The following is a 57671-nucleotide window of genomic DNA, read 5'->3' as shown; positions in this document are numbered from 1 at the left end:
CCACCCCAGGCCGGCCCCAGGGCATCGCCGATTACAATGCCGGAGAGGGAATACCAGCCAAAGCCGGATGTCAGCGCCAGCGACTGGAACACCGGTACCTGCAGTAACGGCGCCAGCAGCAGGCCCGCCAGCAATGAGCTGATCGCCAGCGAGAGAGCGATGCCCAGACCCTGCCGGTTGAACAGCAGGCGACGCAGGGACAGGCCGGCGTTGCGCAATTGCAGGCCGATCAGGAACAGCAACATCATCAGCGACCAGGTGGCCAGATCCTCCACCCAGGACAACTCCGGCAGCAGGAACCAGCCAGCCAGCAGCCCTGCCAGTACCGAGGCCAGGGGCTTCACCGCCGCCAGGAACAGGCGCCGGTAACTGGTGATGCCCCGCCCTTCTGCGTGTTCTACCGTCATCGGCTGCCAGCGATGCCATAACCACAGTGCCACGACGTTGAGCACCAGCAGGCCGGCGACCAGTATCCCAACCTGGACCGCCATGGCCGCCAGTTGCTGCCCCAGCCCATCCATCTGGCCCAGCCCCACCCCCAGAAGGGCGAGGATGAAGTACACCAGTGCGTCGACACCGTAATGAATCATGGTCATCAGCGGGCGGTAACGGATCGACAGGGCAAAACCGAGAAACAGCGGTACCAGGATCAGCAGGGCATCGGCCAGCATCGAAACCTCGACATGGGGAAATGTTCAGGGCGTAGGGGATCAGAGGGTAGGTTCGAACTGGTCCGGATCAAACACGTACTTGCCCTGATTGGCCTGTGCTTTCAGGCGCAGATCCCGGGCCAGTCGCTGGGCCCGTACCGTCCACTGGGCGGTTTCTTCACGGCAGGGTTCATAGCCCCGTTCCAGCAGGCTGCCGGTCAGCGCCCGCAGGGCGGATCCCGCCCTTTCCTGGTCATGGTAGGGGCCCCGACAGCGGGTGGTATCCGGGTGTCCCTCCGGTTCTCCGGCCAGGGCCACCACCGACCAGATACCGCTGTCCACCTTCTTGATGTGTAGTTCCACGCGGCGCTCACCCCGCCTGAGTACCAGCGTGTGCAGGGGATCGCGTCCGTGGAAGTAGTGGAGTTTCATGACAGGCTCAGTGCAGGTTCTGATCGTTGCGGTCCTGGACCAGCACCCAGGGAGCCACCACCACGGCCCAGAGTTCGGCTTCCCGGTCATACCAGGCACGGGCCAGGTCGGGGCTGACATCTCCCACCTGGTCCTGGCTCATCCAGTGCTGGAACTGAGCCTTGTTGTCGGTGGTCAGTTCCGCAGCCACATCCAGCAGATCCAGTTCCGGCGCCACGCGGACCACGTGCCCCCGTGCATAGTAGGTTTGCAGTTCGCGCCAGCCAATACGGGAGGTTTCCAGGTTGAGCCTGGTCTTGATTTCATCGCGGGATTGGGGGGATGACATGGACGTCCTCAGAAACACATTCAGCTTCAGCCAAGAGCGTCGCATGAAAGACCGCCGGCGGCAAGTGCACCGCCGGCGGTACAGGGTCTAAAGCAGACCGTTTTATGGGGCCTGTTTAATCATCTCCCGCACCACGTAGTGCAGGATGCCGCCGTGGCGGAAGTACACCGCCTCATTGGCGGTATCGATGCGTGACTTGAGGTCGCAGCTTTCGGCGTTCCCGTCCGGATAGGTGACCGTCATGGTCAGGGTCTGCCCGGGCTGGATATCGCCGGACAGGCCCTCGATGCTGATGGTTTCCTCTCCGGTCAGCTTCAGGCTCTTGCGGTCCACGCCCTCCGGAAACTGCAGGGGCATCACACCCATCCCAATCAGATTGGAGCGGTGGATACGCTCGTAGGACTCCGCCACCACGGCCTTCACTCCCAGCAACCGGGTACCCTTGGCGGCCCAGTCACGGCTGGAACCGGTGCCGTATTCCTTGCCGGCAATGACCACCAACGGAGTGCCTTCCTGCTGGTATTTCATGGCCGCATCGTAGATGGCCATCTGCTCACCGGAAGGCACATGCTTCGTGTAGCCGCCCTCGACCCCGTCCAGCATCTCGTTACGGATACGGACGTTGGCGAAGGTGCCCCGCATCATCACCTCGTGGTTACCTCGGCGGGACCCATAGGAGTTGAAGTCATGGGGTTTCACGCCATGCTCCTGCAGGTACTTGCCGGCAGGGGTGTCCGCCTTGAAGGAGCCGGCCGGGGAGATATGGTCGGTGGTCACCGAATCTCCCATCAGGGCCAGGATACGGGCGCCACGGATATCCTCGATGGCATCCGGCTCCGGCCCCAGGCCCTCGAAGAAGGGCGGGTGCTGGATGTAGGTGGACTTGTCGGACCACTCGTACACCTTGCTCTCGGGCACCTTGATGGACTGCCAGGTTTCATCACCGTCGAAGACTTCGGCGTATTCCTTGCGGAACATGTCGGTCTTGACCTTTTCCACCGCCTCGGCGATTTCATCCTGGCTGGGCCAGAGATCCTTCAGGTAGACCGGCTTGCCGTCCTTGTCCGTACCCAATGGATCCTTGGTCAGGTCCACCCGCACGTTACCGGCCAGGGCATAGGCCACCACCAGGGGCGGCGACGCCAGCCAGTTGGTCTTCACCTGGGGATGCACCCGCCCCTCAAAGTTGCGATTGCCGGAGAGCACCGAGGCCACGGTCAGATCACCATCGTTGATGGCCTTTTCCACCGGCTCCGGCAGCGGGCCGGAGTTGCCGATGCAGGTGGTGCAGCCATAACCCACCAGGTTGAAGCCGAGTTTGTCGAGGTCATCCTGGAAGCCACCCACCCGCAGGTAGTCCGTCACCACCTTGGACCCGGGTGCCAGGGAGGTCTTGACCCAGGGCTTGGTTTCCAGCCCCCGCTCTACGGCCTTCCTGGCGATCAGGCCGGCGGCCATCATCACGCTGGGGTTGGAGGTGTTGGTGCAGGAGGTAATGGCGGCGATCACCACCGCCCCCGGGTCCAGCCGGGTCACCTGGCCGCCCAGGGTCAGTTCCTGGCTGGCATGGTGTTCGTAGCTGTCCTCCACCCCGATAGCCGTCTGGCCGCCCTCGGATTCCCATTTCTCCTGACGCAGTCCGTTGGGGCCTTCGGCGGTTTCCATCAGCAGTTCGAAAGCTGCCTTCATGTTCCTCAGGGCCACCCGGTCCTGGGGCCGCTTGGGACCGGCCAGGCTGGCCTCCACATCGCCCATGTCCAGTTCGAGGGTATCGGTGTACAGCGGTTCGTGGCCGGGTTCCCGCCACAGCCCCTGGGCCTTGGCATAGGCCTTGACCAGCGCGATCTGGTGGTCATCACGACCGGTGAGCTTCATGTAGGCGAGGGTTTGCTCGTCCACCGGGAAGAAGCCACAGGTGGCACCGTATTCCGGTGACATGTTAGCGATAGTGGCCCGGTCTGCCACAGGCATGTCCTTGAGGCCGTCACCATAGAATTCCACGAACTTGCCGACCACACCCTTCTTGCGCAGCATTTCGGTGACCGTCAATACCAGGTCGGTGGCGGTAATACCTTCCCGGAGCTTGCCGGTGACCTTGAAGCCGATAACCTCGGGAATCAGCATGGATACCGGCTGGCCCAGCATGGCGGCTTCCGCCTCAATACCACCTACACCCCAGCCGAGGATACCCAGGCCATTGATCATGGTGGTGTGGGAATCGGTGCCCACCAGGGTGTCGGGGTAGGCGAAGGTCTTGCCACCCTGCTCCTTATACCAGACAGTCTTGCCCAGGTATTCCAGGTTTACCTGGTGACAGATACCGGTTCCGGGCGGTACCACGCGAAAATTGTCGAACGCCTGCTGGCCCCAGCGCAGGAACTCATAGCGCTCCTGGTTGCGCTCCATCTCTATGGTGACGTTGTCCTTGAAGGCCGAGGCGTTGCCGAAGTTGTCCACCATCACGGAGTGGTCAATGACCAGGTCCACCGGCGACAGGGGATTGATCAGGGCCGGGTCCTTGCCCGCCTTCCTGACCGCCTCACGCATCGCCGCCAGGTCCACAACCCCGGGCACACCGGTGAAATCCTGCATCAGCACCCGGGCCGGTCGGAACTGGATTTCGGTGTCTGAGCGGCGGTCCTTCAGCCATTGGGCCATGGCTTCCAGGTGCGTCTTCTCCACTGTCATTCCGTCCTCGAAACGCAGCAGGTTCTCGGTCAGCACCTTGAGGGAGAAAGGCATCCTGTCGAGGTCACCCAGGGCTTCTCCAGCCTTGGGCAGGCTGTAGTAGTGGTAGGTCTTGCCATCAACTTCCAGGGAAGAGAGGGTGTTGAAACTGTCGTCGCTGGTGCTGTCGTTCGACATGTGTTGCCTCCTTTATTCAGGCTCATCAGATGCGTGAAGGCTGGCAACCGATAACAGGGTGCCCCGCTATCGGCAGAATTGACTATGCTTTACGGGAGTGTGCCCGGAAAGTCCTGTCTGCAGAAGTCTCTATTAACTATCGCACCAATTGTCGGGACTTCAACCCCGTGACTTGATATACCATTTATGTGCTTCAGTAGACACTTTGGCCACCAACATTACGTTACCTTTATTTACATGTTTGGGTCCCAAGAAAAGCCATAACAATCATAGGGAGCCTTTGAAAGAGCCCGGATTCCTTCTGCCGGCCCGCCAACCGGGCAGGCGCCACGGCATCCGGAGCTTTGCAGGAGACTCCCAAGCCCAGCAGGAGCATCCCCCACATGGCGGTCACCCATAACGCCACCATACAATCAACCGAAGCCCCCGTCGGTTACCGGCTGGTCGAGAAGATCGCCGAAGGCGGCGCCACCCAGATTTTCCGGGCAATCCGGAAATCGGATCAGCAACGCGTTATCATCAAGACGCTCAGGCCCGACGACGCCACCCGTGAACACATTGCCATGCTTCAGCATGAGGCGGATATCCTGTCCGGCCTCAACGGCGACAACATCATCCGGCTCGTGGAACAGACGCGGGTCCGCGATCTGCCTGCCCTGATCCTGGAGGACACCGGCGGCCAGTCGCTGGACCGCCTGATTCCCCACCGCCGCATTCCCCTGAAGACCTGCGTCGGTATCGGTATCGCCGTGACCACCGCCCTGAAGGATGTCCACCGGGGCGGCGTGATCCACAAGGACATCAACCCGACCAACATCATTGTCAATGCGAAGAGCAACACCGTGCGGCTGGTGGATTTCGGCATTGCTTCCCGATACGGCACGGAAAAAACCACCATCAAGGCCCCCACCTCGGTACCGGGTACGCCGGGTTATATGTCCCCGGAACAGACCGGCCGCATGAACCGGTCGGTGGATTACCGTTCCGACTTCTATTCCCTGGGCGCCACCCTCTACGAACTGGTCACCGGCCGCCCGCTGTTCACGGCGGAGGAACCCATCGAATGGTTCCACTGTCACATCGCCCGCACGCCGGTCGCCCCCACCGATATCAACAGCAGTATCCCGCGGGCACTGTCCGACCTGATCATGAAGCTGCTGTCGAAGACCGCGGAACAGCGCTACCAGAGTGCGTCCGGCCTGCTCCATGACTTGCGGGAGTGCTACCGCCAGCTCAATGCCCATGCCGCGATCCAGGATTTTCCGCTGGCCTCCCGGGATGTGCCGGACCACTTCCGGATTCCCCAGAAGCTCTATGGCCGCGAAAAGGAAGTGGGCCAGTTACTGCAGGCGTTCGAAGCCGCCTATGACCAGGTCTCCCTGGCCCTGGTGGCCGGGCGCTCGGGCATCGGCAAGAGCAGCCTCATCAACGAACTCCACAAACCGGTGACTGCCCGCCGGGGCTACTTTATCGTGGGCAAGTTCGATCTGGTCCACCGGGATGTGCCCTACAGCGGACTGGCGGTGGCCCTGCGGGACCTGGTCCAGCAGATCCTGACCGAAAGCAATGACCGCCTGGCGGAGTGGAAACGCAAACTGGAGGAAGCCCTGGGACCCAACGGCGCCCTGATGACCGAGCTGTTGCCGGAACTGAAGCTGATCATGGGCCCGCAACCAAAGGTGGTGCCGGTGGGAGCCACGGAATCCGAACAGCGGTTCCGCCTGACCCTGTTCAATTTCATCCGGGTGTTCAGCCACGCCGACCACCCCCTGGTACTGGTTCTGGATGACCTGCAATGGGCCGACAGCAGTACCCTGCGGCTGGCGGACCTGCTGGTGGACCAGGTGGAGGGTGACCGGCTGATGGTGGTAGGCGCCTACCGGGACAACGAGATCACGCCGGATCACCCGCTGATCCAGACCCTGCAGCAGATGCAGGGCACCGACGTCTTCCTGACCCATATCGACCTGGCGCCGCTGGAAGTACCGGACATCTGCCGGCTGCTGGCGGATACCCTGATGTCCAGCAACTCCGAGGTGGAACCTCTGGCCCGGGTGATCCGCCAGAAGACCGAGGGTAATCCCTTCTTCGTGGAGGAGTTCCTGAAGGACCAGCACGCCCGTGGCCACATCACCGCCGATCCGGATACCGGCAAGTGGGTCTGGGACATAGGCCAGCTTACCCAGCAGCAGATGACCGACAATGTCGCGGCCCTGATGACCCGCAAGCTGGACCGCCTGCCCGACACGAGCCTGCGCCTGTTGCGACTGGCCTCCTGTGCCGGCAACCGTTTCTCCCTGGCCATGCTGTCACTGATCGCCGAGATGTCGCCGACCAGGGTCGCCGAGGCCCTGCACGTTCCCATTGAGGAGGGGTTGATCACCCCCATCAATGACGCCTACCAGCTCACCGAACTGGAACAGGATACCGACCCCGGCCGGCTCACCGTGCGCTTTGCCTTCAACCATGACCGCATCCAGGAGACCGCCTACAACCTTGTGGACCAGGACACCCGGCTGGCCGCCCACCTGGAAATCGGCCGACAACTGCTGCGCAACCTGAACGCGGTGGAGCGCAAGGAAGGCCTGTTTGCCATCGTCACCCACCTGAACCTGGCGGTCAGCCTGATCACCGACGACCAGGAAAAGCGCGAGCTGTGCCGGCTCAACCTGGAGGCCGGCCACCGGGCCCGGCAGGCGGCGTCCTATCCCATTGCCTACGGACACTTCCAGCGGGCCATCGTGTTGCTGGGCAAACACCCCTGGGACAACGACTATGCCCTGGCCCTGAGCGCCTTCTCCGCAGCCGCCGAGGCCGCCGCCTACGTGGGTGACCACAAGGCCCTACGCGCCTTCCTCAACGCGGGCCTGTCCAATGCCCGCGACCTGCTCAGCCGGGTCACCTTCCATGAGATCGAAATCGGCCACCTGATTACCCTGGGAGAGTTGGAACAGGCCATCGACGTGGCCCTGCCCCTGCTGAAGGAACTCGGGCACCCCTATCCGAGGCACCCCCGCCGGTGGTACGTCGCCCTGCGTTTCCTCAGGCTCCGCAGCCGGCTGAAGTCCATGAATCTGGAGGCTATCAAGGAACTGCCTGACATGACCTCCCCGGAGCACCGGGCAGCCATGCGCCTCGGCGCCAGTATTGGCAGTGCCAGCATGTTCGCCGAACCCATGCTGTTGCCGCTTCTATGCATTAACGGCGCCGAGATTGCCCTGAGGCATGGCCACACGCCGGAGACCACCACCACCTTTTCCATCCTGGGGATGATGTTCGCCCAGTCGATGAACGATCCGGATACCGCCCTGGCCCTGGGGCGGCTGAGCCTGGACCTGAGTGAACGCTTCAACAGCCGCCGGGGGCGTGCGCAACACCTGTACGGCTCGCTGATCCAGCACTGGAAGGAGCCGGTCCAGAACACCTATGACAGCCTTCGCCTCGGGGCCCGCTACTGCATGGAGAACGGTGACTTCGAGTATGCCGTGCATGCCTCCAACGTGCTGGAGGACAACATGTTCAGTGGCGGCGAGGAACTGTCAAAACTCGAGAACCTGTGCCGACACCACCTGAGTGAGTTCCGGGCCCTGCACATGGGTGCCATGCTCTACCACCAGGAGGCCCGCCTGCAGTTGCTCTGCAACCTGAGGGGGCTCAGCAAGCATCCCTCCAGGCTGGTGGGAGAGCACTACAATATTGAGAAGATGCTCCCCGGACACCGGGCCGCGAAGGATCTTCCCCTGGTGGATCATGTCGTATCGAAGGCGGTGTACCTGAACTACCTGTTCAATATGGACGGCACACCTGACGGAAGATCGGGTCCGGTTAAACACGGGGTGTCGGCGGATTCCGGCGCCGACGGTTTCTTCGGCAGCCGGCGAACCCAGTTCCTCCATACGCTGGTCTCGCTCCGGGCCGCCGGCAATGCGCGAAATCGCCGCGAACGCCGGCAGGCACTCAAACGCGGCCAGCGGGGCCTGAAGCATCTGCAGGTGCGCCTCAAAACTGATCATTACAACGTTCCCAACAAGTACCATTTGTGCCGGGCGGAACTGCTCCGTGTCCAGGGCCGGGAGTTCGAGGCCCACGAGGCCTTTGATCGCGCCATCGAGCTGGCCCGTGAGAACCGCTTTTTGAGTGAGCAGGCCATGGCCTGTGAGCTCTGCGGCATGATGCACATGCGCTCGGGGCGCAGCACCATTGCCATGCCCTACCTGATGAAAGCGCGGGACCTGTACCGCCGGTGGGGCGCGAATGCCAAGGTCAACCAGCTTGAACAGCAATACCCGGACCTGTCCCGGGAACACCAGTCCACCACCTTTAGCGGTACTCGTGCCATGGCCATGGGTGAGGTGGACATGACCTCGCTGATGAAGGCGCTGAAGGCCATCGCCGATGAACAGATCCACAGCCGGATGGTGGAAGCCATCATCAACATCGCCATTGAGTTTGCCGGTGCCCAGCGGGGCGTGCTGGCCCTGCGGGATGGCGATGGCAAACTGCGTATCGAGGCGGAGGCCTCGGTGGATGAGGATGAGACGGTAATCCTGCAATCATCACCCCTGGATCAGTGCGAGTCAGTGTCCCGAACCACCATCAACTATGTCAGTCGCACACAGGAAAGTGTGGTGGTGGCCGACGCGCTGTCGGTGAACAGCTCGGTGCCGGGGCTGGATCGCGAGGAGTACATCCTGCGGGAGCGCATCCGGTCGATCCTGTGTCTGCCCATTGCCATTGGCAAGGGCAAGGAGCGGGCGCTGACGGGGCTTCTCTATCTGGAGAATAATCACATCAGCAACTGTTTTACTGAAGCCCGTATCGGCGCCCTGGAGATTATCGCGGTGGCCGCCGCAGGCCGTCTGGAACTGTCCCGCAAGGCGGCGGTGGATGGTCTGACCAATCTGTTCAACCACGACTATTTCCAGAATATGCTGCGCCAGGAGTTGGCGGGCGTGTTGCGCTACGGTCGGGAGATGTCGCTGCTGCTGATTGATGTGGACCATTTCAAGCAGTTCAACGATACCTGGGGGCACCAGGTTGGCGACCAGGTGCTGCGGGAGGTGGCAGACCTGATCAAGGATAGCTCCCGGGAGAATGATACCGCTGCCCGGTATGGTGGCGAGGAGATGGTGGTGATTCTGCCCGGTGCCGGTCAGGATGAGGCGTCGGAGGTTGCTGAGCGTATCCGCGGGGCGATCGAGCGTCATGAGGTGCGGGTGGACGATGAGGTGCTGAGTGTGACGGTGAGTCTGGGGCTGGCCACGGCTAGTCAGAAGGACTGTGATCCGGAACGGCTGATCAAGCGGGCGGATACGGCGCTGTACAAGTCCAAGGCCAATGGGCGGAATCAGCTTACTGTGGCGGATTGAGACTCGGGGGCTGGCTTGTGGGGCGATGGGGGCTTTCTTCGCCGCAATTCAGGGGCCTCCCTGGCGCCCACCTTGCTCCGCGCCATCCCTGGCGCTGCTACGAAAGCCCCCATCGCCCCACAAGCCGTCAGACGCTGGTGCTGAACCGCTTTAACACTGAACCCGTTCCTCTGATCAGAAGCCCACTTTCACACCGGCGTAAAATGTCCTCCCAGGCGCCGGTTCGTAATACCGGTCGAAGCTGGCGTTAATGCGCACGTTCTCGTAGTAGTCCTCGTCGAACAGGTTGCGGATGCCCCCGTAGAGTTCGATGGTGGTGTCGCGCCCCACCCGCCAGCTGTCACCGCCTTTCAGGTCGAACCGCCAGTGGCTACTGACTTTCTCGGTATTGGCGTCGTCGGCGTAGAAATCACCCACGTAGTGAGCGCCCGCTTCGGCGAAACGACCGCCCAGCCCCTGCCAGGAGAGATAACCATGCCAGAGGGTTTCCGGCAGGCCCGGCAGGTCGTTGCCGGAGAGGTCATCACCACTACCGGTGGTGTAGCGGTCGAAGCGGTAGCGGGCCAGGGTCAGGCTGCTGCTGGCTTCCCAGGCGTCCAGGAAGGGGTAGCTGATTGCAGCCTCCAGCCCGTCCCGGGAGGTGCGACCGGCGTTGCGGTAGAAGGTGCGGCCGCCGGGGCTTTCGAAGGGGATCAGTTCGTCGTCGACATTGACGGAGAACAGGGCCACGTCGTATTCCAGCCCCATATCGAACAGGCCCCGGGCGCCGATCTCATAGTTCCAGGCCTGCTGGGGGTCGATGTCCGGGTTGAAGCCACCACTGCCGTCCGGGCGGGCGAATTCGGTGAAGGTGGGGGTTTCGAAGGCGTTGCCGACGGTGGCATACCACTGGTGGGCTGGCTGGTAGCGGTAGCTCAGGCCCAGGCTGCCGGACCATTCCCGGAAGGTGCGGTCGCCGCTGTCATCACTGCCGTCGGCGAGAAAGTCGTCGTCGATTTCCATGCTTACCCGGTCATGGCGAACCCCGGCGCTGAGCGCCAGCTTTTCCGTCAGTGACCACTCACCCTGGGCAAAGACCCCGGTGCTCTGGGCCTGTTGGCGTTCATCGCCGGTGGTACCGGTGATTTCTCCGGTGGCGCTGACACCCCGGCGGCCCCGATCATCCTCCTGCCAGCCCAGGTCCGTACCTACCACCCAGGTGAACGGTCGCCCGGCCAATTGGTTGTCGCGGCTGTACTGCAGGCTGCCGCCGTAATAGTCCCGCTGGTAATTGATCAGGCTGGAGCCGGGGAATGGCAGTTGCTGCTCGAAGTCGCGCCAGGTGTAGAAGACCCGGGCGTCCAGGGTGCCACCTGCCAGGTTTTGGTCCTGGTAGTGAGTGCCCACCAACTGCTGGTCAACGGTCTGGCCGGCGTCGAGGATGTCGGAGAAGCGCCAGGCCTGGCGCGGGTCCTCATCGGCGGCTTCCCGGGTCAGCCCGCCAGGGTCTTCGGCCTTCGGGGTGTCCAGCAGGTTGAGCAGTAAGGTGATAGAGCGTTGGCTATCCAGTTTGTAGCCCAGCTTGCCGTTGAACAGGTACTTCTCTACCTCGCTCTGGTCGCGGTAGCCGTCGGATTTCAATGCCGATGCACTGGCGGAGTAGAACCAGTCGCCCTGCTCGCCACCGGCCCGCACGCCCGCCTGCATCAGGCCATGGCTGCCCCCTTGCAGGTCTATCACCGGCGACTGCCGCATACGTCGGCCATCGGCGGTGGTGATGTCGATGACGCCGCCGGCGGCGTTGCCGTAGAGAACCGAGGATGGCCCCCGGATGACTTCAACCTGGGTGGCGCTGGCCAGGTCCACGGCGTCAATCTGGGCCTGGCCGTCCGGCAGGGTGTAGGGAATGCCATCCACCCGGATGTGGAGCCCTCGGATACCGAATGGCGCCCTGGCTCCGAACCCCCGGCTGGAGATGCGTTGGCCCTGGGCGTAGTTCTCCCGGTTCTGCAGGAACAGCCCGGGTACGGCTTCCAGGGATTCATCCAGGTGGACCCGCTGCTGCCCCTGTTGGATTTCCCGCCGGTTGAGTACTGTCACCGCCGCCGGGGTATCGTAGATATCCCTCGATAGCCGGGGAGCGGTCACGGTGATGTCCGGCACGCTGCCGACCGATGTCGTGGTGTCTTCCTGCGCCACCACGCCGCTGTTCCATCCCACCAACAGCGCCAAGGCCGAAAGCGTTCCCTGCCTGTAAACAACCCGCATGCCTGCTCCTATGCCTGTGTTTTTCTTGTCGATAACTAACAGAACGCTACAAGAATAGCAGGTCAGGTCAATGCAATCGGCCTAAATAATATTATAGACATAATATTAAGGTCATAATACTATGGAGGTGATTCGGTTGGCCGGCGGACTGTCAGGATCACCTCAGGCAACTGCCGGGCACCCACCCCACCGCAAGGAGAATGACCATGACCAACATCGTGATTGCCGGCTATGCCCGCTCCCCCTTCCACTTCGCCCGCAAGGGCGGGCTGGTCAACCTGCGCCCGGATGACATGGCGGCCCAGGTGATGCGGGGGCTGGTCAACCGGCTGGATCTGGACCCATCGCTGCTGGAAGACGTGATCATGGGCTGCGCCTATCCCGAGGGCGAGCAGGGCAACAACCTGGCCCGTATCGCCAGCTTCCTGGCCGGTTTCCCGGAAACCCCGGGGGCCGCCACCATTAACCGCTTTTGCGGATCGTCCATGGCCGCCATCCACTACGCCGCCGGGCAGTTGATGCTGGGGGCCGGCGAGGCCTTCCTGTGTGCCGGTGTCGAGTCCATGACCCGGGTGCCCATGGGCGGCTTCAGCAACAGCCCCAACCCGGAACTGCTGGAGCGCTATCCCCAGTCCTATATGCCCATGGGCCATACCGCCGAGGAGGTGGCCAGGCGCTACGGTGTCAGCCGGCTGGAGCAGGAGGAGATGGCGGTAGAGTCCCATGCCAGGGCCGCTGCCGCCAGAGAGGACGGGCGTCTGGCGGATGAGATCGTCGCCATGGCCACGCCGGACGGCGAGGTGCGGGAGGATGGCTGTATCCGACCGGGCACCAACCTGGAGACCCTGGCCAGCCTGTCGCCCGCCTTCGACGGCTCGGTAACCGCCGCCACCTCGTCTCCCCTGACCGATGGCAGCTCTGCGGTACTGGTCTGTACCGAAGCCTTTGCGGACCAGCATAACCTGCCGGTACTGGCCCTGATCCGGTCGGTGGCGGTTGCCGGTTGTCCGCCGGAAATCATGGGCATGGGACCCGTGTATGCCACCCGCAAGGTGCTGGAACGCAGCGGCCTGACCATCGATGACATCAACCTGATGGAAATCAACGAGGCGTTCGCCAGCCAGGCCATTGCCTGCCTGCAGGAACTGGGCATGCCCCGGGAGCGGGTGAACCTGGATGGCGGCGCCCTGGCCATCGGGCATCCACTCGGTGCCACCGGTGCCCGCATCACCGGCAAGGCCGCCTCACTGCTGCGGCGCACCGGTGGACGTTATGCCATTGCCACCCAATGCGTGGGCGGCGGCCAGGGCGTGGCCACACTGCTGGAACGGGTATAGGGAGTCATGGACCGGTTCCGGGGGCCCCTTCCGAGGCTCCCGGACCGGTTATGGTGTAACATAGCAAGCAAATAAAGCCGCAGACTCGCGTAGTACTGCGGCGACGATACTCCAGGAGGCACCCCGATGCGCTATTCTCCCGACCAGAAGGAGAAGACCCACCAGCGAATCCTTGATGAGGCCGCCCGGCAGTTCCGGGAAAAGGGCGTCAGCAATACCGGTCTGCAACCGCTGATGAAGGCCCTGGGGCTGACCCACGGTGGCTTCTATGCCCATTTCCGGTCCAAGGACCACCTGGTGGAGTCAGCCCTGCAGGAGGCCGCCCGGCAGATGGATGAGGAAACCGCCCAGGTCCATGACACGGAGACACCGTTGGCGACCCTGATACGCCACTACCTGTCCCGCAATCATCGCGACACCCCGGGGCAAGGCTGCGCATTACCCACGGTATCCGCGGAACTGGGCCAACTCGGCAAGCCCAGCCAGACCACAGACCGGATCGTAAAGAACCGCCTGGCTCTGATCGACGGCGAGCTGGGCAACGAACAGACCAGCGACCACGGCATCATGATCCTGTCGGCCATGGTCGGCGGGCTGCAGCTGGCCCGAAGCGTCAGCGATCCCGAACTGTCCGACCGGATCCTGCAGGCCACGCGCTCTCAACTGCTGGCCCTTATCGGAGCGGATCCCGGCGCCTGATCCACGGATGCCACCACGCCATGGCAGCCAGCCGGTATGGCCGGGCCCGGACCGCAGGGGCTATACTCAAGCCTACGGATCTTACCAGCCACTAAGGGAACGGCCATGAGCGATCTCGAAACCCGCTTCAACGAGGCAGTTGACTACATCCAGAACGGTCGTGGGGACGCCAGCCCCTCCAACGATCTGAAGCTGGAGTTCTATGCCCTCTACAAACAGGCAACGGAAGGGGACGTCAGCGGCAAACGCCCCGGCATGATGGATTTCGTGGGCCGCGCAAAGTTCGATGCCCGGGAGAAAGTCAAAGGCATGTCCCGGGACGAAGCCATGCAACGTTACATCGACCGGCTGGACGAATTCCGCGGTTGAACCGCGTCACGTTTCCACTCGTTATTACTCAAGAAACGTGGAAGTTCCTGAACTGGTTTTTGCGGTATTAAAACGATTGTCATATGATGCCGCCATCATAACAACAACAGGGTCCGCCCCAGTGACAGGATCCAGGCACCACCATCAGGAAAACTTCCATGCATCTGACCGAAGCGCTTGAGCAAAGCGAACCCGGCCTGTTCAAACGAGTGCGGAACGCCATCCGGAATCGGCAACTGAACCAGAGGACCGAGCAGACGTACCTTCACTGGATTTCCCGGTTCGTCCTGTACCACCAACCGAAAACCCCGGAGACGCTGGAAAGTGCTGACCAACAACTCTTCCTCCTGTACCTCCAGGACCGCATACAGGTGTCCCGTGCCCGTCTCAACCAGGCCAGGCAGGCACTCGCCTTCTTCTACGCCGATGTCCTCCAGAAACACGACCCCGTGCCCGAATCCGCCTGAGCGCCCATGCGCGCCAAACTGATCACCCGCGCCGGATTCGAGGCGCTGAAGGCCGAAATGGAGCACCTGTGGCGCGTGGAACGCCCGGAAGTCACCCGCAAGGTGACCTGGGCAGCCAGCCTGGGGGACCGCTCCGAGAACGCCGACTACCAGTACAACAAGAAGCGGCTGCGAGAGATCGACCGTCGCTTCCGGTACCTGGAGCGCCGTTCCCGGGAACTGCAGGTGGTGGACCCGGCCCCCGAGCAGGAAGGGCGGGTATTCTTCGGCGCCTGGGTGGAAGTGGAAAACGAGGACGGGGAGACCCGACGCTTCCGGATTGTCGGCTACGACGAGCTGGACCTGGACCGGCGTTACATCTCCATCGACTCGCCCATGGCCCGGGCCCTGCTGAAAAAACAGGTGGACGACGAGGCAGTGGTCAGAACACCCGAGGGCCCCGTCACCTGGTATGTCACCGATATCCGGTACGAGAAACCGCCTACCAATCGATAATCGCCCATAAAAAAACCCCGCCAATGGCGGGGTTAAGGCTAGCGCTGTGCTGGAGGGAGAAGCAGACGGAACCTGTGTCTGCTTCACTACTGCAATACCCATTATGCATACTGGCCGTTAACCCGAAGTGGCCGAGCTATGACATTTTTTTCAGGCCTCCCCCGGCGCCTGATGCCAGCCTTCTAGGTTGTATACTCTAGACCTTGCCCCCATGATTCAGGTATTCCAATCAGGACTTCTGGAGCCACCGTCGGAACCTACACCCATGAACAAGAATGACCTCACCCAGGCCGCCCTGAAGGGCGTTGACCGCCTGGGTTATCAACTGGACAGGCTGGGCATTACCAGCAAGGTGAACCGTCACAACATCGCCGCCTTCATGATGGCCGAGCAACACCACCTGGAAGGAGAATGGGACAGCCTCCAGACCCGGCTGGACCGTTACCGGCGACGGGCCGGGGACATGCTGGAAAACCTGGAAAAGAGCCACTACCCGGTCCTGCAACCCATGGCTGAGCGCATCAACCGCTACCGCCGCGGCGACGGCCGTCAGGCGGACTGATCTTCGTGCTGGCTGTCGTCCTTGCTGGCGGGTACCGAACGTAGCCGGCGTTTCTGGGGATTGTAGCGGGGCAGCGTCACCCGTACCCGCAGGCCCGGGTTGTCGGCGCCGGGGTGATGGTCGAACAGGCCAATGGACCCCTGGTGGATCTCAGTGACCGCACTTACAAGGCTCAGGCCAAGGCCGTTGCCGGGTTTGGAGCGGCTCTTGCCCACCCGGTAGAAACGCTGGAAGATCTGACCCTTCTCGTCGTCGGGTACCCCGATACCGCTGTCCCCTACCTCGAACACCGCCGACTCGTTATCCAGCATGACCCGCACCACGATTTCCCCTTCTTCCGGGGTGTACTTGATAGCGTTATCGATCAGGTTACTGACCATCTGGAACAGCAGATCCCGGTCCCCCTCCACCATCACTTCTTCGTCGATTTTCTGGGTGAAAGTCTGCTGTTTGTCTTCCGCCAGTGCCTCGTAAAGTTCGCAGGCGTCACTGACCAGCATGCCCAGGGATACCGGGCGCACATCGGCAGTGGTGTTGCCCCGGGTCTCCAGCCGTGCGATCCGCAGCAGGGCGTTGAACGTGGCCAGTAGCTGGTCGGCCTCCGACACCGCCTTGGCGGCCTGATCCCGGGCCTCGTCGTTGTCCACCATCATCAGGGTGGTTTCCAACTGGTTTCGCAGTCGGGTCAGGGGGGTCCGCAGGTCGTGAGCGATGCTGTCGGAGACGTGACGTATGCCTTCCATCAGGTAAACAATCCGGTCCAGCATCTGGTTCAGGTTTTCGGCGAGCTGGTCGAAGTCGTCCTGGGTACCACGGGTGGGTATGCGCTGGGACAGGTGGCCGTTCATGATCTTGCGGGAGGTGTTGTTGATGACCTCAATGCGCCGGGTAGTGCTGCGGCTCATCATGAAGCCGCCGAGCAGGGCCAGCGCCAGGGTGATCCCCATGCCCCAGTTGATGGCGGTCTCGATCAGTGCCTTCAGGGTATTGAGATCATCCACGTCGCGACCCACCAGCAGCCGCAGGCCACCCTGGACCTCGAAGACCCGTGCCCGGGCCATGCGGGGCGGGCCGGTCCAGCCCAGGCTTTCGTCCAGGGTAAAATTGATCCAGCTACCCTGGGACTCGGCTCCTTCGGGCCAGGTGTTGAGGTTGCCGGCCAGCTTGAGGTAGTCCTCGGTGGTCAGCAGGTACAGGGATTTGGCGTTGGGGTCACGGGCCACCCGCTCACGGATGATCGTGATCAGGCCGTTAACGCCCCGACCCCGGTATTGCTCCGCCAGCCCTGCGATTTCCGCCTCAATGGTTTCGTCGGTCTGGGCGGTCATGAAACCGGCGGTGCGCCAGTAGATGAACGCCAGCAACAGAAAGACAGAGGTGGCAAACACCACCATGTACAACAGGGCCAGCTGGAATGTGGAGGTTCTTAGCTGGCTAAGCAGTTTCACGCAACATGTATCCCGCACCCCGGACTGTCTGGAGCAGCGGGGTCTCGAACTCCTTGTCGATCTTGGCCCTGAGACGGCTGATGTGCACGTCGATCACGTTGGTCTGGGGATCGAAATGATAGTCCCAGACCTTCTCCAGCAGCATGGTACGGGTGACCACCTGCCCGGCGTTCCGCATCAGGTACTCCAGCAGACGGAATTCCCGGGGCTGGACATCGATATTCTGGCCGGCACGCTTGACGGTGCGGGCCAGCAGGTCCATTTCCAGGTCCGCCACCTTGAGCACGGTCTCGGTTTCCGCCGACTGACGGTTACGCCGCACCAATGACTCGATACGGGCCAGCAGTTCGGTGAACGAGAAGGGCTTGGTCAGGTAGTCATCACCGCCCCCGCGCAGTCCTTCAACCCGGTCATCCACGTCGCCCAGGGCGCTCAGGATCAGTACCGGCACCTGGTTGCCCGTGGCCCGCACCGTCTTGATGATGGACAGGCCGTCCATACCCGGTAACATCCGGTCCACGATCATGATGTCGTAGTCCTCGCTGGCGGCCATCATCATGCCTTCCTTGCCGTCAGCAGCGTGGTCCACCACGAAATCGGACTCCTTGAGCCCTTTGACCAGGTAGCTTGCCACGTCGTGATCGTCTTCGATTACCAGTGCTTTCACCGGTTTTCCTCCCGCCTGACTGTCAACTCGTGATTTCAGGGTTCAGGCCCCGTATTACAGGGGCTCTACCGCTGTTAATGTTTGCCCAGAGTAAGGTCTGTCCTGATTGGCTGCCAGTTACGATCCTGTAAGAGGGTGTCGTCAACGACGACGGTCGCACCAGGGCGGCCTATCACCCCACCATCCAGCCCAAACCCTCGACTGTACGGGCTTTTGGGCGATATTCCGCACTGACCCAACCAGCATACCCCGCTTCGTCCAGCGCCTCAAAGATGGACCGGAAGTTAATCTCCCCGGTACCCGGTTCGTGCCGGCCCGGGTTATCGGCAAACTGGATGTGACCGATGCGGGGCATCAGGCGCCGCAGGGTACGGATCAGGTCACCTTCCATAATCTGCATATGGTACAGGTCGTATTGCAGGCGCAGGTTGTCGGCACCCACCTCATCCATCAAACGGATCACCTTGTCGGAGGTGTCCAGCAGGAAACCCGGCATATCCACCCGCGAGTTGATGGCCTCCAGGCACAGGGTGATACCCTCTTCCCCCAGACGCCGCGCCGCATGGGTGACGTTGTCACGCAGGGTTTCCCAGAGCCGGCCCTGATCCGCTTGCGGCGGTACAAGCCCGGACAGGCAGTTGAGCCGCTGGCAGCCAAGGGCACGGGCATAGCGGATGGCGTCGTCGACACCGGCGCGGAACTCCTCCTCACGGCCGGGCAGGCAGGCGATACCGCGCTCACCGGCATCCCAGTCCCCCGGCGGCAGATTGAACAGCACCTGGGTCAGGTCATGCTCCTGCAACCGCCTGGCCAGCTCAACCTCGGGCCAGGCATAGGGAAACAGGTATTCCACACCGTCAAAGCCCGCCTGGCGGGCGGCGGCGAACCGCTCCTCGAACGGCACTTCGTTGAACAGCAGGGTCAGGTTGGCAGCAAAACGGGGCATGGCGTCAGTCCCTGCCCCCGACCCCGGAGCGACCACCACCCAGGCGGACGCCGTTGACGTGTTCCAGTTCCAGCAACAGTCCGCTGTGGTCCACATCCGCATGACCATTGGCCACCAGCGACAGGTAACCGTTGTGGGCCTGCTGGGCCAACGGCAGGGTGAGCCCTTCCGCCCGGGCCTCGTCCAGGATCATGCACAGGTCCTTGAGCTGGATACGGGCGGGGGCACCGGGGGCGAAATCCCGGTCAATCATCCGCTGGCCGTGCTGCTCCAGTATCCGGCTACCGGCGAAGCCGCCCATCAGCGCCTCCCGTACCGCTTCCGGATCGGCGCCACCCCGGGCCGCCAGCAACAGCGCCTCGGAAACCGCGCCGATGGTGACACCAACGATGGCCTGATTGGCCAGCTTCGCAAGCTGGCCGGCACCCACCGGGCCGATATGGGTCACCTTGCCCAGTGCCGACAATGCCGGCGCAGCCTTCTCCAGGTCAGTGGTGATTCCTCCGGCCATGATACTGAGGGTTCCGGCTTCGGCACCCCGGGTGCCGCCGGATACCGGGGCATCCAGGTAGCCCGCGCCCCGTTCCGCCGCCAGCGAACCGTGCCGGCGCGCCAGGGAGGGCTGCACGGAGCTCATGTCCACCAGTACGGCACCGGCCTTCAACGCGTCCATGGCACCCTGCCGGATCAGCACATCGTCCACCACGTCGCCGTTCTCCAGCATGGTGATGACGATATCGGCATCGGCGACCGCCTCTGCCGGGCTGGCGGCAATACCGGCCTGCTCCCTGAACGGCTCACACTTGCTGGCGGTACGGTTCCAGAGGGTCATGGGAAATCCGGCATCCAGCAGGTTGCGGGTCATGGGGGCGCCCATCAGGCCGATGCCCAGGAAGGCGATGTGGGGAGTTGGCATTGAGTGTTCCATCCGGTTAATTCGTTAACTGACCTAGTGTTCCACCGTAGATTAACGAATTCACCAGACAGGAGACCAGTTTCGCTGCAAACAAAAACGCCACCAGCGGGTGCTGGTGGCGTTGTGGAGCTTTCGCCTGGTTGGTCAGTCGGGCATCAGGCCGCCTCGGCCATCCGCGTCCTGATCTTCTTCATGGCGTTCTTCTCGAGCTGGCGGATGCGCTCGGCGGACACGCCATACTTGTCGGCCAGTTCATGGAGCGTGGACTTGCTCTCCGACAACCAGCGTTCCCGCAGGATATCCTGGCTGCGCTCGTCCAGGGTTTCCAGGGCCTGCATCAGGCGACCGTTGGAATCCTCAGTCCAGTCGGACTGCTCCAACTGGGTGGCCGGGTCACCGCGTTTGTCTTCCAGATAATAGGCCGGCGCCTGGTAGGCGTGGTCATCGTCATCGTCCTGGGGACCGTCGAAGGCCGTGTCCTGGGAGGCCAGGCGGCCCTCCATTTCCCGTACCACGCGGGGTTCCACACCCAGGTCGTTGGCCACGGCGTTGAGTTCTTCCTGGTTCAGCCACGCCAGCTTTTTCTTCTGGCTGCGCAGGTTGAAGAACAGCTTGCGCTGGGCCTTGGTGGTGGCCACTTTCACGATGCGCCAGTTGCGCAGGATAAACTCGTGAATCTCAGCCTTGATCCAGTGCACGGCAAAGGACACCAGACGAACCCCATACTCGGGGTTGAAGCGCTTGACGGCCTTCATCAGACCGACATTCCCTTCCTGGATCAGGTCCGCCTGGGCCAGGCCGTAACCGGAATAACTGCGGGCAATGTGGATCACAAAGCGCAGGTGCGACAGTACCAGCGTGCGCGCGGCGTCCACATCGCCTTCGTAGTGAAGACGTTCAGCAAGTTCACGCTCTTCGTCTGCGGATAATACCGGGATCTGACTGGCCGCCTGGATGTAGGATTCCAGGTTGGCACCGGGAACCAGGCGATCAGCCAATTGTAGACTCGTACCCATTCGTATCCTCCGTACTTGGCAGCCTGAAAATATATCAACTCAAACTATGACAGCCAAGTTTCTGATTAGTTCCGCAATCCGCACGCTACACCAGCAATCCATAACCTGTGGTCAGACTGCGATAAACGGTCACAAAGCGCCGTTTTCATGGTACCCCGGCGACCGAACGCCAGCGAGTACCTGTTACCCTACGTAACATAGAGCCGGTCCGCCGGATGCAGCCATACGGTGTTTCCCGTACAAGGGTTTACATCAGCAGCACCCGTCACCACATGACATTGTGCGTTCAGGTTAGCACAGCCAGGGCGACAACAAATTAACAAGCCTTTAAAATGATAGCCAGCCGTCATGCACCGGCGATTTCACCGGGCTCTATGGCATCCAGATGACGTCGCACTGCCAGCCAGGCGCCCAGCCAGCCCAGGGCCACCGCCACCAGCAAGAGCCCGGCGGCACCATCCAGGGGCAGCCCACCAAGGGCAAAATCACTGTTATACAGCACCGCCAGCTCCCGGACCGGCCCGTTGAGCCACCAGATGGACAACTGCAGGATCAGCAGCGCCACCACGCCGCCGCCCAGCCCATACCAGGCGCCGGTATAGAGGAATGGGCGACGCACAAAGGCGTCGGTGCCCCCCACCAGCTTGGCCACCAGGATCTCATCGCGACGGTTTTCGATCGCCAGCCGGATGGTGTTGCCAATCACCAGGATCACCGCCGCCGCCAGCAGCAGGGTCAGCACCCACACGGCCCGGGCAATCAGATCGGTCATGGCCGCCAGCCGCTGCAACCAGCCCAGGTCCACCTGCACCCGCGCCACCTGGTTCCCCGATTCCAGAGCATCGGCCAGGGTATCCACACCCGATGCGGTCCGGGCCTCATCCACAGGCGTTACCAGTAACGTATGGGGCAGAGGATTCTCATCCAGGTAGTCCAGGGCATCCGCCAGGCCCGACTCGGCGCGGAATTCCGCCAGTGCCTCGTCCCGGTGGATCATCACCACCTCGGCCACATCATCACGGCCTGACACCCGCTCCTGTAACTCCCGGGCTTCCGCGTCCGACACCTCGTCTGCCAGGTAGACCGTCACCCGGGCGGCACTCTCCCAGCCGGCGCTGACGCCCTGCAGGCTCGACAACAGCAACAACAGGCCCACCGGCAGCGCCAGGGCAATGCCCATCACCGCCCAGGTCATGGTACTGGCCACCGGGGCCTGCCACAGCCGGCGCGCGCTGTCCTTCGCCACCTTCAGGTGATGGGAGCGGTAGCCAGCCAGTATGGAGGCCAGGGACGAACGGGAACGACCGGCCCCACGGGCCCGGCGCTCGCCTGACGGGCGCTCCTGTCGACTCATGATCTCGCTCCCGCCGTCGCCGCCTGGCCAGTCTTCAGCTCTCCATGGGACAGGGTCAGACGTCGCCGCCCCATGGACTCGATCAGGGCGATATCGTGGGTGGCGATCAGCACCGTGACACCCACCTGGCTGAACTGTTCGAACAGATGCATGATGTCTGCCGACAGCTCCGGGTCCAGGTTACCGGTGGGCTCATCCGCCAACAGTACCGGCGGTTTGTTGACCACGGCTCGGGCGATGCCCACCCGCTGTTGCTCACCACCGGAAAGCTGGATCGGGTTCATCCGTTCCTTGCTCAGCAGCCCCACCTTGTCCAGGGCCGCCCTCACCCGGCGGCCGATATCCTGATGGGGTACCCCCATCACCTCCAGGGGCATGGCCACGTTGTCGAACACAGTGCGGTCGAACAGCAACTGGTGGTTCTGGAACACGGCGCCGATATGGCGTCGAACGTAGGGAATCTGCCGACGGGGCATAGTGTTGAGCAACTGGCCACCCACCACCACCTTGCCGGCAGACGGACGCTCCATCAGCAGGATCAGCTTGAGCAGGGTACTCTTACCGGCACCGGAATGGCCGGTGAGGAAGGCGAGCTCCCCCCGGTCCAGCTCAAAGGATACATGCCGCAACGCGGTGTGATCGCTGTCGTAACGCTTGGTGACCTGCCGAAACTCAATCATTGCGGCCTACTTCCATATCCAGTGCCAGCCGGATCACCCCACAGGGGGATCTCTCAGTCATCAAACCGTTCAGTCATCAAACAATGCATCCACGAAGGTTTCCGGCTCGAACGGCCGCAGGTCTTCCACCTGCTCGCCCACTCCGATGTAGCGGATGGGCAGGCCAAGCTGACGGGCAATGGCGAAGACAATGCCGCCCTTGGCGGTGCCATCCAGCTTGGTCAGGGTAATGCCGGAAACCCCCACCGCCTGCTGGAACACCTGGGCCTGACTGAGGGCGTTCTGGCCGGTGCCGGCGTCCAGCACCAGCATCACCTCGTGGGGTGCCGACTCGTCCAGCTTCTTCATGACCCGAACCACCTTTTCCAGTTCGGCCATGAGATTGTCCTTGTTCTGCAGTCGCCCCGCTGTGTCCGCTATCACGACATCCGTACCCCGGGCCTTCGCGGACTGCACTGCATCGTAGATCACCGAGGCACTGTCGGCCCCGGTGTGCTGGGCGATCACCGGCACTTCGTTGCGTTCCCCCCAGACCTGCAACTGCTCCACGGCCGCCGCCCGGAAGGTGTCCCCGGCGGCCAGCATCACGCTGCGGCCTTCCTTCTGGAACTGACGGGCCAGCTTGCCAATGGTGGTGGTCTTGCCCACACCGTTCACGCCTACCATCAGCATGACCCAGGGCTTCTTGCTGGTGTCGATGGCCAGCGGCTCACGGCTGCCATCAAGCAGGTGACGAAGCTCATCCTTCAGCGCCGCCTTGAGGGCCGCGCCCTCCTTGAGCTGGCTGCGGTTCAGCTTCTCGGTCAGGGAGTCGATAATCTCGGTGGTGGCAGTGACGCCGACATCCGCCATCAGCAGGGTGGTTTCGACCTCCTCCAGCAGGTCTTCGTCCACCTTGCCGGAGAACAGACCGGACAGGCCGGAACCCAGGTTTTCCCGGGTTTTGCCAAGACCGGACCGTATACGCTGGAAAACGCTGACTTTCTTTTCGGGCTCTGGCTCTGGCTCTGGCTCTGGCTCTGGCTCTGGCTCTGGCTCTGGCTCTGGCTCTGGCTCCCTGACAGGCTGGGGCTCCTCAGCGGGACTGACCACCGTCTCCTCGGAAACCGGAACGTCGTCCGCCGAGGGCGCCACTTCGGGTTTCGCCTTTTCCCGATCATGGACTTCCGGGGCCGGTCCCCGTCCGGCTTCGGGTTTACGCTGGGGAACCGGTTTCGGGCGGGGCGCCGATGCCCGCCGGCCAGCCACATCCACCACAAAGGCCAGTACCAGCAGCACCAGCAGGCCGATCAGAATCCACTCTGCCATCATTTGTCTTACCATGTTTGCTGGAGGGTCAGCCGCCCAACAGGCGTCTGCGCGGTAGGAAATCGCAGACAGCCAACAGGGCCGCTGTTCAGGAAAGCGCCCATTCTAGCGGCAGGGGCGTTCCGGGTCCAAACCTGCCTGCAATTCCGCTACCATGAGCGTCCCGACCGCGACCACCGGATCTCCCCATGCCCCGACAGTCCCGAAAAATCCGCCCATCCGGCCCCCGACGCCCGCAGCTGCACGGCCAGGGCGAACTGCGCATTATCGGTGGCGACTGGCGCAGCCGGGTGCTGCGCTTTCCGGACGAGGGCGGCGTCCGCCCCACCCCGGCCCGCACCCGTGAAACCCTGTTCAACTGGCTCCAGTTCCAACTGCCCGGCAGCCGGTGCCTCGACCTGTTCAGCGGCAGTGGTGTACTGGGACTTGAGGCCCTGTCCCGGGGGGCCGACCGGGTCACCTTTGTCGACCATACCCCAGCCCTGGCGCGGGCCCTGCGGGACAATCTGCGACTGTTGAAATCGGACCGGGGCGAGGTGGTTTGCGGGGACGTGCAGGCGTTCCTGCAGCAGCCAGCCGACCGGGCGCTGGATATCCTGTTCATGGACGCACCCTTCCGGCAGGGCTGGCTTGAAGCGCTGATGCCCCTCATTGCGGATAATGGCTGGGTTACGACGGGCAGCCGGATTTACCTGGAATACGAAAGTGACCGGGCCGCTCCGGCGGTCCCGGAACACTGGCACCTGCACCGCAGCAAGACCGCGGGGCAGGTCACCTATGCCCTGTACCAGGTATCAGATCCTCAGGAGGCCGGACGCAACGAATAGGCCCGCAGGTGGGCAGCGAAGTCCTCTAGGTAACGGATACCGCTGGCCTCCGCCTCCCGGCACCAGGCCATCAGCGCCTGCAGCTTGTCCTGGGGCTTGAGCCCACGACGGCGCCAGAGTGCCTGCAACTCCTGGTTCATGTCGTAGATCTGTCGCAGCACCGGGTAGGTTTCCAGCACAGACTCCAGGTGCACCTGCTCCTGGGGCTGGATCAGCGAGCTTTCCCGGGACAGCAGCTTCTTCACCCGGCGGTAGCGCGGGCGGATGGTACCGTCCATCAGCGACTTCTGTTGCCGTAACACGGGCTCCATCACCCGCTTGCGGTACTGGCGCATGATATCGAAACGGTTGTTGGCAATGGCCTGCACCGTATCCACATCCACCTCCTGTTTGCCGGGCACCCAGTGCACGACGGGCCGATGCCCCTTGGGATGCGCCAGCCCCAGCACCTGGAACAGGCGGATATAGCCCCAGCCCATGTCGATCTCGTACCAGCGCCGGGACATCTTGGAGGAATTGGGATAGGTATGATGATTGTTGTGCAACTCCTCGCCGCCAATAAGAATGCCCAGCGGGGCAATATTGCGGGCATTGTCGCGGCACTCGAAGTTGCGATAACCAACGTAGTGACCCAGACCGTTCACGACACCGGCCGCCCACACGGGGATCCACATCATCTGAACCGCCCAGATCCAGATGCCGTGAACACCGAACAGCGCCAGGTTCAACACGAACATCAGGGCAATGCCCAGGTTGCGATGGCGGGTATAAAGGTTGCGCTCGACCCAGTCATCCGGCGTATTCTTGCCGAAACGTTCCAGGGTTTCCGGTGTTGTAGCCTCCGCGTATAGTTCAGCCCCTTCGAACAGGACCTTGCGGATACCCTTGACCACCGGACTGTGGGGGTCGTTCTCGGTTTCGCAGGTGGCATGGTGCTTACGGTGGATGGCCGTCCACTCTTTGGTATTGATACTGGTGGTCAGCCACAGCCAGAAGCGGAAAAAATGCTTCAGCACCGGGTGCAGGTCCAGCGAATTGTGGGCGGAATGACGGTGCAGGTAGAGCGTGACACTGACGATAGTGACATGGGTCAGCGCAAGGGTGACGACCACCAGCTGCAGCCAGGACAGGCCAAGAAGACCATTGTACCACATAGAAAACCTCAACTTATTGAAATAACGCCGTTTCTCAACTCTCGGCGATACCGTCCCCATATCGAGGACTGAGTATCACTCTAGCGTACACCTGTTCGCTGAAACAACGGGATTTACACGACGTTTTGTTACGGTTTGATTAGGAGCATTTCCACCGTGCCTGAACTACCTGAAGTTGAAACCACCCGCCGGGGCATCTCGCCCCACAGCGAAGGCAAACAGGTCGCGGAACTGGTGATCCGTGACCCACGCCTGCGCTGGCCGGTACCGGATGACCTGCCACAACGACTGGCCGGCCACACCCTGCGGGAAGCGGACCGGCGGGCCAAGTACCTGCTGCTGCGGTTTGACCACGGCACCGTCATTGTCCACCTGGGCATGTCCGGCAGCCTGCGCGTGATTACTGACGATAGCGCCCCGACGAAGCATGACCACATAGACCTGGTATTCACCGACGGCACCCGCTTGCGCTTCAACGACCCACGGCGCTTTGGGTGCTGGCTGTGGGATGACACCCCCGATACCCACCCGCTGCTTGCCAGCCTGGGCCCGGAACCCCTGGGCGCTGATTTCAGCGGCCCCTACCTGTTCCGCAGATCCCGGAACCGCAGGACACCGATCAAGAGCTTCCTGATGGACAACCGCATTGTGGTGGGCGTGGGCAACATCTACGCCAACGAGGCCCTGTTCAAGACCGGCATCCACCCTAACCGGCCCGCCGGCCGGATCAGCGCCGCCCGCTACCACCAGCTGTGCGAGGCGATCCGGGAAACCCTGAGCGCCGCCATCCTGATGGGCGGCACCACCTTGCGGGATTTCGTCAACAGCGAAGGCAAGCCGGGCTATTTTTCCCAGTCGCTACTGGTCTACGGTCGTGGTGGCCTTCCCTGCGTGGAGTGCCAGCGCCCGCTGCGGGAGGTTCGCATGAACCAGCGCAGCACGGTCTACTGCACCCGGTGTCAGCGATAATCCCCATTGAAGCGCCCACCTAACTGGGGCACCCTGAAACCTCAACCCGACAGATGGCAGTGGCACTATGATTGACTGGTCCCGCGCAGACCATGTGTTCCTGGATATGGACGGAACGCTCCTGGACCTGCACTTCGACAACCACTTCTGGCTGGAGCACCTGCCCCGCCGATACGCGGAAAAACACCGGATGACCGCTGACCAGGCCCGCGACCTGGTGGTTCCCATGATCATGGCCGAGCGGGGCACCCTCAACTGGTACTGCACCGATTACTGGAGCGACCGGCTGGAACTGGACATCACCGCCCTCAAGGCCGAGGTGGGCGACCGCATTGCCTACCGGCCCCAGGTCCGGGAATTCCTCCTGGCACTGCGCGAGAACCGCCTCAAGCCGGTCATCCTCACCAACTGCCATCCGGATCCGCTGCGCCTGAAACTGGACCGCACCGGGCTGGACCGGTTGGTGGACGACGTCATCTCCAGCCACGATCTCGGCGCTGCCAAGGAAGACCAGGCCTTCTGGGACAGCCTCCTGAACCGGCTGCCCCACGACCGGGAGCGGGCCATCATGGTGGACGACAGCATCCCGGTGCTGGAGAGCGCCCACCGCGCCGGCATCGGCCAGTGTCTGACCATCCTGTCGCCGGACAGCCAGCAGCCTGACCGGGCACCTCACCCGGACATTCCCGCCGTGGCGCACTTTGCCGAGGTGCTGCCGACACTGCGGGTGAATGCCCCTGCCATCCCGGAAACAGGACCGTTATAATAGGGCTGGAATCCCTCATTGCCTGCGGAGGATCATGAGCTCAAAAAGCCAGGACACCGGCAAGTCCCAGGTTCGCCTCGACAAGTGGCTGTGGGCCGCGCGCTTCTACAAGACCCGCACCCTGGCCAAGGAAGCCATCGAGGGCGGCAAGGTCCACTACAACGACCAGCGCTGCAAACCCGGCAAGACCGTGGAAACCGGGGCCATGGTGAAACTGCGTCAGGGCTGGCAGGAAAAGATCGTGATCATTGACGGCATCTCGGATAAACGGCGCGGCGCCCCCGAGGCCCAGACCCTGTACCACGAGACCGAGGACAGCGCCCGTCGGCGGGAGGAGTTGTCCTGGCAACGCAAGACCATGCAGGCGGCGCAACTGCCCCCGGCCCGTCGGCCCACCAAGAAGGACCGCCGCGACCTGCAGAAATTCCGCGAGCAGCAGGGGCTCTAGTGAGCCAACGGCACCCCGCCCGTATTGATACAGGATTTCCAATGCAAGCCAAAGACCAGTTCCGCAAGTTCCTCTTCGAACACAGCCAGATCCGGGGCGCCTGGGTGCACCTGACCGACAGTTACGGCGAGATCCTTGCCCAGACCCGCTACCCGACCCCGGTCACCCGGCTGCTAGGGGAATCACTGGCAGCCAGCGTACTCATGAGCAGCACCCTCAAGTTCCACGGCACCCTGTCACTGCAGGCCAATGGTGACGGCCCAGTGACCACCCTGCTGGCGGAATGCAGCCACGACCGTCATATCCGCGGCATCGCACGTTTCGAGGATGCCGACGGCCCCCGCGGCGACAACCTCAATGAACTGCTGGGCCAGGGCCGTATGGCCATCACCATCACCCCGGAACAGGGCCAGCGTTACCAGGGCGTGGTTCCACGGGAGTCGGACACCCTGGCCGGCGCGCTGGAGGAATACTTCGAACGCTCGGAGCAGCTTGCCACCCGCCTGTTTCTGTTCGCCGACGGCGAGCAATGCGCCGGCCTGCTGCTGCAGCGCCTGCCTGGCGCCACCGAGGAAGACAACGAACTCTGGGAGCGGGTGGCCCACCTGGCCGCTACCATCAGCGCCGACGAACTGCTGGGCCTGGACAGTGAAACCGTCCTGCACCGCCTGTTCCACGAAGAGGAAGTGCGCCTGTTCGACCGGGAACCCGTGGCCTTCCGCTGTACCTGTAGCCGTGAGCGCACCCTGGCGGCCCTGCAGTCCCTGGGCAGAGATGAGTGCTACAACATTCTGGAAGAACAGGGTAGCATCGAGATGGACTGTCAGTTCTGCCATGCCCACTACCAGTTCCAGCGCATCGATATCGACCAGTTGTTCTCCGGCCATACGTTGCACTGAAGCGGCATTATCAGAGCGTTCAGGCAAAACGGAACTTCAGCCCGCCCGCCAGCTGTAATAGGGGCTCTCGGGCTGTCGTTTTTTAGGGCCGCCTCTGGCATAATAGCGCGCCTGAATTGACCCGACTGTTCATAATTCCGCCAACCCGCTGCTGTTCCGGGGGCACGTGGGCCGAACAGTCCAAAGACACCTTGAGGGCGAGGTCGAAGTGAGCACAACCTATACTGATCTGAGCTCAGCGCGATTGGTCGAGCTGGCACTGGAAAGACAAGAAGGTCAACTGGCCGCCAACGGTTCGCTGGTCGTCAAGACCGGCAAGCGCACCGGCCGTTCACCGATGGACCGGTTCATTGTTCAGGAACCCGGTACGGAGAACTCCGTCCACTGGGGACCGATCAACCGGCCCTTTGACCCGGACAAATTCAATGCACTGTGGGACCGCGTGGAAAGTTACCTGTCCGCCAAGGAGCACTTCCTCTCCCACGTGCACGTAGGCTCGGACCCGGCACACTACCTGCCGGTGCAGATGCGCACGGAAACCGCCTGGCAGAACCTGTTCGGCCGCAACCTGTTCATCCGCCCGGACAGCTACAACCCCTCTGGCAAGGACGAGTGGCAGATCCTCAACGCCGCCAATTTCGAGTGCGACCCGGACCGGGACGGCACCAACAGCGATGGCTGCGTGATGATCAACTTCGCCGAGCGCAAGGTGCTGCTGGCCGGTATGCACTACGCCGGCGAAATGAAGAAGGCCATGTTCTCGGTGCAGAACTTCCTGCTGCCGGAGAAGGACGTGCTGCCCATGCACTGCTCCGCCAACGTGGGCGATGACGGCGACACCTGCCTGTTCTTCGGCCTGTCCGGCACCGGCAAGACCACCCTGTCCGCCGACCCGGACCGTTACCTGATTGGTGACGACGAGCACGGCTGGGGCACCGGCACCGTGTTCAACATCGAGGGTGGCTGCTACGCCAAGTGCATCGACCTGAGCAAAAAGAACGAGCCGATTATCTGGGACGCCATCCGCTTCGGCGCCATCGTGGAGAACGTGGTCATCGACCCGGACACCCGCGAGCCGGACTACACCGATGTCTCCCTAACCGAAAACTCCCGTTGCGCCTACCCGCTGGAGCACGTCGAGAAGCGCGTCGAGGAGAACCGTGCCGGTGAGCCGTCCCACATTGTCTTCCTGACCTGCGACATGACCGGCGTACTGCCGCCCGTGTCCATCCTCAGCAAGGAAGCCGCGGCCTACCACTTCCTGAGCGGTTACACCGCGCTGGTGGGCTCCACCGAGATGGGGTCCTCCTCCAAGCTGAAGTCCACCTTCTCCACCTGCTTCGGCGCCCCGTTCTTCCCGCGCCCGGCCGGCGTTTACGCCGAGCTACTGATGAAGCGGATGGAAGCCTTCGGCAGCAAGGTGTTCCTGGTCAACACCGGCTGGACCGGCGGCCCCTACGGCGTGGGTGAGCGCTTCAGCATCCCCACCACCCGGGGCATCATCAGCGCCATCCAGAACGGCGACCTGGACAACGCGGAAACCGAGCACCTGCCCACCCTGAACCTGGACGTGCCCAAGGCGGTTCCCGGCGTCGACAGCAACCTGCTGAACCCCCGCAACACCTGGGCCAGCACCGAAGACTACGACGCCAAGGCGAAAGAACTGATCGGTCAGTTCGTGGAAAACTTCAAGAAGTTCGACGTCTCCGACGCCATCGTGGCAGCCGGCCCGAAGCTGTAAACGCAACCGGCTGAACGAAAAAAGCGCCCTGCCTCAAGGCACGGCGCTTTTTTTATACCTGCGGGCCCAAGGCCTCACGCAACGTTATCCCAGCCTGTAGGCCACCTGCCCTTCACATACGGTCCAGTGCGCAACACCTGTCAGGGCCTGCCCCGATACCGGCGCATGCAGTCCACGGGACAGAATACTGTCCGGAGTCGCCTGCCACTGACCAACGAGATCCCATAGGCTGAAACTGGCTTCGCCGCCCTGCTCCAATCCGCCGGTAACGCCAATGACACTGGCGGGACCATCAGTGAGGGCTCGCACCAGGGCCGCCAACGACAACTCTTTCCGCTCCACCAGCGATAGCCCCATGGAAAACACGCTCTCCACGGTGGACAGTCCCGGCTCGCTCACCCCGAGGGGCGCCTGCTTGGCGGCCGAATCGTGGGGCTGGTGCTGGCTGACGATGGCGTCGATGACGCCGTCTTCCACGCCCTGCAGCAGGGCCTTGCGGTCAGCCTCTGTGCGCAGGGGCGGCACCACATGGTAGCGGCTGTCAAAGCCGGACAGGGCCTCTTCGGTAAACAGCAACTGGTGCATGGCCACATCGGCGGTGACCGCCACGCCACGATTCCTGGCGTCGGCCACCATGTCCACACTGCGGGCACAGGACAGTTGGCCCAGGTGCAGACGCACGCCGGTTTCCTCCGCCAGCAGCAGCATTTCCATCACGGCGGCGGTTTCCGCCACTTCCGGCACACCCAGCAAGCCGAGGCGGGCCGCCACCTTGCCGTCGTGGGCGTAGCCGTCTGCGGCCAGGGCCTGATTAACCGGCTGAAGCATCAGGGTCAGGTCGAAGGTGCGGGCATAGGCCATGCAACGGCGCAGGATGCGGGCATTGGCCATGGCCTGGCTGCCATTGCTGAAGGCCACGCAGCCGGCATTGCTGAGCCCCACCATATCGCTGAGCAGTTCGCCGGCCAGGCCCCGGGTGGCAGCGCCCACAGGCAACACGCGGATGGCCGCTTTGGTCCGGGCCACATCGCGGATCAGGTTGGTGACCGCGCCGGAGTCGTTCACCGGCGAGGTATCCGGGGACGCACACACGTTGGTGAAACCGCCCCGGGCGGCAGCCCGGGTTTCGGAGGCGATATTGCCTTTCTGGCCGTTACCCGGCTCCCGAAGATTGCAGCACAGGTCCACAAAGCCGGGCAACAGGGTCAGATCGCTGGCGTCGATTACCGTGTCGGCAGATTCAGCCAGGGGGCCAGAGCCCATGGACTGTATCACCCCATCCCGCACCAGCAGATTAACGGTGGCATCCTCACCCGGCAGCCGGGCGTTGTCGATACGCAGGCTGGCGCTCATTGCTCACCTCCCTGCTGACGGGCCCTGGCAGTTCGATCCGCCACCTGGCCACTCATGGCCATGGACATGACCGCCATGCGGATAGCAATCCCGTTGGTCACCTGGTTGAGGATCACCGACTGGGGCCCGTCCGCCACCGCGGATTCAATTTCCACGCCCCGGTTGATGGGACCCGGATGCATCACGATGCAGTCGGGTTTGGCCAGCGCCAGCTTTTCAGTATCCAGGCCGTAGAGGCGGTAGAATTCCCGCTCGCTGGGCAGTAATGCGCCTTCCATCCGCTCTTTCTGCAATCGCAGCATGATCACCACATCCAGGTCGTCCATACCACGACGCATATCGTATTCCACGGTACAACCCAGGCTGTCCACGTCCGCCGGCAGCAGTGTACCCGGCGCAATCAGGCGCACCTCTTGGGCGCCCAGTGTCTGCAGGGCTCGGATCTGGGAGCGGGCCACCCGGGAATGCAGGATATCCCCCACGATGGCGACTTTCAGACCCTCAAAGCGCTGCTTGTGCTGGCGGATGGTGAGCATGTCCAGCATGGCCTGGGTGGGGTGGGCATGGCGGCCATCGCCGGCATTGATGATAGCCACGCCAGGGGTCACCGATTCGGCGATAAAGTGGGGCGCCCCGCTCTGGGAGTGACGCACCACGAACATGTCGCTGGCCATGGCCTCCAGGTTGAGCAGGGTATCCGACAGGGATTCCCCCTTGGAGGTGGCGGAGGTATTGATGTCCAGGTTGAGCACGTCCGCCGACAGGCGCTTGGCGGCCAGCTCGAAGGTACTGCGGGTGCGGGTACTGGACTCGAAGAACAGGTTGACCACGGTACGACCCCGCAGCAGGGGCACCTTCTTGATAGTGCGCTCCCCCACCTCGATAAACGAATCCGCGGTGTCGAGGATATCGGTGAGCATGGCCTGGTCGAGGCCATCCAGGGTAATGAAGTGCCGCAACTGGCCCTCGTCGGTCAATTGCAGTTTCCGGGACGCCTGGTCATGGGCACTGAGCGGGGCCGCCACGGTCATGCCTTTACCTCCCGCACTTCAATCTTCAGGGGGGCCGGGCCCACCAGCTTGACTCTCTGAGTCGATGGCAGCTCAAGGCGGTGAGCCACCACATCCGGCTGGATGGGCAGGTCGCGCCCACCCAGGTCAATCAGCGCCACCAGGGTAATGGAACTGGGCCGCCCGTAATCGAACAGCTCGTTCATGGCGGCGCGAATGGTACGGCCACTCATCACCACATCATCCACCAGTACCAGGTCCCGGTCCTCGGTTTCGAATGGCAAGTGGGAAGGGGTGACCCGGGGGTTGAGGCCAATTCGACTGAAATCGTCCCGGTAGAAGGAAATGTCCAGCTCGCCGAAAGGCTCATCCAGCCCCAGGCGCCGGTGCAGTTCCCGGGCAATCCAGACGCCGCCGGTACGGATGCCTACCAGCAGGGGGTCGGCAATGCCCCTGTCACTCAGGGTGTCCCTCAACGACTGCTCCAGGCTGTCGAGCAGTGCCGGAACCTCGGGTATGTCGGTCATGGTGGCGTCAGCCTCCGCTACATCAGTTATTCAGGTCGGGTGCGCTGGTGGTTGAACCAGCTCTCCAGGATCAGCACCGCCGCCAGGTCGTCCACGCCATGGCGACCGAAATCGCTGCTGCCGCCCTCTGCCAGCACCGCTTCCTTGGCCTCGAAGCTGCTCAGGCGTTCATCCATCATCTCCACCGGTACATGGAAGCGGCCATGGATACGCTTGCCGAACTTCCGCGCCCGGGCGCACATATCGCTTTCGGTGCCATCCATGTTCAGAGGCAGGCCAACCACCACCAGGTCCGGGAGCCATTCCCCGATCAGGGATTCAATCCGGTCCCAGTCAGGGATGCCGTCACGGGCGGGTATCATGGTGACCGGACGGGCCGAGCCCAGCAGTTCCTGACCGCAGGCAACACCGATGCGACGCAGGCCGAAATCAAAGGCCAGCACCTGGCGCTGGCGCGCGGTGCCGGAATCTGCCTCAGGCATGGCCCACCGACTGGTCGAGCTGGCCCGGCTCAATACCCATCCGGGCCAGTACGGACCGGTAGCGGTCCTGCCAGGGGGTGTCGAAGAGGATGGCCTCACTGGCCGGACAGGTGAGCCAGGCGTTGCCGGCGAGCTCGTCCTCCAACTGGCCGGCGCTCCAGCCGGAGTAGCCCAGGGCCACCAGGTAGCGCTCAGGGCCCACGTCGTTGCCAATGGCCTGGAGGATATCCCGGGAGGTGGTCACCTGGAGGCCATCGCTCATGGTGACCGTGCTCTGCCATTCCCGACCCTGTGGGTGCAGCACGAAGCCCCGCTCCTGCTGGACCGGGCCGCCGGCGTAGACCGGCTCTTCCAGGTGGCCGCCATCCATGTCCAGTTGCTCCAGGATTTCTCCCAGGGACACGTCCAGCGGCTGATTGATCAGCAGGCCAAAGGTGCCATCGGCATCGTGATCGCAGATATAGACAATCCCGCCATGAAAGTTGGGGTCGCCAAGCCAGGGCGACGCCACCAGGAACTGCCCCTTCAGGTTCTGGGTCGGCTGCGTGTCTCCGCTCATCCTGATGTCAGCCCCCGGCGCTGGAAGGACCAGGTGCGTATGATTTCAAGCTCATCGGTTTTCTCCCGCATTTCATCCGGGAACGGCGCAAACGGCGCCGCCAGGCGAATAATGCGAATGGCGGCGTCGTCCAGTACCGAGCTGCCGGAAGATTCAAGAATGCTCACTTCCTTGACCGTACCATCCTTACGCAAGGATACCAGCAAACGCAGGTCGCCGTAGATACCCTGGGTACGCGCTTCCGGGGGGTAGTTGCTGTTGCCTACCCGGGTGATCTTGTCCACCCAGTTGCGCACGTACCAGGCATTGGACGATTGCAGGGTGGATGCGGCGGTCACCCGGGTGACCCGGGGCCGGCGGGCGTAGGCCTGCTGCTGGGCATCCAGCCGCGCCTCCAGGCTGGCGATCTCCAGGCTGCGCTCCATCAGGCTTTTCTTTTCGGCAACCGGCAGATCTTCCTCCGGCGGCTCCTCCACCTCCTCACGGGCTTCGGCGGTTTCGGACCGGGCCTGTGCCTGCACCACTTCACGCTCTTCCCGGGGCTGACGCTCGGTCACCGTGGGCGGCACTGGCTGCACCTGCTCCACTTCACGGGCGTTGACCTCCGCCATTTCGGTGGTGGTCTGCTCCAGCTTCTCTTCCGCGTCGCCGCTGCCCTGCTGGTTGCTGGCGGCCAGGAAGTCGGCCTCGTCCGGCGCCTTCTGGTCCTCGAACCGGGACAGGGTGATTTCCATGGTGGAGGCGCTTGTGGCGGGCTCCTCGGGGGCAAAGGTCACCCCCAACAGCACCACCGCATGCACCGCGAGCGCCATGAACAATGTAAACATCAGGCGATCATTCGCCGTGACCTGTGCTGCCATTCCTGCCACTTCCAGGGGGTTTCCTATTCAGGTGTCGTCACAAACAACCCATTATCCCAGACGACGCTCGATGGCATCCATGAGCTGGCCCGCAATATCGATACCGAACGCCCGGTCCAGTTCCCGCACGCAGGTGGGGCTGGTGACGTTGATCTCCGTGAGGTAGTCGCCGATGACATCAATACCCACAAAGATCAGGTTTTTCTCCTTCAGCACCGGCGCCACCCGCGCACAGATCTCCCGGTCACGGGCGGTGAGCTCCCGGCCCTCACCGCGCCCGCCGGCGGCCAGGTTGCCACGATTCTCGCCCACGGAGGGGATGCGGGCCAGGGCGTAGGGTACCGGCTCACCGTCGATCAGCAGGATGCGCTTGTCGCCGCCCTCGGTAATCTCGGGAATGTACTTCTGGGCCATGCACTGGTGCTGACCGTCATTGGTCAGGGTTTCGATGATAACACCCAGGTTGAAGTCGTTCTCACGGATGCGGAAGATCGACTTGCCGCCCATGCCGTCCACGGGCTTCATGATGACGTCACCGTGTTCGTGGTAGAACCCCCGCAGGCGATCGGCGGACCGGGTTACGATCAGCGGTGGCGTGCAGTCCTCGAACTGGGTCGCGAACAGCTTCTCGTTGCAGTCCCGCAACGCCTGAGTCGGGTTGACCACCAGACAACCCTGGCGCTCCGCCGCTTCCAGGATGTAGGTAGCCATGAGGAATTCCCGGTCCACCGGCGGATCCTTGCGCATGAGAATGACGTCCAGGTCGCCCAGGGCCACATCCGCCTCACGGCCGAAGGTGTACCAGTCCTCCGGGTCCATGCGCACGTCCAGCTCCCGGACACTGGCCCGGGCCTGGCCGCCCTTCATATAGAGGTCGGGCAGCTCCATGTACTCGATCTGCCAGCCCCGCTGCCGTGCGGCCCACAACATGGCCAGAGAAGTGTCTTTCTTGAAATGGATATCCTGGATCGGATCCATCACCACGCCGATTCTCAGAGTCATCGAATATCCCCGGTCAATTGATGAAAAACAGGAACCCGTCTACAGAGCATACTTGTTAAACAGTGCTATGCTGAGCAGGAGCCCAAGAATAAGCCGCTGGCACAGTCAGGGCCTATTCGGAAGTTCCGTGAATGGTATTGCACCCGGCCCAGGAATGCACCTGCCATTGCCTGGCGCCGGAAAACCGTCACTGCCGGCGGCCCAAACTGTGCGCGTGTACAATACGTCACAAACAAAAACTTTGTTGCAGGTCACGAATAACCTATAAATAGAGCGGCTTGATAGCACACCTTCACTTTGTGTGTTAAAAAGCGAATCTCTGAATACCGACACCCGCAGAGCGCAAGGCAGTTGCACAATGGACGACAACTTCGAGAACCTGAAAATCATGGTGATCGACGATAGCAAGACTATCCGTCGCACCGCAGAGACGCTGCTCAAAAAAGTTGGCTGCGAAGTAATCACCGCGACCGATGGCTTTGATGCGCTCGCCAAGATAGCCGATTCCCATCCCGACATCATTTTCGTGGACATCATGATGCCGCGGCTGGATGGTTATCAGACCTGCGCCCTGATCAAGAATAATTCTGCCTTCCGCAAGACGCCCGTTATCATGCTGTCGAGCAAGGACGGGCTGTTTGATAAAGCCAAAGGGCGCATTGTCGGGTCGGACCAGTACCTGACCAAACCCTTCAGCAAGGACGAGCTGCTTAACACAATTCGCCAGTATGTTCCCCAGGCGGAACAGTGAGTCCATGCTGTAAAGAGAACCATTGAGGATAACATGGCCCGTATTCTGATCGTTGACGACTCCCCCACCGAAATCAAGAAGATCTCCACCATCCTGGAGAAGCACAAGCATGAAGTTCTGACGGCCGACAACGGCGCCGACGGCGTCGCCATGGCCCGGGCCGAGAACCCGGACCTGGTCCTGATGGATGTCGTCATGCCCGGACTGAACGGCTTCCAGGCCACCCGACAACTGACCCGTGCTCCTGAGACCGCTTCCATCCCGGTGGTCATCGTGACCACCAAGGACCAGGAAACCGACCGCGTCTGGGGTACACGCCAGGGCGCCAAGGGGTATCTGGTCAAGCCGGTCAACGAAAGTGACCTGATCAGCACTATCGAGAGCCTCGTTTCCTGATCCGTCCCATGGAGTAAGCATGTCTGCCCAGGCCGCACCCTTTGCCGTATTGACGGATATTGCCCGGCGAAGCCGGTCCCTGGCGGCCGGCCTGCCGGAACAGCAGCAAGCCGTTACCCTCTGGAATGGTATCGGCTTCATGCTGGCCGGCCAGCGCTACGTCGCCCCCATGGGCGAGGTCGTGGAAATCCTTCACGTCCCCCGCTACACCCATGTACCGGGGGTCCGTCCGTTTATGCTGGGTGTGGCCAATGTCCGTGGCCGCCTGCTTCCCCTGATCGACCTGGCCCATTTTTTCGGTCTGCCACGGGGCGCCCGCAGCAACCGGGACCGCCGCATCCTGGTGGTGGAGCAGGACGATATTTTCACCGGCCTGGTAGTCGATGACGTGGCGGGCATGCAGTATTTCGCCGAGGACAGCTTTCAGGCCCATCCTGGCGAGGTTCACGAGGCGGTCCAGCCGTTCGTCCAGGGCGGTTACGTCCGTGACGATGAAACGTGGAACGTGTTCTCAACTTTTGCGCTAATCGATGATGAGCGCTTTCTGGATGTGTCACAGTGGTAATGTTTACGGCCGTGCCGGCATCGCTGGCCGACTTACCCTCTGAAACCTAATTGCCAATAAGAGAAGAGGCCGGGAGCCAAAGATGAAAAACAAAGCCGGAAGATTCAGCATGGGACAGGGCGCCAACAAGCTTGTTGCCGGCCTGATCGCAACGCTGATCGTACTGACCGTGCTGCTCGTTGTGGTGCTGTTCATTGTGAACCAGGACAGCCAGAACGATCAGGAATACATCGCCTACTCCGGTGAACTGCGGGTACTGTCCCAGGAGATCACCAGTAACGCCACCGAGGCCGCGGACGGCAACGCGGAAGCATTCGCCCGGCTCCAGGGCAGCCGCAACGAGTTCTCCGAGCTGTGGGGTTACATCCTGGAAGGTAATCCGGAAACCGGCCTCCCGGCCAGTAACCTGGCCGCCGAGAGCGAAGTCCAGCCTTACTGGGATACCGTTCGCGACAACGCCGACCGTATCGTGAACACCAAGGACGACGTACTCGCCCTGCACGAAGTGGCAAACCGGCTCAACAGCACCATTCCCAACCTGCAGCGGGACTATCGTGACATCGTCACGGTACTGCTGGACAATGGCGCCCCGGCCCAGCAGGTGGCCCTGGCCCAGCGCCAGTCACTGCTGGCGGAACGTATTGCCCGGGCGGTAAACAGCGTACTGTCCGGTGACGAGGACGCGGTCGTGGCCGCCGACCGTTTTGGTCGTGACGCTACCGAATTCGGTCGTATCCTTCAGGGTCAGCTCGAGGGCAACCCGGCCCAGAACATCTCCCGCATCGATATTGAGGAAGCCCGTTACGGCCTGGAAGCCATCCAGGAACAGTTCCAGTTCGTGTCCCAGAACATCGACGCCATCCTGGACGCCTCCCCCTACCTCAAGCGGGTCCGTGAAGCCTCCAACGAGATCTTCCAGAACTCCCAGCTGCTGCTGCAGGAAATCTCCACCCTGGCGAACAACTTTGCCAACCAGGCAGGCGCCCGGATTATCAGCCCGCTGCTGGCCTACCTGATCCTGGCCCTGATGGTGGCCACCGTTGTTGCCATCGGTGTGGTTCTCTACCGTGCTGCCCAGGAGCGCCTGGCGACTACCCAGGCCCAGAACGAGCAGAACCAGAACGCGATCCTGCGACTGCTGGACGAACTGGCCGACCTGGCCGATGGTGACCTGACCACCGAGGCCACGGTAACCGAAGACTTCACCGGCGCCATCGCCGACTCCATCAACTACGCCATCGACCAGATGCGCGGCCTGGTACAGGCCATCCGGGGCACGGCGGTACGGGTTGCATCCGCCGCCCAGGAATCCCAGTCCACCGCCATGCAACTGGCCGACGCCTCCGAGCACCAGGCCCAGGAAATCGCCGGCGCCTCCGCGGCGGTGAACGAGATGGCGGTGTCCATCGACCAGGTATCCTCCAACGCCGCCGAATCCACCGCGGTTGCGGAGCGCTCGGTTGCCATCGCCAAGAAAGGCGCCGAGGTGGTACAGAACACCATCCGCGGCATGGATAACATCCGTGAGCAGATCCAGGAAACCTCCAAACGGATCAAGCGTCTGGGTGAGTCTTCCCAGGAAATCGGCGACATCGTATCGCTGATCAACGACATCGCCGACCAGACCAACATCCTGTCCCTGAACGCTGCCATCCAGGCCTCCATGGCCGGTGACGCAGGCCGGGGCTTCGCGGTGGTTGCCGACGAGGTTCAGCGCCTGGCGGAACGTTCCTCCGCGGCAACCAAGCAGATCGAGGCACTGGTCAAAACGATCCAGTCGGATACCAACGAAGCGGTTATCTCCATGGAACACACCACCGCCGAGGTGGTCCGTGGTGCACGCCTGGCGCAGGACGCCGGTGTTGCCCTGGAGGAAATCGAGAACGTATCCATGAGTCTGGCGGAACTGATCCAGAACATCTCCAACGCCGCACGCCAGCAGGCGTCCTCGGCGGCCCACATCTCCAACACCATGAACGTCATCCAGGAAATCACCTCCCAGACGTCCTCCGGTACCAATGCCACCGCGCAGTCTATCGGTAACCTGGCCGAGATGGCTTCCGAACTGCGGTCTTCCGTTGCCGGCTTCACCCTGCCGGAGGAAGAGTCCGCCGATACCATGGACAGCGAGGAAGACAGCAACGTACCGGTGGTCAGCTGACCACCCTGGCCAGGGGCGATGAGTGTTTATGTCAGAAACACCCCGCAACCTGTCACCCGGCTCCGAACACTGGGCACTGCGCCCGCTTCCGGATATGGACGAGGCGCAGTTTCACCAGTGGAAGACATTGCTGGAGCACCGGACCGGCATGGCCCTGGCGCCTGAACGCAAGTCCTTCCTGGAAACCAACATCGGTATCCGCATGCGCGAGATCGGATGCGGCAGTTTCCAGGCGTATTACGAAAAGATCGTGGCAGGACCGGAAGCGGTGGTGGAATGGGCCACTCTGGTGGACCGCCTCACCGTCCAGGAAACCCGTTTCTTCCGGGATCCGGATGCCTTCCGGCTGGTGTCCGACTACGTCATGACCCGGCCACGGGAGCAGCTTCGCAAGCGCCCGCTGGAGGCCTGGAGCGTAGGCTGCTCAACCGGCGAGGAGGCCTACACCCTGGCTATCCTGCTGAACGAGAGTATGGAGCAGCTTGGGCTGCCGCCGCTGTACGGAATCACCGGTTCTGACATCAGCAAGCCGGCTCTGGAGAAGGCGCAGAAGGGGTTGTTCAACCCCCGTCGCCTAAACGGCATGGATGACAGTCTCCGGCAGCGGTACTTCCGGGCAGGTGCCCGTAACAGTGCAGAAATTACAGAGGGAATTCGCGAACGTGTCTGTTTCACCCGGCTCAATGTGCTCGATCTGAAACAGGCCCCCATGCAGGGGATGAATATTATCTTCTGCCAGAATCTGCTGATCTATTTCCGCCGCTGGCGCCGGCGGGAAATCGTCAGCCGGCTGGCAGAGCATCTGGCTCCCGGCGGCCTGTTGGTGCTGGGCCAGGGTGAGATCACCGGCTGGCAACCTCCCGGAATGCAGCGGGTTCCCTCGGAACATGTACTGGCGTGGATACGCCGCCAGTCAGACGACGAATAACCGGAGTGGTTATGGGCAACAACCATGACAGCATCGCCCTGGACTGGGTTCGCGGCGAAATAGAACAAACCCTCAAACAGGGCCAGCAGGCGCTGGAAGCTTACGTTGAGAACCGCGACGATACAGCGCGCCTGCGTTTCTGTCTGAACTACCTGCACCAGGTCAACGGCACCCTCCAGATGGTCGAACTGCAGGGTGCCGCCCTGCTCACCGAGGAAATGGAGAAGCTCACCCAGAGCATTCTCAAGGAACAGGTGGACAGCCCGGACCAGGCCGTCGACATCCTGATGGAAGCCATTCTGCGTCTCCCCCGTTACCTGGAGGGACTGCGCTCCAGTGCCGACGACCTGCCGCTGACCCTGCTGCCGCTACTGAATGACCTGCGGGCGGCCCGGGGAGAAGGCCTGCTGTCCGACCTGTCGCTGTTCCGCCCGGACATGAGCCAGGCCCTGTTCGAGGCCTCACCGCGAGTGGCGCGCCTGCTGCAGGATCCGAAGATCCTCGATAATGTGGGCAAACTGGGCAAGATGTTTCACCGTGCGGTGGAAAGCACAGCGCCGGGCGCCGACAACACTGTCCACTATGAAAACCAGCAGAAGGTGATCCAGCGGCTGGTCAAGCTTTGCACCGGCACCCCGCGCGAAGAACTCTGGCGCTCCGCCGGCGGTTTTATCGAAACCCTGCAGCAGGACATCAACGAGCTGGCCCCGGCCACACGCACCCTGCTGCAGGAGCTGGACCACGAGATCGATCGCCTGACCCGGGAGCCCAAGGACATCCTGCGCCAGCCGGTGCCGGAAACCCTGTTCCGCAACCTCCTCTATTACGTGGCGCAGGCCAGGGAAGCCACCTCTTCCTATATCACCGACCTGCGCGAACGCTACCGCCTGGACCAGGCGCTGCCGGGGGATGTGACGGAAAATACCGGCAGCGGTCCCGGTCGTGAGGCCATCCAGTCGGTTGTGCTGGCCCTGAACGAGGAAGTGGCGCGACTGAAGGACCAACTGGACCTGTTTGTACGGGACCAGAACCGGCAGAACCAGGACCTGGAAGAACTGCTCCCGGGCCTGCGCCAGGTGGCCAATACCCTGGCGGTGATCGGCCTGGGTAACCCCCGCCGGATCATCGGCGAGCAGTTGGACACCGTTGAGCGCCTGCTGGAGCAGAGTGAGACCGCCGATGACGGCACCCTGCTGGATATCGCCGGCGCCCTGCTGTATGTGGAAGCCACCCTGTCCGGCCTGGACCAGGACAGCCAGATGTCTCCACGGAGCGATACCGGAGACGACGAGCAAGCCGGCCAGGCCGGCCCCGGCTCCCGGGAGCTGGGGGATGCCCACACCGCCCTGCTGCGGGAATCCCGCAACGCGCTTGAACAGGTCAAAAGTGCGGTGGTCAACTTCATTGCCTCCCAGTGGGATCCCCGGGAAATCGAGCATGTTCCGGAGATGCTGGCCAGCATCGAAGGTGGCCTGAAGGTCATCCCCCTGACGCGTCCGGCGGATATCCTCGCCGCCGCCCGTCACTATATCCAGCAGGTACTGCTGGAGCGCAAACGGATTCCTGACTGGAAGCAGCTTGATACGCTGGCAGACACTGTGACCAGTGTCGAGTATTACATGGAGCGGCTGGCGGACGGCATTTCCGACAACGAGTCGGTGCTGCGGGTGGCGGAAGAAAGCCTGCGCAGCCTCGGCTTCCCACCCGGGGAGACTCCCACCTGGGTCGAAGACGAGCCTGTAACCGCCGAGCCCGAGACCATCGTTGACCAGGACGTCCCCCTGGAAGCACCAGAACAGAGTGCCAAGCGTTCCGACCTGGACCTGGTGGACGACGAGATCCTGGAGATCTTCGTCGAGGAAGCCGACGAGGTCATGGACACCATCCGCAACTGGTATCCCAGGTGGCGCCAGCAGCAGGACGATCGTGAGGCACTCACCGAAGTCCGCCGTGCCTACCATACCCTCAAGGGCAGTGGTCGCCTGGTGGGTGCCACCAGCATCGGTGAACTGGCCTGGTCCATCGAGAATCTGCTGAACCGGGTGCTGGACCAGACCCTCCGCCCCACCGAGGACCTGTTCCAGCTCGTGGATGAGGTCAACAACCGCCTTCCGGGGCTGATCGATGAATTTCGCACCGGTCACGCCACCGGGGATGTGGACGCCCTGATCGGCCGGGCCGAGGCCATGGCCGACACCCGCAAGACCGGTCACGACGACGCAGCCGGGGACACCGCTGCAGCCGCCGGGAGTTCGGAACCGGCACTGACGGAATCCACCACCACCACCGCACAGGAAACGCCCGCCGAAGCGCCCCGAGCGCCGGAACGGATCGAGGACGAAGACGATCTGATCGATGACGAGATCATCGAGATCTTCGTGGAGGAAGCCGGTGAGGTACTGGACACCATCAACGAGTACCTGCCCACCCTGCTCCGCCAGTACGACGATCGCAGTGCCATGGCCGAGGTCCGGCGGGCTTTCCACACCCTCAAAGGCAGCGGTCGTATGGTCGGCGCCAGTGTCGTGGGCGAACTGGCCTGGTCTGTGGAGAACATGCTGAACCGGGTCATCGATGGCTCCGTGTTCATGAACGACGACATCGCCACCCTGCTGCGGGACGTGACCGACCAGATCCCCGCACTGGTTGCCGATTTCGAGCACCGTCGCCCGGCCTCGCTGGACACCGCACCGCTGGAGGCCCGCGCCAACGCCCTGGCCAATGGTGAGATTCCCGACAGCCGTGAAATGCCGTCCGCCGAGGTGGATCAGGAGACGGCCACCACTCCGGCACCGGCCGACACCGGGGCAGATGCCCCTGAACAGGACACTGCCGGGGAAGCAATAGCCTCCCTGGGAGAGGATCAGGGCGACGATCTGGTCGACCCGATCCTGGTGGAAATTTTCGAGAGCGAGGCACGTACCCACCTCAGCGCCCTTGAGGCATTCCTCGACGACGCCGGTGATCGCACCAGCGTGGCATACACCGACGGGGTATCCCGTGCCCTGCATACACTCAAGGGCAGCGCCAATACCGCTGCCATCGAACCCATTGCCCGGGTGGTCACTCCCCTGGAACAGTTCGTCAAGCAGGCCCGGGCCGAGAACCGCCGGGCCGATGCCGACGTCATCGAGTTGATCCGCCAGTGCTGCAACTTCCTCAAGGCGGGCCTGGACCAGCTCCACAGCACACCCCAGGAGCCGCTGCACGGCACCGAGGCCTACCTGGAGCAACTCGCGTCGGTCTCCGCCCGCACCCTCGGGCGCAGCGGCCAGGATGACCCGCAGGCAACCGGGGCGCAGGACACCCAGCTGATCACACTGTTCCTCAGCGACGGGCTGGATGTGCTTCTGGATGCCGACCGTATCGTCAGGGAATGGGCCGACACCCCATCGCAAACCGACAATATGGACCGGCTCTCCCATGAGCTTGAGCAGCTAACCAAGGGTGCCCGGGAGGTTGGCCTGGTGGATGTGGCTGAGCTCACCGACGCGCTGGCCGGTGTCTATCACAACGCCCTGTCCCATCCCGAGGGCCCTGACGAATGGTTCATGGAAACCGTGCAATCGGCCCACGAACACCTGATTGACCTGATGGACCAGGTGGCAGCCGGCCTGGCAACCAAACCGGACCATACCCTGCAGACTGAACTGCAGTTGCTGGCGGACTCCCTGTCCACGCCGGACGAGTCTGCGGAAGAAGTGGACTACGGCAGTTTTGACCTGCCCACCGCCGACGTGGAAGAGGATACGGCCACCAGCGGTGATGACCGGGCTTCCGAGGATGTGGACGAGGAGCTGGCCGCTATCTTCCTGGAGGAAGCCGAAGACCTGATTGCCAGCACCGCCGACGCCCTGGAATCCTGGCAATCCCGCCCGGACAACAATGAACTGCTGCGCCTGCTGCAGCGAGACCTGCATACCCTGAAGGGGGGCGCCCGCCTCGCCGACATCCATGCCATCGGCAACCTGGCCCATGACCTGGAGAGCCTGTTCGAAGGCCTGGCCGAACACCGCCTAGGCGTGACCGACGAGCTGTCGGACCTGCTGTTCCGCTGCCACGACCGGCTGGCGGGCATGGTGGACTCACTGGCCAATGGCGAGCCGCCCCGACCGGCACCGGATCTCGAAAGTGATATCCGGCACTACATGGATACCGCCAGCGGCAGCCGCCCGGTCACCGACGTGCACGACGACATGGGCACACCGCCGAAGGAAACATCCGACGCTGCGGAGACACCGACCGACGACACCGGGGAAACCGCCGACGGGGACACGGTTGAGGACAGTGAAGCCGCCAATCTCGAGGAAACCGCCGCCGGGGAGGACGACGAAGACCTGTCCGAACTGGATGTCAGCGACCTGGAAAACGAACTGGAACAGCTCCACGAGGATATCGGTGAGGTTCAGGACCAGGCCCCGTCCGATGATGCCGAGGCGGACGAACCGGCGGAGACCTTCGACCTGTCTCACCTGGACCCGGACCTGGTGGCCATCTTCCTTGAGGAAGCCTACGACCTGGTCAACTCCACCGGCAGTGCCCTGCACAGCTGGAGCGAGAACCCCTCCGACACCAGCCTGGCCGGTGAGCTTCAGCGGGATGTGCATACCCTCAAGGGCAGCGCCCGCATGGCCGGGGTCAACCCCATTGCCGATCTGACCCATGTGCTGGAGGACCTGTTCGAGCGGGTTGCCGACGGTCGTATCAGCCCCAGCAAGGACATGCTGGACCTGCTGTTCGCCTGCCATGACCGGCTCGCCAACATGGTGGACGAGGTCGCCACCTCCCGTCCCTGCGCCCCGGCCAAACAGCTGGTGAGCCGGGTGCGCGCCATCATCGACGGCAAGGTCCCCCCCGCCGCCGAAGCGCCTACCACCAGCGTGACGGCAGAGTCTGAGGACGCAACCACATCGGAGAACGCTGAAACCACCGGTGACAACGCCGACCTGGAACTGAGCGCCGACGAGATCACCGGCATGTTCCTGGAGGAAGGGCTGGATATTGCCGAGTCCATCGAGGAAGCCCTGGTGCAGTGGCGCGAGGACCCGGAACAGCTCACCGGCATCACCCAGCTCCAGCAGGAACTGCATACCCTTAAGGGCGGTGCCCGGCTTGCGGATATCGACGCCGTAGCCGACCTGGCGGAAGCCTGGTCCGATGCCCTGGGACCACTACTGGAAGGGTCCGGCAACCAGCCCCTGGTGCTGTCCCTGAGCGAACGGGCCAACGAAGGCCTGCGCACCATGCTGGGCGAGCTGGAGGAAGGCAACCGGCCGCAACCGGACAATGGCCTGCTGCGCCTGCTGAAAGAAGCGGCCAGCCACCTGGACGACGCCGACACCGGCCAACCGGACGCCCCCGAGACCAAGGCCGACGCCGAAGAGGAGCCGGATACCGAGGTACTGGAAATCTTCCTGGAAGAAGCCCAGGAAATCCTCGACCAGCTTGAACAGCTGCTGGCGGACTGGCGCCAGGAGCCGGACAGCCATCACTTCAGCCAGGAAGCCCAGCGGGCCCTGCACACCCTCAAGGGTGGCGCGCGCCTGTCAAAGCAACTGGAACTGGGGGATCTGTCCCACGATTTCGAAACCCTGCTGACGGACCTGGGTGAACAGGTGCCGTCCCAGGACGACTGGAAGAGGATCACCAAACACCATGACGGCCTGATTGCCGCCGTGGGCGAGGTTCGCAAGTCCTTCGACGACTACCTGGCCAGCCACGACACCGGCGGGGCGGACACCAGACCGACGGACAAGGACACCCGCAAAGCCGACGACACCGGGAAGGCACCCGCCAAATCCGATGCCGGCACCAAGCCGCCGCAACCGGCCCGCAAGGCCATCGAGCAGCGCCGTAAAGACAGCGCCCGGGCGGCCCAGGAAACCATCCGTGTATCGGCGCCGCTGCTGGACGACCTGGTCAACCTGGCCGGTGAAACCAGTATTACCCGTGGCCGCCTGGAGCAGCAGAACAGCGACTTCGGCCACACCCTGGACGAAATGGCCGCCACCATCGACCGTCTGCGCGAGCAGCTTCGCCGGATGGACATCGAGACCGAGGCCCAGATCCTGTTCCGGGCCGAGCAGGAGCATGGTCCGGACTACGGCGAGGACTTCGACCCACTGGAAATGGACCGCTACTCCTCCATCCAGCAGCTGTCCCGGGCCCTGAGCGAGTCCTCTTCAGACCTTGCCGACCTGCGGGAGACCATGTCCGACCGGGTGCGCGACACCGACACCCTGCTGGTGCAGCAGTCACGGATCAACACCGAGCTGCAGGAAGGTCTGATGAAGACCCGGATGATCCCGTTCGCCTCCATGGTGCCGAGGCTGCGCCGGATCGTCCGCCAGATCAGTGGTGAACTGGAGAAGAAGGTGGAGTTCGACGTCCGCAACGCGGAAGGCGAACTGGACCGGAACATCCTCGAGCGCATGATCGCGCCCCTGGAACACATGCTGCGTAACGCCCTGGACCACGGTATCGAGACACCGTCCGACCGGGCCAGGGCCGGCAAACCGGAAACCGGGCAGGTGACCCTGAACCTGACCCGGGAAGGCGGTGAAGTGGTGCTGCGGATGAGCGACGACGGCGCCGGCATCCCCAGCGGCGTGATTCGACGCAAGGCCATCGAACGGGGTCTGCTGGGCGAGCAGGAGGACCTGAGCGAGCGGGAGATCCTGCAGTTCATCCTGCAGCCCGGCTTCTCCACCGCCCAGGCCGTGACCCAGATCTCCGGCCGTGGCGTGGGCATGGACGTGGTGGCCAGCGAAATCAAGCAACTCGGTGGCAGCCTGGATATCGACTCCACCCTCGGTGAGGGCACCACCTTTACCGTGCGCCTGCCCTTCACGGTATCGGTCAACCGGGCGCTGATGGTGTCCACCGGCGAAGACTTCTACGCCATTCCGCTGAACACCATCGAGGGCATCGTGCGGGTCAGCACCTGGGAACTGGAAGAGTACTACCAGCCCGAGGCGCCGCTGTACGAATACGCCGGTCAGGAATACCGCCTGCAATACCTGGGCGGTCTTCTGCACAGCGACCACCGCCCCAAACTGCAGGGTCAGGCCCTGCCGCTGCCGGTGATTCTGGTACGCGGTTCCGAGCAGCCCATGGCCCTGCAGGTGGACAGCCTGCTGGGTAGCCGGGAGATCGTGGTGAAATCCCTGGGGCCACAGTTCAGTTCCGTACGGGGCGTATCCGGTGCCACCATCCTGGGTGACGGTAACGTGGTGGTGATCCTCGACCTGCCGGCGATGATCCGCTCCGACATCCTGTCCGAGCGCCAGCGCCTGGCAGAACAGGCCGCCCAGCAACAACAGTACCGGGAAGACCGCCCCACCCTGGTCATGGTGGTGGACGACTCGGTCACGGTACGGAAGGTGACCTCCCGTCTGCTGGAGCGGAACGGTATGGAAGTGGTCACGGCGAAGGACGGTCTGGACGCGGTGGCCCAGCTCCAGGACCATCGACCGGACATCATCCTTCTGGACATCGAGATGCCGCGGATGGATGGTTTCGAGGTCGCCAGCTTTGTGCGCCACGACGATGACCTGCGGGAAGTGCCCATCTGCATGATCACGTCCCGTACCGGTGCCAAGCACCGGGAGCGGGCCCTGGGTCTGGGCGTCAACGAATACCTGGGCAAGCCATTCCAGGAGACCGAGCTGCTTGAAACCATTGAACGTCTGACCGGCGAGGAGACCGGAGGCGGGGACGCCTGATGTCCACCGGGGGCGGGCGACCGGCGGTCGCAATTGTCTCTGACGACGTCTTGCAGCGCCATCGCCTACAGGAGGCTACAGGTCGTTTCGGGCTACGCCCGGGGTTCTCGGGGGCCCCGGAGCGTATCCTGGGTTATGAGGTGCTGCCAGATGTGGACCTGTGGCTGGTGACGCTGGAAGATGAGGCCGACCACCCCGCCCTGTTCGATCATCTGCTGGACCATACCGAGGCGTCGATCCTGTTCGGTATCGACCCGGCACCCAAGCCCGGAACCCGGGACTTCGTGCGCTGGGAACGGCGCCTGCTGAAAAAACTGGAAAAACAGCTGGGCCCCCTGGAAGAAACGGAATCCGAGGAGGCCCTGGAAGAGCTGGGGGAAAAACCGCCGGAACTGCCGGCAGCGGTGGAACTGCCGCCCTGGATCACCCCGGCGGCCCCCGGTCAGGCGGCGGAGGACATCTGGATACTGGGCGCATCCCTGGGGGGACCGGCGGCGGTCAAGAGTTTCCTGGACCACCTGCCCCCGGGGCTTCCGGTGGGTTTTGTCTATGCCCAGCATATTGACGGCAATTTTACCGAGGTGCTGACCCGGGTACTGGGCCGCCATGCCCATTACCGCCTGCAGCGGGCGGAGGAAGGGATGCGCCCGGCCTGCGGCCAGGTCACCGTGATACCGGTGGAGCGGGAGTGGGGGCTGACCCCCGAAGGCACACTGACAGAGAAGGACACTGCCTGGCCCGGGCCCTACGGTCCGTCCATCGACCAGGTGCTGTTGAATTTTGGCGACCATTTCGGCGCCCGCTGCCATGCCATACTGTTCTCCGGCATGGGCAACGACGGTGCCGTGGCCGCCCCCATGCTGAGGGCCTTTGGCAGCAACATCTGGGTGCAGACCAGCGAAACCTGCGCCAACAGTGCCATGCCCGAGGCGGTTGCCGCCACCGGCTGCACCAGCCTGGCCGGTTCGCCGGAGGAACTGGCCAAGGCCCTGGTGCGTACCCTGGCGGACGCGGCCCTGCTGAAACAGACATCGTCGCAGGATGTAACCTGAGGACAGAGAACCATGAGCGATACCACCACAACAACGCTACCCTGTGTACTGATCCCCATGAACCACCGGCAGTTGCTGCTGCCCAACGTTTCCATAGCGGAAGTGGTGGACCACGATGCCAACCTCGCCAGCGGCGAGGGCCCGGACTGGCTCGCCGGCTACCTGGAATGGCGCGGCCAGAAACTGCCGGTGATTTCCTACGAGGGGGCCAACGAGCAGGAAGCCATCATTCCCGGTGCCGGTCGCGGCCGTATCGTGGTGCTCAACACCATTGGTCCCAACCATGACAAGCTGCCCTTCCTGGCCATTGTGACCCAGGGTATTCCCAGCCAGACACGCCTGGAGCCGGAACAGGTCCAGGGGCGCGAGGCAGCCGACCAGGGACCGGCCGACCTGATGCAGGTGGAACTGGAAGGGGACACGGTCTGGATTCCCAACCTGGAGTACCTGGAGAGCCTGGGCATCGAGGCCCTCGGGAAGGCCTGAGGAATCCCGGTCGGATAACGCCCGGCGGTTTCCCCACGGCATCTCTCTCCGGCCTGGCAGGTCCGTACTTGGTTATCGGCGCTTAAATGTTATACTGTTACATTATTTGCCGGAAACCAGAGTCATGTCCGCCAACGCACTGCCCTATCGCCCCCACAATCATGACGCCTGCGTGCGTGATGCTCTGGCCGAGGCCCGGACCATCTGCGACGCCCGCAATGCCCGCCTGACCCCTATCCGTCAGCGGGTGCTGGAACTGATCTGGGAGTCCCACAGGCCCCTGGGAGCCTATGACCTGCTCGGAGTACTGGCCCAGGAGGGCCATAACGCGGCGCCCCCGACCGTCTACCGGGCACTGGACTTCCTGCAGCAGCACGGCCTGGTGCACCGTATTGCCTCCCTCAACGCCTTTATCGGCTGCAACCATGCGCGGGAACATCATACCGGCATGTTCCTGATCTGCCGGCAGTGCCGCAACGTCCACGAACTGACGTCGGACGCGGTCTCCGGCGCGGTGGCGGACACTGCCGCCGAGCAGGGCTTCGCCCCCACCGAGACCACCATCGAGGTGGCGGGGCTGTGCCCCCGCTGCCAGTCCGGACAGACGGGCACCCCATGACCGGGACCGACGATGCTCCCCTGGTCCGTCTGGACCGGGTATCGGTGACGTTGAACGACACCCCGGTGGTGGACCGGGTCAGCCTGGAAGTCCGCAGGAACGACATCGTCACCATTATCGGCCCCAACGGCGCGGGCAAGACCACACTGATCAAGGCAATACTGGGTATCCAGCCGGTGACCGACGGCCACGTCCACAAGGCCCGGGGCCTGCTCACCGGCTATGTGCCCCAGCACCTCCAGCTGCAACCCACCCTGCCCCTGAGCGTGCGCCGTTTCCTGGCCCTGACCGGTGCCTCCGAAAGCGACTGCCAGGCTGCCCTGGCCCGCACCGGCATCCGGCACCTGTTCCGTCAATCCGTGCACCACCTGTCCGGCGGCGAGATGCAGCGCCTGCTGCTGGCCCGGGCGCTGGTGCGCAAACCGGACCTGCTGGTGCTGGACGAGCCCGCCCAGGGGGTCGACATCAACGGCCAGGCGGCACTCTACGAACTGATCCGTGAGGTGCGGGACGAACTGGCCTGTGGCGTAATCATGATCTCCCACGACCTGCACCTGGTAATGGCGGCCACCGACCGGGTCATCTGTCTGAACCAGCACGTCTGCTGCAGTGGCTACCCCGCCGATATCTCCCACGACCCGGCGTTCGTGGAGACCTTCGGTCGCCCGGTGGCGGAAAGTCTGGCGGTCTACCACCACCATCACAACCATAGCCATGACCTCCACGGCGACGTGGTGGATCACCAACACTCCGAGCACTGCGACCACCATGTCCCTTCTTGACCCGGTCCTCGACGACTTCTTCTGGCGTGCCCTTCTGGGCGGCCTGGGCATCGCCCTGGTGGCCGGCCCCCTGGGCTGCTTCGTGGTCTGGCGACGCATGGCCTACTTCGGCGATACCCTGGCCCATTCGGCACTGCTCGGGGTGGCCCTGGGGTTCCTGTTCCAGACCAGCATCAACCTGAGCGTGGCCGTCACCTGCGTCATCCTGGCGCTGGTCCTGGTGTCCCTGTCCCGCAGCCGGGCACTGGCCACCGACACCCTGCTGGGCATCCTGGCCCACAGTTCCCTGGCCATCGGCCTGGTGGCCCTGAGTTTCATGCCGGACGTGCGGGTGGACCTCACCGGTTACCTGTTCGGCGACCTGCTCGCCATGTCCCGGCAGGATCTGGCCTGGATTTTCGGTGGTGCGGTGGTGGTGCTGGCGTTGTTGCGCTGGCTCTGGCAGGGCCTGCTGATGGCCACCATCCACGAGGAACTGGCGCGGGTGGAAGGCTTCCCGGTGGAACGCCTGCAACTGGTCCTGATGCTGATTTTCTCGCTGGTGATTGCGGTGGCCATGAAGATGGTGGGCGTGCTGCTGATTACCGCCCTGCTGATCATTCCCGCCGCCACCGCCAGACGACTGGCCAGCAGCCCGGAAAAGATGGTACTGATGGCCATTGGTTTCGGCATGATCGCGGTAGCCAGCGGTCTGGGCCTGTCCTGGAACCTGGACACACCCGCCGGCCCCTCCATCGTGGTGGCGGCGTTCGTGGTTTTCCTGCTCATCTATACCGTTATCCGGCGAGCCAGAGCCTAGTGTACGGCCCGGGTCGTTCGTTTACCTCAAGCACGGCCACCCCTGGATTTGGCAGGCCCTGACTGCTGGGCTAGAGTGAAAACTGATTGCAGGGCCCGGCACTCCGCACCGGGATCATGGTGAACAGGAAACCAACATGGACCCCGAACAGGCGTCAGGAAGACACGTCTATCGCTGGTGGCTGATACCCGTACTGGTACTGGTAGGCGGCATCGCGCTGACCGCTATCATTGCCCCGCGCACGCTTGTGCCGGTGCGGGCACTGATCACGGAGGTCACCGAAGCGCGCCATGACCGGCTCCACGACATCCTTGCGCAACGACTCGCCGATTCCCTCGATTCCGCCCGAGACCTGACGGCACGTCACCCCCAGGCCTTCAGTACGCAGGCCAACGCCTTCCTCGACACCTACCCGGAAATCCGCGGACTGGAACTGCTGACCCGGGTCAGCCACTCCCAGCGCCCCATGGTAGAACGACAGCTGAGCGAACAGAGCGGACAGTTCATCCGCTTTGCCAACTGGATCGGCTCGTTCGACAGTCAGGTCGCCGAACCCGCCGACCACTACCTGATTATCCGCCAGGCGCTCCCGGCGGAGGATATCGGCGCGGCAAGCCTGGGCCTGGAGGCCACCTCCGTGCCTCATTGGCGTGACGCCATCCTGAAAGCACGGGAGGACAACCGGGTTACCGCCACCACGGTGACCCGTGTGCACCGCAACGGTGACGAGCAACGGGCCATGCGGCTGTTCGTACCCTTGGGGCAGCAGGGTGAAGGCGCCGCCGACACGGGCCGGCTTATCGCGCTGGTGATCGATCCCCAGCAGTGGCTGGAACAACTGCTGGTGGGTGCTCACGACCCACGCTGGCAGCTGGAAATCCACGATATCAGCCAGTATGCCAGGCGCCCCCTGGCGTCACTACAATCATCGGGGATCCCCGCCGGTGCCGAGGCAACAACCCGCTCGACACTGACTGTCGGAAGCCGTCAGTGGATGCTGAGCACCAGTCCATCCCGCGCCTGGATGGACAACCTCGAACACCAGGCACTCTGGCCGGCGTGGATAACCGGGCTGGCCGTGACCCTGCTGGCCACGGCACTGACTGCCTGGGCAATCTGGCTGATGCTGCGAACCAACCGGCTGCTCGCCCACAGAACCCGCCGGGCCCGCCACCTGGGCCAGCAACTGGACAATACACGGCTGGAGAAGAACATTCTGCACCATTCCCTGCAGGAGAGCGACCGCCGGACGCGGGACCTGATCGAACTGGGCGCGGGGATTTTCGCGGAACTGGATGAAGGGCGGCACGTCGGCTACATCTCGCCACAGGCAGCCACGCTGCTGGACATTCCGTCCACCGAATTGTTGGGCAAGGCCCTGGATATCCTGTTCCCGGAAGACTGCCAGATGGACCTGACCATGGCCTTCGACGCCGCCCGCCGGGACCAGTCCCTCCAGCGGCTGGACACCAGGGTCACCACCCGCAACGGCAACCCGCTTCCGGTGGCCCTCAGGATCAAGGCGCTGAAGGACCCCCTCAGCGGCTGCTCCGGCTACCGGGTGTCATTGATGCCGAGGCAGTGACCATCACGACAGCGGACGGAGAACGTCCTGAATCCGCCCCGTCTCCACCAGCTCCATGAACTCCTCACCCAGTCTCTCACTGCGGGCAATCGCCGTACGCCAGGTCCGTTCGCGGCCGGCATCGTCGCCGGCGAAACGTTCGAAGTCCTTCCGGTCCGGCAGTTTCCGATCCGGCAGCGACGCCAGGTAATCGCGGGACGGGGCGACCAGCAACACGTCCTGCAACCGGGTGGCATCCCCCCGACGCCAGGGCAGGCTCTTGTCGAACCAGCCGGGCACCACCCTGTCGGTGAAATGGGGGTACAGCACGATGCCGGGTTGCTGGTATGGCAGGTCCAGATGGTAGTCGAGCAGGCCGCCATCCCGGTAGACCCCTTCCGGTGCCCCGGGGATGTTGCGGATGCCGGACATCACCAGTGGAATGGACGCCGAGGCCAGCAGCGCCGGGATCAGGTTTTCCCGGCTCAGGGGCACATGGTGGCTGGGGAAATCCACCAGCTTGGCCAGCGGCGCGGGCAGTCGCTGGTCGTGGATAATACCTCGCTCGAAGAAACGGCCCAGATGCCGACGGCTGACCATATTGGCGCTGATGGCCCGCATCAGGCCCAGGGCCAGTCGCCCGCGGGTATCGTCCTCCAGTCCCCGGCCACTGCGGACCACGACGATGTTAAGCCGGTACCAGGGATGTTCGAGGATGGCCTGTTCGCGACCGCCCAGCAGTTCCTCCAGGAACAGCGTGCTCTTGCGAGTCACCTCCGCCGGGCTCACGCCCCTGGAGAACCGCTGGCAGGTGTAGAGTTCCGCCAGCTTGGCCAGTTGCGACGCCGGGTCGTCCGAGGACGCCACGGCGGCGAAGCGCCAGCTCCCGATGGACGAGCCAATCAGGGCGCGTTCCTGGGGCGCCCGCAGCAGCCAGTCACCGAAGATGGCCCGGTCAAGCCCAGACAGGCCAAGGGCCTTTGGTCCCCCGGCTGCACCGGGGATCACATGGACGTCCTCCGGTTTCAGCCCCTGCTCCCGGATCCGTTCCATGGCCCGGCGCCCGGCCTTGATGGTCAGTGCCGGCTGGCGGGTGTGAATGGCTGGCATGACGGAACCTCCCTGGAACATTCGTGCGACGGCCGGCGCCGCTTGCCGGCCTGCGGATTGAGCGCGAGTTTAACGAACTCCGCCAGCCACTGCCAGAACCGGGCCGGCGCAACCTTGCCGTCCTTTCATGCCCACTGGTCCTTTCGCCCGGTGGCTGCGTAAATGGTACTGTTCACATGAAACTTCACTTACAATGGCGGGTTTACCCGCACCGCAACGGAAACAGTCATGACAGACCAACTCGACTCCCTATCCGCCCATTACCGGGGCATTATCGAAGGCCTGGGCGAGGACCCGGACCGCGAGGGCCTGATGGACACGCCCAAACGTGCCGCCAAGGCCATGCAGTTCCTGACCCGGGGCTATGGCCAGACCCTGGACGAGCTGGTCAATGGCGCGGTGTTCGAATCCGCCATGGATGAAATGGTGCTGGTCAAGGACATCGAACTCTACAGCCTGTGCGAACACCACCTGCTGCCCTTTATCGGCAAGTGCCATATTGCCTATATTCCGGACGGCAAGGTACTCGGCCTGTCCAAGTTCGCCCGCATCGTGGACATGTACGCCCGGCGACTGCAGATCCAGGAGAACCTGACCCGGGAGATCGCCGAAGCCGTGGAACGGGTGACCAACGCCGCTGGCGTCGCTGTGGTGATCGAGGCCCGTCATATGTGCATGATGATGCGTGGTGTCGAGAAACAGAACTCGGTGATGAAGACCTCCATGATGCTGGGAGGCTTCCGCAAGTCCCAGGCCACCCGCACCGAGTTTCTGCAGCTGATCACCGCCGGGGGCTGACGCCATGACCGCTCCCGTTGCCGTCGTCACCGGTGCCGGCCGCCGCCTCGGGTTCCACACCTGTCAGGCACTACTGGAGCGGGGCTACCAGGTGTTCGCCCTCTACCGCAGCACCACCGATGAGGTGGAGAAACTGGCGCGACTGGGCGCCCACACCCTGTCCGCGGACCTGGCAGACCCCGCCAGTGTCGAACAGGCCCTGGACGACATCCGTAACCGCACGTCACAGGTGCACCTGCTGGTGAACAACGCCTCCGAGTTCACCCCGGACAGCCGGAACCACGGGGAACTGGCCCGACAGGCGGCACGATTGTTCCAGATCAACAGCACCGCGCCCATGATGCTGATGGCCGGACTGGCGGACTGCCTGCGGGCAGGCTGTACCTCTCCCGGCACGCCAACGCTGGTGGTGAACATCACCGACATCTTTGTGGAAAAACCCAATCCGAAGTTTGCCGCCTACTGTGCCAGCAAGGCGGCCCTGAGCAACCTGACCCTGGGCTATGCCCGACTGCTGGCGCCGGATGTGCGGGTCAATGCAATCATGCCGGGGCCGATCCGGTTCCTGCCGGACCATACGGAAGCGGAGCAGGCCAGCGTGCTGTCGGAAACCCTGCTAGCCCGGGAGGGCGGTTTTGACAGCGTGGTACAGCAGATTATCGCCCTGCTGGACAACTATTTCGTCACCGGCGCCCTGATTCCAATCGACGGTGGCCGGCGCCTCGCCTAGTGGCCAACCGTCAAGTAGCAGGGGCTCACCGCGAACGGCTTCACCTGCCAGCAACCGCCGGTAATAGTCCTCGGTAATGGCCTGCCCCGAAAACCCGGGGCGGTTCCGGCTTTCCAGGATATCCACGTCAATGGGCCGGTCCCGAACGCTACTGTCGGGGTCAGAGCGGTCACGACCGAGGGCTTCCTCCAGTTCATTGAGGTGCTGCTTCACCCGATCCGGTGGCAGATCACTATGGAACACCGCCAGGGCATTGAGGAAGCTGTTGTCCGACGCCATGCCCTGGGGGGCGGTGCGGACAACCGGGGATAGGGACACCGGGCCGAACAGGCGCGCCAGTTGCGCCACAGCCAGGGGCAGGTTATGTTCCGGGGCGATGTTGCTGCCCAGTCCGCACAGGTACCACATACCGGTTGCTCACGTTATGACAGTATAGTCTGCCGTGTGGTTAATT

General features: G+C 63.1%; 50 protein-coding genes (1 of these 50 running past the window's edge). 27 read left to right on the top strand and 23 right to left on the bottom strand.

Annotated features, from left to right (window positions below):
• From ACJO3T_RS18880 to acnA, 4 genes are all read right to left on the bottom strand, one after another.
• A protein-coding gene (locus ACJO3T_RS18880; protein ID WP_406965357.1) for a LysO family transporter crosses the window boundary here: on the bottom strand, positions 1 to 671 show its 5' portion. It extends 238 nt beyond the left edge of the window; the window shows 671 of its 909 coding nt (coding positions 1–671); the start codon lies at positions 669 to 671; its stop codon lies off the left edge, out of view.
• Positions 672 to 710: 39 nt separating this feature from the next.
• Positions 711 to 1082 carry a PA4575 family protein gene (locus ACJO3T_RS18875; RefSeq protein ID WP_406965355.1) on the bottom strand — a complete coding sequence of 124 codons (372 nt, stop codon included), beginning with the start codon at positions 1080 to 1082 and terminating at the stop codon, positions 711 to 713.
• 7 nt (positions 1083 to 1089) lie between these two features.
• Positions 1090 to 1410 (bottom strand): DUF2288 domain-containing protein, encoded by a 321-nt coding sequence (locus ACJO3T_RS18870; protein WP_328189648.1) that lies wholly within the window; start codon positions 1408 to 1410, stop codon positions 1090 to 1092.
• Between the two features lie 102 nt (positions 1411 to 1512).
• Positions 1513 to 4275 (bottom strand): aconitate hydratase AcnA, encoded by a 2763-nt coding sequence (gene acnA / locus ACJO3T_RS18865; protein ID WP_406979478.1) that lies wholly within the window; start codon positions 4273 to 4275, stop codon positions 1513 to 1515.
• A 383-nt stretch (positions 4276 to 4658) separates the two neighbouring features.
• Between acnA and ACJO3T_RS18860 the strand changes: the two genes are divergently transcribed.
• Positions 4659 to 9644 carry a diguanylate cyclase gene (locus ACJO3T_RS18860; RefSeq protein ID WP_406979477.1) on the top strand — a complete coding sequence of 1662 codons (4986 nt, stop codon included), beginning with the start codon at positions 4659 to 4661 and terminating at the stop codon, positions 9642 to 9644.
• A 174-nt stretch (positions 9645 to 9818) separates the two neighbouring features.
• Here ACJO3T_RS18860 and ACJO3T_RS18855 read toward each other — a convergent pair whose 3' ends face one another.
• Positions 9819 to 11891 carry a TonB-dependent receptor family protein gene (locus ACJO3T_RS18855; RefSeq protein WP_406979475.1) on the bottom strand — a complete coding sequence of 691 codons (2073 nt, stop codon included), beginning with the start codon at positions 11889 to 11891 and terminating at the stop codon, positions 9819 to 9821.
• A 200-nt stretch (positions 11892 to 12091) separates the two neighbouring features.
• Here ACJO3T_RS18855 and ACJO3T_RS18850 point away from each other — a divergent pair, with 200 nt between their 5' ends.
• The 6 genes from ACJO3T_RS18850 (at position 12092) to ACJO3T_RS18825 (ending at position 15820) form a co-directional block, all read left to right on the top strand.
• Positions 12092 to 13228 carry a thiolase family protein gene (locus ACJO3T_RS18850; RefSeq protein WP_406979474.1) on the top strand — a complete coding sequence of 379 codons (1137 nt, stop codon included), beginning with the start codon at positions 12092 to 12094 and terminating at the stop codon, positions 13226 to 13228.
• Positions 13229 to 13354: 126 nt separating this feature from the next.
• Positions 13355 to 13927, top strand: a complete 573-nt coding sequence (locus tag ACJO3T_RS18845; RefSeq protein WP_406965348.1) for a TetR/AcrR family transcriptional regulator — start codon at positions 13355 to 13357, stop codon at positions 13925 to 13927.
• A gap of 105 nt (positions 13928 to 14032) precedes the next feature.
• Positions 14033 to 14296, top strand: coding sequence for an acyl-CoA-binding protein (locus ACJO3T_RS18840; protein WP_406965347.1), 264 nt, complete (start codon positions 14033 to 14035; stop codon positions 14294 to 14296).
• A 158-nt stretch (positions 14297 to 14454) separates the two neighbouring features.
• Positions 14455 to 14763 carry a site-specific integrase gene (locus ACJO3T_RS18835; protein WP_406965345.1) on the top strand — a complete coding sequence of 103 codons (309 nt, stop codon included), beginning with the start codon at positions 14455 to 14457 and terminating at the stop codon, positions 14761 to 14763.
• A gap of 6 nt (positions 14764 to 14769) precedes the next feature.
• Positions 14770 to 15258 (top strand): transcription elongation factor GreB, encoded by a 489-nt coding sequence (gene greB, locus ACJO3T_RS18830; protein ID WP_406965344.1) that lies wholly within the window; start codon positions 14770 to 14772, stop codon positions 15256 to 15258.
• Positions 15259 to 15523: 265 nt separating this feature from the next.
• Positions 15524 to 15820, top strand: coding sequence for a hypothetical protein (locus ACJO3T_RS18825; RefSeq protein ID WP_406979473.1), 297 nt, complete (start codon positions 15524 to 15526; stop codon positions 15818 to 15820).
• On the opposite strand, the gene ACJO3T_RS18820 is transcribed toward ACJO3T_RS18825, so the two are convergent.
• The 8 genes from ACJO3T_RS18820 to ftsY all read right to left on the bottom strand — a co-directional run bounded on the left by ACJO3T_RS18820 (position 15808) and on the right by ftsY (position 24158).
• A complete protein-coding gene (locus ACJO3T_RS18820; protein ID WP_406979472.1) occupies positions 15808 to 17268 on the bottom strand; it encodes a HAMP domain-containing sensor histidine kinase in 1461 nt (486 codons plus the stop codon). The two genes, ACJO3T_RS18825 and ACJO3T_RS18820, sit on opposite strands and share 13 nt — an antisense overlap.
• Entirely contained in the window at positions 17255 to 17935 is a 681-nt protein-coding gene (locus ACJO3T_RS18815) for a winged helix-turn-helix domain-containing protein (protein WP_328186454.1), read from the bottom strand. Before ACJO3T_RS18815 ends, ACJO3T_RS18820 begins: the two co-directional genes overlap by 14 nt.
• Positions 17936 to 18107: 172 nt before the next feature.
• Positions 18108 to 18881 carry a hydroxypyruvate isomerase gene (gene hyi, locus ACJO3T_RS18810; protein ID WP_406965341.1) on the bottom strand — a complete coding sequence of 258 codons (774 nt, stop codon included), beginning with the start codon at positions 18879 to 18881 and terminating at the stop codon, positions 18108 to 18110.
• Positions 18882 to 18885: 4 nt separating this feature from the next.
• A complete protein-coding gene (locus ACJO3T_RS18805) occupies positions 18886 to 19797 on the bottom strand; it encodes an NAD(P)-dependent oxidoreductase (RefSeq protein WP_406965340.1) in 912 nt (303 codons plus the stop codon).
• A gap of 155 nt (positions 19798 to 19952) precedes the next feature.
• Positions 19953 to 20813: an RNA polymerase sigma factor RpoH gene (rpoH, locus tag ACJO3T_RS18800; protein WP_406965338.1), complete on the bottom strand. Its 861-nt coding sequence runs from the start codon at positions 20811 to 20813 to the stop codon at positions 19953 to 19955.
• Between the two features lie 346 nt (positions 20814 to 21159).
• Complete coding sequence (ftsX, locus tag ACJO3T_RS18795; protein ID WP_406965337.1) at positions 21160 to 22167, bottom strand: permease-like cell division protein FtsX; 1008 nt, start codon at positions 22165 to 22167, stop codon at positions 21160 to 21162.
• Positions 22164 to 22847 (bottom strand): cell division ATP-binding protein FtsE, encoded by a 684-nt coding sequence (gene ftsE, locus ACJO3T_RS18790; protein ID WP_406965335.1) that lies wholly within the window; start codon positions 22845 to 22847, stop codon positions 22164 to 22166. The genes ftsX and ftsE overlap by 4 nt, the downstream gene beginning before the upstream one ends.
• Before the next feature lie 69 nt (positions 22848 to 22916).
• Entirely contained in the window at positions 22917 to 24158 is a 1242-nt protein-coding gene (gene ftsY / locus ACJO3T_RS18785) for a signal recognition particle-docking protein FtsY (protein WP_406979470.1), read from the bottom strand.
• A 185-nt stretch (positions 24159 to 24343) separates the two neighbouring features.
• Here ftsY and rsmD point away from each other — a divergent pair, with 185 nt between their 5' ends.
• Entirely contained in the window at positions 24344 to 24982 is a 639-nt protein-coding gene (gene rsmD / locus ACJO3T_RS18780) for a 16S rRNA (guanine(966)-N(2))-methyltransferase RsmD (RefSeq protein ID WP_406965332.1), read from the top strand.
• Here rsmD and ACJO3T_RS18775 read toward each other — a convergent pair.
• Positions 24958 to 26136: a DesA family fatty acid desaturase gene (locus tag ACJO3T_RS18775; RefSeq protein ID WP_406965331.1), complete on the bottom strand. Its 1179-nt coding sequence runs from the start codon at positions 26134 to 26136 to the stop codon at positions 24958 to 24960. The genes rsmD and ACJO3T_RS18775 overlap by 25 nt on opposite strands.
• 156 nt (positions 26137 to 26292) lie before the next feature.
• On the opposite strand from ACJO3T_RS18775, the gene mutM reads away from it, so the two are divergent.
• From mutM to ACJO3T_RS18750, 5 genes are all read left to right on the top strand, one after another.
• Complete coding sequence (gene mutM, locus ACJO3T_RS18770; RefSeq protein WP_406965330.1) at positions 26293 to 27105, top strand: bifunctional DNA-formamidopyrimidine glycosylase/DNA-(apurinic or apyrimidinic site) lyase; 813 nt, start codon at positions 26293 to 26295, stop codon at positions 27103 to 27105.
• 67 nt (positions 27106 to 27172) lie between these two features.
• A complete protein-coding gene (gene yrfG, locus ACJO3T_RS18765; protein WP_406965328.1) occupies positions 27173 to 27871 on the top strand; it encodes a GMP/IMP nucleotidase in 699 nt (232 codons plus the stop codon).
• Between the two features lie 34 nt (positions 27872 to 27905).
• On the top strand, positions 27906 to 28319 hold the full coding sequence (hslR, locus tag ACJO3T_RS18760; protein WP_406965327.1) for a ribosome-associated heat shock protein Hsp15: 414 nt from the start codon (positions 27906 to 27908) through the stop codon (positions 28317 to 28319).
• A 41-nt stretch (positions 28320 to 28360) separates the two neighbouring features.
• Positions 28361 to 29218 carry an Hsp33 family molecular chaperone HslO gene (hslO, locus tag ACJO3T_RS18755; RefSeq protein WP_406965326.1) on the top strand — a complete coding sequence of 286 codons (858 nt, stop codon included), beginning with the start codon at positions 28361 to 28363 and terminating at the stop codon, positions 29216 to 29218.
• Between the two features lie 166 nt (positions 29219 to 29384).
• Complete coding sequence (locus tag ACJO3T_RS18750) at positions 29385 to 30959, top strand: phosphoenolpyruvate carboxykinase (RefSeq protein WP_406965324.1); 1575 nt, start codon at positions 29385 to 29387, stop codon at positions 30957 to 30959.
• 84 nt (positions 30960 to 31043) lie between these two features.
• On the opposite strand, the gene ACJO3T_RS18745 is transcribed toward ACJO3T_RS18750, so the two are convergent.
• The 7 genes from ACJO3T_RS18745 to gshB are packed head-to-tail and all read right to left on the bottom strand — an operon-like array spanning position 31044 to position 36752.
• A complete protein-coding gene (locus ACJO3T_RS18745; protein ID WP_406965323.1) occupies positions 31044 to 32312 on the bottom strand; it encodes a dihydroorotase in 1269 nt (422 codons plus the stop codon).
• Complete coding sequence (locus ACJO3T_RS18740) at positions 32309 to 33343, bottom strand: aspartate carbamoyltransferase catalytic subunit (protein ID WP_406965321.1); 1035 nt, start codon at positions 33341 to 33343, stop codon at positions 32309 to 32311. The genes ACJO3T_RS18745 and ACJO3T_RS18740 overlap by 4 nt, the downstream gene beginning before the upstream one ends.
• Positions 33340 to 33849 (bottom strand): bifunctional pyr operon transcriptional regulator/uracil phosphoribosyltransferase PyrR, encoded by a 510-nt coding sequence (pyrR, locus tag ACJO3T_RS18735; RefSeq protein WP_406965319.1) that lies wholly within the window; start codon positions 33847 to 33849, stop codon positions 33340 to 33342. Before pyrR ends, ACJO3T_RS18740 begins: the two co-directional genes overlap by 4 nt.
• A gap of 26 nt (positions 33850 to 33875) precedes the next feature.
• Positions 33876 to 34331: a Holliday junction resolvase RuvX gene (gene ruvX / locus ACJO3T_RS18730; protein ID WP_406979469.1), complete on the bottom strand. Its 456-nt coding sequence runs from the start codon at positions 34329 to 34331 to the stop codon at positions 33876 to 33878.
• Positions 34324 to 34890: a YqgE/AlgH family protein gene (locus ACJO3T_RS18725; protein WP_406965317.1), complete on the bottom strand. Its 567-nt coding sequence runs from the start codon at positions 34888 to 34890 to the stop codon at positions 34324 to 34326. The genes ruvX and ACJO3T_RS18725 overlap by 8 nt, the downstream gene beginning before the upstream one ends.
• Positions 34887 to 35750 (bottom strand): energy transducer TonB, encoded by an 864-nt coding sequence (locus ACJO3T_RS18720; protein WP_406979467.1) that lies wholly within the window; start codon positions 35748 to 35750, stop codon positions 34887 to 34889. The genes ACJO3T_RS18725 and ACJO3T_RS18720 overlap by 4 nt, the downstream gene beginning before the upstream one ends.
• A 51-nt stretch (positions 35751 to 35801) precedes the next feature.
• Entirely contained in the window at positions 35802 to 36752 is a 951-nt protein-coding gene (gshB, locus tag ACJO3T_RS18715) for a glutathione synthase (RefSeq protein WP_406965315.1), read from the bottom strand.
• A 358-nt stretch (positions 36753 to 37110) separates the two neighbouring features.
• Between gshB and pilG the strand changes: the two genes are divergently transcribed.
• The 12 genes from pilG to ACJO3T_RS18655 all read left to right on the top strand — a co-directional run bounded on the left by pilG (position 37111) and on the right by ACJO3T_RS18655 (position 54600).
• Positions 37111 to 37503: a twitching motility response regulator PilG gene (gene pilG, locus ACJO3T_RS18710; RefSeq protein ID WP_091852009.1), complete on the top strand. Its 393-nt coding sequence runs from the start codon at positions 37111 to 37113 to the stop codon at positions 37501 to 37503.
• A 33-nt stretch (positions 37504 to 37536) separates the two neighbouring features.
• A complete protein-coding gene (pilH, locus tag ACJO3T_RS18705; protein ID WP_406965313.1) occupies positions 37537 to 37899 on the top strand; it encodes a twitching motility response regulator PilH in 363 nt (120 codons plus the stop codon).
• A 19-nt stretch (positions 37900 to 37918) separates the two neighbouring features.
• Positions 37919 to 38464 carry a chemotaxis protein CheW gene (locus ACJO3T_RS18700; protein WP_406965311.1) on the top strand — a complete coding sequence of 182 codons (546 nt, stop codon included), beginning with the start codon at positions 37919 to 37921 and terminating at the stop codon, positions 38462 to 38464.
• Positions 38465 to 38546: 82 nt separating this feature from the next.
• Complete coding sequence (locus ACJO3T_RS18695; protein WP_406979465.1) at positions 38547 to 40625, top strand: methyl-accepting chemotaxis protein; 2079 nt, start codon at positions 38547 to 38549, stop codon at positions 40623 to 40625.
• 28 nt (positions 40626 to 40653) lie between these two features.
• Positions 40654 to 41553 (top strand): CheR family methyltransferase, encoded by a 900-nt coding sequence (locus ACJO3T_RS18690; protein WP_406965308.1) that lies wholly within the window; start codon positions 40654 to 40656, stop codon positions 41551 to 41553.
• An 11-nt stretch (positions 41554 to 41564) separates the two neighbouring features.
• Positions 41565 to 49277, top strand: a complete 7713-nt coding sequence (locus tag ACJO3T_RS18685) for an Hpt domain-containing protein (protein ID WP_406979464.1) — start codon at positions 41565 to 41567, stop codon at positions 49275 to 49277.
• On the top strand, positions 49277 to 50329 hold the full coding sequence (locus ACJO3T_RS18680; protein WP_406965304.1) for a chemotaxis protein CheB: 1053 nt from the start codon (positions 49277 to 49279) through the stop codon (positions 50327 to 50329). Before ACJO3T_RS18685 ends, ACJO3T_RS18680 begins: the two co-directional genes overlap by 1 nt.
• Positions 50330 to 50341: 12 nt before the next feature.
• On the top strand, positions 50342 to 50815 hold the full coding sequence (locus ACJO3T_RS18675; protein ID WP_406965303.1) for a chemotaxis protein CheW: 474 nt from the start codon (positions 50342 to 50344) through the stop codon (positions 50813 to 50815).
• A gap of 124 nt (positions 50816 to 50939) precedes the next feature.
• Positions 50940 to 51434, top strand: coding sequence for a Fur family transcriptional regulator (locus ACJO3T_RS18670; protein ID WP_406965301.1), 495 nt, complete (start codon positions 50940 to 50942; stop codon positions 51432 to 51434).
• Complete coding sequence (gene znuC / locus ACJO3T_RS18665; RefSeq protein WP_406965300.1) at positions 51431 to 52216, top strand: zinc ABC transporter ATP-binding protein ZnuC; 786 nt, start codon at positions 51431 to 51433, stop codon at positions 52214 to 52216. The genes ACJO3T_RS18670 and znuC overlap by 4 nt, the downstream gene beginning before the upstream one ends.
• Positions 52203 to 53015: a zinc ABC transporter permease subunit ZnuB gene (gene znuB / locus ACJO3T_RS18660; protein WP_406965299.1), complete on the top strand. Its 813-nt coding sequence runs from the start codon at positions 52203 to 52205 to the stop codon at positions 53013 to 53015. The genes znuC and znuB overlap by 14 nt, the downstream gene beginning before the upstream one ends.
• A 136-nt stretch (positions 53016 to 53151) precedes the next feature.
• Positions 53152 to 54600, top strand: coding sequence for a CHASE domain-containing protein (locus ACJO3T_RS18655; protein ID WP_406965298.1), 1449 nt, complete (start codon positions 53152 to 53154; stop codon positions 54598 to 54600).
• Positions 54601 to 54603: 3 nt separating this feature from the next.
• Here the strand turns inward: ACJO3T_RS18655 and ACJO3T_RS18650 are convergent, their stop codons facing one another.
• Complete coding sequence (locus ACJO3T_RS18650) at positions 54604 to 55689, bottom strand: patatin-like phospholipase domain-containing protein (RefSeq protein WP_406979463.1); 1086 nt, start codon at positions 55687 to 55689, stop codon at positions 54604 to 54606.
• 228 nt (positions 55690 to 55917) lie between these two features.
• On the opposite strand from ACJO3T_RS18650, the gene folE reads away from it, so the two are divergent.
• Complete coding sequence (gene folE / locus ACJO3T_RS18645) at positions 55918 to 56487, top strand: GTP cyclohydrolase I FolE (RefSeq protein WP_406965296.1); 570 nt, start codon at positions 55918 to 55920, stop codon at positions 56485 to 56487.
• A gap of 4 nt (positions 56488 to 56491) precedes the next feature.
• Positions 56492 to 57217 (top strand): SDR family NAD(P)-dependent oxidoreductase, encoded by a 726-nt coding sequence (locus tag ACJO3T_RS18640; protein ID WP_406979462.1) that lies wholly within the window; start codon positions 56492 to 56494, stop codon positions 57215 to 57217.
• Here the strand turns inward: ACJO3T_RS18640 and ACJO3T_RS18635 are convergent.
• The gene (locus ACJO3T_RS18635; RefSeq protein WP_406965294.1) at positions 57104 to 57625 is read right to left on the bottom strand and encodes a 2-amino-4-hydroxy-6-hydroxymethyldihydropteridine diphosphokinase; all 522 of its coding nucleotides are present in this window, start codon (positions 57623 to 57625) and stop codon (positions 57104 to 57106) included. The two genes, ACJO3T_RS18640 and ACJO3T_RS18635, sit on opposite strands and share 114 nt — an antisense overlap.
• Positions 57626 to 57671 lie beyond the last annotated feature (46 nt).

Source organism: Marinobacter shunpengi (genome assembly GCF_045449715.1).
Taxonomy (GTDB): domain Bacteria; phylum Pseudomonadota; class Gammaproteobacteria; order Pseudomonadales; family Oleiphilaceae; genus Marinobacter.
Note: the sequence above shows the minus strand (reverse complement) of the source record. Positions and strands in the feature narration are given on the sequence as shown.

What these genes read in the sequence shown, in the direction of transcription:
- greB (WP_406965344.1), top strand. Translation starts at nt 14,770, where the DNA reads ATGCGCGCCAAACTGATCACCCGCGCCGGATTCGAGGCGCTGAAGGCC.
- ACJO3T_RS18680 (WP_406965304.1), top strand. Translation starts at nt 49,277, where the DNA reads ATGTCCACCGGGGGCGGGCGACCGGCGGTCGCAATTGTCTCTGACGAC.
- ACJO3T_RS18640 (WP_406979462.1), top strand. Translation starts at nt 56,492, where the DNA reads ATGACCGCTCCCGTTGCCGTCGTCACCGGTGCCGGCCGCCGCCTCGGG.
- gshB (WP_406965315.1), bottom strand. Translation starts at nt 36,752, where the DNA reads ATGACTCTGAGAATCGGCGTGGTGATGGATCCGATCCAGGATATCCAT.
- ACJO3T_RS18745 (WP_406965323.1), bottom strand. Translation starts at nt 32,312, where the DNA reads ATGAGCGCCAGCCTGCGTATCGACAACGCCCGGCTGCCGGGTGAGGAT.
- pyrR (WP_406965319.1), bottom strand. Translation starts at nt 33,849, where the DNA reads ATGACCGACATACCCGAGGTTCCGGCACTGCTCGACAGCCTGGAGCAG.
- znuC (WP_406965300.1), top strand. Translation starts at nt 51,431, where the DNA reads ATGACCGGGACCGACGATGCTCCCCTGGTCCGTCTGGACCGGGTATCG.
- hyi (WP_406965341.1), bottom strand. Translation starts at nt 18,881, where the DNA reads ATGCCCCGTTTTGCTGCCAACCTGACCCTGCTGTTCAACGAAGTGCCG.
- pilG (WP_091852009.1), top strand. Translation starts at nt 37,111, where the DNA reads ATGGACGACAACTTCGAGAACCTGAAAATCATGGTGATCGACGATAGC.
- acnA (WP_406979478.1), bottom strand. Translation starts at nt 4,275, where the DNA reads ATGTCGAACGACAGCACCAGCGACGACAGTTTCAACACCCTCTCTTCC.
- ACJO3T_RS18650 (WP_406979463.1), bottom strand. Translation starts at nt 55,689, where the DNA reads ATGCCAGCCATTCACACCCGCCAGCCGGCACTGACCATCAAGGCCGGG.
- ACJO3T_RS18655 (WP_406965298.1), top strand. Translation starts at nt 53,152, where the DNA reads ATGGACCCCGAACAGGCGTCAGGAAGACACGTCTATCGCTGGTGGCTG.
- ruvX (WP_406979469.1), bottom strand. Translation starts at nt 34,331, where the DNA reads ATGCCTGAGGCAGATTCCGGCACCGCGCGCCAGCGCCAGGTGCTGGCC.
- ACJO3T_RS18875 (WP_406965355.1), bottom strand. Translation starts at nt 1,082, where the DNA reads ATGAAACTCCACTACTTCCACGGACGCGATCCCCTGCACACGCTGGTA.
- hslO (WP_406965326.1), top strand. Translation starts at nt 28,361, where the DNA reads ATGCAAGCCAAAGACCAGTTCCGCAAGTTCCTCTTCGAACACAGCCAG.
- ACJO3T_RS18720 (WP_406979467.1), bottom strand. Translation starts at nt 35,750, where the DNA reads ATGGCAGCACAGGTCACGGCGAATGATCGCCTGATGTTTACATTGTTC.
- ACJO3T_RS18835 (WP_406965345.1), top strand. Translation starts at nt 14,455, where the DNA reads ATGCATCTGACCGAAGCGCTTGAGCAAAGCGAACCCGGCCTGTTCAAA.
- ACJO3T_RS18740 (WP_406965321.1), bottom strand. Translation starts at nt 33,343, where the DNA reads ATGACCGTGGCGGCCCCGCTCAGTGCCCATGACCAGGCGTCCCGGAAA.
- ACJO3T_RS18825 (WP_406979473.1), top strand. Translation starts at nt 15,524, where the DNA reads ATGAACAAGAATGACCTCACCCAGGCCGCCCTGAAGGGCGTTGACCGC.
- ACJO3T_RS18725 (WP_406965317.1), bottom strand. Translation starts at nt 34,890, where the DNA reads ATGAGCGGAGACACGCAGCCGACCCAGAACCTGAAGGGGCAGTTCCTG.
- ACJO3T_RS18775 (WP_406965331.1), bottom strand. Translation starts at nt 26,136, where the DNA reads ATGTGGTACAATGGTCTTCTTGGCCTGTCCTGGCTGCAGCTGGTGGTC.
- ACJO3T_RS18675 (WP_406965303.1), top strand. Translation starts at nt 50,342, where the DNA reads ATGAGCGATACCACCACAACAACGCTACCCTGTGTACTGATCCCCATG.
- ACJO3T_RS18845 (WP_406965348.1), top strand. Translation starts at nt 13,355, where the DNA reads ATGCGCTATTCTCCCGACCAGAAGGAGAAGACCCACCAGCGAATCCTT.
- ACJO3T_RS18805 (WP_406965340.1), bottom strand. Translation starts at nt 19,797, where the DNA reads ATGCCAACTCCCCACATCGCCTTCCTGGGCATCGGCCTGATGGGCGCC.
- ACJO3T_RS18685 (WP_406979464.1), top strand. Translation starts at nt 41,565, where the DNA reads ATGGGCAACAACCATGACAGCATCGCCCTGGACTGGGTTCGCGGCGAA.
- ACJO3T_RS18700 (WP_406965311.1), top strand. Translation starts at nt 37,919, where the DNA reads ATGTCTGCCCAGGCCGCACCCTTTGCCGTATTGACGGATATTGCCCGG.
- ACJO3T_RS18690 (WP_406965308.1), top strand. Translation starts at nt 40,654, where the DNA reads ATGTCAGAAACACCCCGCAACCTGTCACCCGGCTCCGAACACTGGGCA.
- ftsX (WP_406965337.1), bottom strand. Translation starts at nt 22,167, where the DNA reads ATGAGTCGACAGGAGCGCCCGTCAGGCGAGCGCCGGGCCCGTGGGGCC.
- ACJO3T_RS18855 (WP_406979475.1), bottom strand. Translation starts at nt 11,891, where the DNA reads ATGCGGGTTGTTTACAGGCAGGGAACGCTTTCGGCCTTGGCGCTGTTG.
- ACJO3T_RS18840 (WP_406965347.1), top strand. Translation starts at nt 14,033, where the DNA reads ATGAGCGATCTCGAAACCCGCTTCAACGAGGCAGTTGACTACATCCAG.
- yrfG (WP_406965328.1), top strand. Translation starts at nt 27,173, where the DNA reads ATGATTGACTGGTCCCGCGCAGACCATGTGTTCCTGGATATGGACGGA.
- rsmD (WP_406965332.1), top strand. Translation starts at nt 24,344, where the DNA reads ATGCCCCGACAGTCCCGAAAAATCCGCCCATCCGGCCCCCGACGCCCG.
- ACJO3T_RS18870 (WP_328189648.1), bottom strand. Translation starts at nt 1,410, where the DNA reads ATGTCATCCCCCCAATCCCGCGATGAAATCAAGACCAGGCTCAACCTG.
- znuB (WP_406965299.1), top strand. Translation starts at nt 52,203, where the DNA reads ATGTCCCTTCTTGACCCGGTCCTCGACGACTTCTTCTGGCGTGCCCTT.
- rpoH (WP_406965338.1), bottom strand. Translation starts at nt 20,813, where the DNA reads ATGGGTACGAGTCTACAATTGGCTGATCGCCTGGTTCCCGGTGCCAAC.
- ftsY (WP_406979470.1), bottom strand. Translation starts at nt 24,158, where the DNA reads ATGATGGCAGAGTGGATTCTGATCGGCCTGCTGGTGCTGCTGGTACTG.
- folE (WP_406965296.1), top strand. Translation starts at nt 55,918, where the DNA reads ATGACAGACCAACTCGACTCCCTATCCGCCCATTACCGGGGCATTATC.
- ACJO3T_RS18860 (WP_406979477.1), top strand. Translation starts at nt 4,659, where the DNA reads ATGGCGGTCACCCATAACGCCACCATACAATCAACCGAAGCCCCCGTC.
- ACJO3T_RS18670 (WP_406965301.1), top strand. Translation starts at nt 50,940, where the DNA reads ATGTCCGCCAACGCACTGCCCTATCGCCCCCACAATCATGACGCCTGC.
- hslR (WP_406965327.1), top strand. Translation starts at nt 27,906, where the DNA reads ATGAGCTCAAAAAGCCAGGACACCGGCAAGTCCCAGGTTCGCCTCGAC.
- ftsE (WP_406965335.1), bottom strand. Translation starts at nt 22,847, where the DNA reads ATGATTGAGTTTCGGCAGGTCACCAAGCGTTACGACAGCGATCACACC.
- pilH (WP_406965313.1), top strand. Translation starts at nt 37,537, where the DNA reads ATGGCCCGTATTCTGATCGTTGACGACTCCCCCACCGAAATCAAGAAG.
- ACJO3T_RS18850 (WP_406979474.1), top strand. Translation starts at nt 12,092, where the DNA reads ATGACCATGACCAACATCGTGATTGCCGGCTATGCCCGCTCCCCCTTC.
- ACJO3T_RS18695 (WP_406979465.1), top strand. Translation starts at nt 38,547, where the DNA reads ATGAAAAACAAAGCCGGAAGATTCAGCATGGGACAGGGCGCCAACAAG.
- ACJO3T_RS18635 (WP_406965294.1), bottom strand. Translation starts at nt 57,625, where the DNA reads ATGTGGTACCTGTGCGGACTGGGCAGCAACATCGCCCCGGAACATAAC.